The following is a 44339-nucleotide window of genomic DNA, read 5'->3' as shown; positions in this document are numbered from 1 at the left end:
GCCCGGTTACATTCCGAACCCGGAAGCTAAGCCTTACAGCGCCGATGGTACTGCAGGGGGGACCCTGTGGGAGAGTAGGACGCCGCCGAACAATCTTTGACAGGACCCCTGGTCACCAGCGTACAGCTGGGACCAGGGGTCCTTTTGTTGTTCCGGAACAAGTACAGCCCGGAGCGCGCCGGGTACCCGGCTGCGCGAGAATGACTTGCGGTACCTAAGACAGGAGTCACCATGTCCACCAACTCTCCCGACGACCGACCGGAGCGCGACCAGCGGCGACGGGACAGTGGTGACCGTGGCGGCTACCGCGGTGGCCCGCGTCGGGACAACGACCGTCGGGACAACGACCGCGGCGGCTACGGCCGGCGAGACGACCGCGGCGGGTTCCGGCGCGGCGACGACCGCGGCGAGCGTGGCGACCGCGGCGAGCGTGGCGGTTTCCGTCGCGACGACAACCGTGGTGGCGAGCGTGGTGGGTTCCGTGGTCGCGACGACCGCGGCCGCGACGACCGCCGCGAAGGCGACCGTGGGCCTCGCCCCGGGTTCCGCCGTGACGACCGTCCTGGCGGGCCGCGTCGCGACGACCGGGACCGTGGCTTCCGGCGGGACGGCGACCGCCCTGCCTTCCGCCGTGACGACCGCCGCGACGACCGCCGTGACGACGACCGGGGCGGTTACGGCCGTCGCGACGACCGTCCTTCCTTCCGCCGCGACGACCGGCGTGACGACCGCCGGGACAGTGGTGACCGTGGCGGCTTCCGCAGGGACGACCGCGACCGTGGCTTCCGGCGTGACGACCGGCGTGACGACCGTGGGGAGCGCCGTGAGGGCGACCGTCCCTCGTACCGTCGTGACGACGACCGCGGGGGCTTCCGCCGTGACGACAGCCGTGGCGGCGAGCGCGGCGGGTTCCGTGGACGCGACGACCGCGGCCGCGACGACCGCGGCCGCGACGACCGTCGTGGGGACGACCGCGGTGGGCGCCCGGCGTTCCGTCGTGACGACCGGCGGGACGACTTCCGGCGTGACGACAGCCGTGGCGGCGACAGGGCGCCCTTCCGTCGGGACGACCGCCGTGATGTCCGGCGTGACGACCGTGGGGAGCGCCGTGAGGGCGACCGTCCCTCGTACCGTCGTGACGACGACCGCGGTGGCTTCCGCCGTGACGACAGCCGTGGCGGCGAGCGCGGCGGATTCCGTGGACGCGACGACCGCGGCCGCGACGACCGTGGGCGTGGGCCCCGGCGTGACGACCGGGGCGGTCGGCCCGGTGGCTTCCGTGGGCGCGACGACCGGCGCGACGACCGGCGTGGCGGCGGACGATTCCGCGACGAGCGGGACCGTGACCGGGAGCGCGAGCCGATCAAGCGGCTGCCGATTCCCGAGGACGTCACCGGCGAGGAGATCGACAAGGACGTACGGCAGGAACTGCAGAGCCTGCCCAAGACGCTGGCGGACGACGTCGCGAAGAACCTGGTGATGGTCGCCCGGCTCATCGACGAGGACCCTGAGGGCGCTTACGGCTACTCCCGGGTCGCCCTGCGCCTGGCGTCGCGCGTCGCCGCCGTGCGGGAGGCGGCCGGCTTCGCCGCGTACGCCAACCAGAAGTACAGCGAGGCGCTCGCCGAGTTCCGGGCCGCGCGGCGGATGACCGGCAGCGTGGACCTGTGGCCCGTCATGGCGGACTGCGAGCGTGGTCTCGGGCGGCCCGAGAAGACCCTCGACATGGCCGGGGCGCCCGAAGTGCACAAGCTGGACAAGGCCGGTCAGGTCGAGATGCGGCTCGTGGCGGCCGGCGCACGGCGGGACATGGGGCAGCTCGACGCGGCCATCGTGACCCTGCAGAGCCCCGAGTTGGCCTCCAACTCCGTACAGCCGTGGACCGCGCGGCTGCGGTACGCGTACGCCGACGCGCTGCTCGCCGCCGGGCGTGAGGGCGAGGCACGGGAGTGGTTCGCCAAGGCCGTCGAGGCCGACAAGGACGGCAGCACGGACGCCTCGGACCGGCTGGCGGAGCTGGACGGTGTCGAGTTCGTCGACGCCCTCGTCGAGGTCGAGGACCGGGACGAGCAGGAGCACGGTGGTGACGCCCTGCCCGTGGAGGACGCCGAGCCTCGTGACCTGACGACCGCCGTGGACGAGGACGTCGTGGTCGTGGAGGAGAGCCAGGCCGTGGCGGACGTCGAGGCGGGCGAGAAGCCCGAAACCGCCGCAGACGCCGAAGACGCCGAAGACGCCGACGGCAGCGCGGACCGCGAGGCCGACAAGGGCTGACGTCGGCTCGTGGAAGCCGGAAGGGGGTGGGATACCCGTACGCGGGATCCCGCCCCCTTCGCGTGTCGGCGGACCCGGCCCAAGGGCTGTCCCGTCATCCCCGGCGGGCGCACGACGCCGGCTACGGCACCTCGCCGCATTGTCGGAACGCCCGCATGCATCCAGTGTGCGGACGCCCCTGCGCCCTCCGCCTTGCGACGCACCGCATCCGACGCCGTGCACTGATCCACCGCGGATCACGGGACAGCTTTTAGAGGTTCAGGGCGCGCAGGACCAGACCCGAGGCCGGCTTCGGGCCGAACGACGTGGACTTGCGGGGCATGGTGACGCCCTGGCGGGCCAGGTCGCGTACGACTTCCTCGCGGACCGGGTGCATCAGGACGGCCGTGCCGCCGTCGCGTTCGGCCTTGTCGACCGTGGCGGCCGTGTCGTGGATGTACGCGACATGCGCGGGCGAGTCCTCGGGGATCCGCCAGACATGACGCAGGAGCGTGGCGTGCAGGACCGTCGCGTCGAGGGTGCGCCAGGCGGCAGGGCGGTCGGCGGGGATGGTACGGGCCAGGAGGTCCGGGTCCGGGCGGTCGACGAGGTGGAAGGCGCCGTCACCGGCGAGGAGAAAGGCGTTGCCTCCGTGCGCCGCGTCCGCCAGGGACTGCAGGGCCTCGGGGAGCGGGACTTCGAGGTGCCGTACGCGGAACAGGCCGTCCAGGGCGGTCAACGCCTCGGAGACGGGAAGCCCGTGGAGGAGGCGGTGGATCGCGCGGACGCGCAGGGGGTAGCGGGCGGTGTCCACGAGGAGGACCAGGCCGTAGTCCCAGGGGCTGGGGGAGGGGTGCTCGGTGCGCAGGCGCAGGTAGGTCGCCCAGCGGTGGTGGCCGTCGGCTATGAGGGCCTGATGGTGGGTGAGGTCCGACTGGATCTCGGCCAGGCTGTCGGCGTCGGTGACCGCCCACAGGCGGTGGCTGAAGCCGTCCTCGGTGGTCGTGGAGAGAAGCGGGGGGCCTTCGACGGTCCGCTCGACCACGGCGGTCGCACCGACGGGGGAGCCGCCGCCCCGGTATGTCAGAAGCAGGGGTTCCATGTTGGTGGACGTCGCACGCATCAGGGCCGCGCGGTCCGCGATGACATGGGGTATGACGTCCTCGTGGGGGAGGACCACTCCGTCCGCGGGCTCCGAGAGGCGCAGGGCGCCGATCAGGCCGCGCTGGAGGACGGTGCCGTCCGCCTGCTCGTAGACGTAGAGACCGGGATGGGGGTCGGGTGCCAGGACGCCCTCGGCGAGCCAGCGGCGCAGCGTCTCGGCCGCCTGTGCGTTTCTGGCGGTCGGGGTAACGGCCTGGGGAAGGATCAGGCGGACGATGTTGTGCGGGTCGGCGGACTCGAGGTGGAGCAGACCGTCCGGCCGTACGACCACGTCGTACGGCGGGGATGTCACGGCGGCCAGGCTGCCGACCCGGTCGGGGTCGTAGCGAAGGCCCCGGAACGGGGTCAGTTCGAGGCCGCTGCGCGCCGGGATCTCCTCCGCGGGACCTGCGTTGTTCATTGGTGCATCGTATGTGTGTCAGTGCCATGCGCGATGATCGGGTGAAGCGATCGGACCGATGGAGACCGGATGGGTACGCGAGCGCGTACCGGTCGAGCGAGGAGCGGTGTGCAATGAGCCAGGCAGTCAGGACGCGGCCCGACGGCAGCGGGCAGGCCCTGAGCGAGGCGTACGACACGGCGCTGCTCGATCTGGACGGAGTGGTGTACGCGGGCGGGAGCGCGATCGCGCACGCCGTCGAGTCCCTCGGTACGGCCCGCGAAGGCGGAATGCACCTGGCGTACGTCACCAACAACGCGCTGCGGACGCCGGACGCCGTGGCGGAGCACCTCACGGAGCTGGGGATACCGGCCGAGAGCGGGGACGTCATCACGTCGGCGCAGGCCGTGGCCCGGCTGATCAGCGAGCAGTTGCCGGCCGGCGCGCGGGTGCTGGTCATCGGCGGTGACGGACTCAGGGTCGCGCTGCGCGAACGGGGGCTGGAGCCGGTCGAGTCGGCCGACGACGATCCGGCGGCGGTCGTGCAGGGATACGGCGGTCCCGAGCTGCCCTGGGGGCGGTTCGCGGAGGCGAGTTACGCCATCGCGCGCGGGCTGCCGTGGTTCGCGTCCAACACCGATCTGACGATCCCGAGCGCGCGGGGCATCGCGCCGGGGAACGGGGCGGCGGTGCAGGTGGTACGGATCGCCACGGGTGCCGAGCCGCAGGTGGCGGGCAAGCCGCTGCCGCCGATGCACCGGGAGACCATCCTGCGGACCGGCGCCCGGCGACCGTTGGTGGTCGGGGACCGGCTGGACACGGACATCGAGGGCGCGTTCAACGGCGAGGTCGACTCACTGCTCGTCCTGACCGGTGTGACCGACGGCGCCCAGTTGCTCGCCGCGCCGCCGCAGCACCGGCCGACGTACGTCGACGCCGATCTGCGGGGGCTGCTCACGGGGCAGCCGGAAGTCGTGGCGGAGGGCACGGGCTTCCGGTGCGGAGGCTGGACGGCGACCGCCGGCGGCGAGGAGCTGCGGCTGGACGGTGAGGGCGAGGCGCTCGACGGACTGCGGGCGCTGTGCGCGGCGGCCTGGACGGCGGCCGGTGCCGACTCCTGCGAGCTGGACGGCGGGAAGGCGCTGGCGCGGCTCGGGCTGTGAGACGACGGTGCGTGGGCCGGATCGAGCCGTAAGGGAGGATAGGCTAACCTAACCGGGTGTTGGTCGAGAGTCCCCCCGAACCGCGCGCGGAGACCGCCCCCGCGCCCCCGAACCGCAGGGCAGCGATACGTACCGCCGGACTCCTCGTGTCCGTCGGCCTGCTGGCCCTGGTCGCGCTCGCCAGCATCACGATCGGCGCGAAAGAACTGTCCCTCGGGCAGGTCTGGCACGGCCTGTTCGAGGACACGGGGACGTACGGTGACGTCGTCGTCGGGGAGCGGATCTCGCGCACCCTGCTCGGGCTGCTCGCCGGGGCCGCGCTCGGCCTGGCCGGTGCCGTGCTCCAGGCGCTCACCCGGAACCCGCTGGCCGACCCGGGGCTGCTCGGCATCAACGCGGGTGCGTCCGCCTCGGTCGTCACCGCCATCACCTACTTCGGCGTCACCTCGCTGACCGGATATGTGTGGTTCGCGTTCCTCGGGGCGGCGGCCGTCGGCGCGCTGGTGTGGTTCCTCGGCGGCAGCCGGGGCGCGACCCCCGTGCGGCTCGCGCTGGCCGGCACGGCGATCAGCGCCGCACTGTACGGCTACCTCCAGGCCGTGATGATCATGGATGACGCGGCGCTGTCGAAAATGCGCTTCTGGACGGTGGGTTCGCTGGCCTCGGCGACCGCCGAGACGATCAAGCAGGTGCTGCCGTTCCTCGTCGTCGGCACGGTCGTCGCCCTGCTGCTCTCCCGGCCGCTGAACGCGGTGGCCATGGGCGACGACACCGCCCGCGCCCTTGGCGCGAACCTCAACCGCACCCGCGCGCTCTCCATGGCCGCCGCGACCGTGCTGTGCGGGGCCGCCACCGCCGCCTGCGGACCGATCGTGTTCGTCGGGCTGATGGTGCCGCACGTCGTCCGCTCCTTCACCGGGCCCGACCTGCGCTGGATCCTGCCGTACGCGACGGTCCTGTCGCCCGTGCTGCTGCTCGGCGCCGATGTCATCGGCCGGGTGGTGGCCCGGCCCGCGGAACTCCAGGTCGGCATCGTCACCGCGATCCTCGGCGGGCCGGTCTTCATCTTTCTCGTACGACGGCGGAGGACGGCGCAGCTGTGAAGTCGCAGGTCATGAGCAAGCCCGCGGTCCGCACCCGCGTGCTCCGGTCACCCGGCGGCCTGTCGGTGCGCCTCGACGTACGGGCGTGCGTCGTCGTCGCTCTGCTGCTGCTCGGCGCCCTCGCCGCGAGTGTCGTGCTGATCGGCACCGGCGACTTCCCGATCCCGGCCGGCGACGTCATCAGGACCCTGCTCGGCAACGGCGACCCGAGCCAGGAGCTCATCATCAACGACCTGCGGGTGCCGCGGGTCCTGGTCGGGCTGCTGGTGGGGGCCTCGCTGGGGCTGGGCGGGGCGCTGTTCCAGTCCATCTCGCGCAATCCGCTGGGCAGTCCGGACGTCCTCGGTCTCTCCCAGGGCGCCACGGCCGGCGCCCTGGTCATGATCGTGCTGTTCTCCGGCAACGCCGACCAGGTCGCCCTCGGAGCGCTCGGCGGCGGTCTGGTCACCGGCCTCGCGATCTACCTGCTGGCCTGGAAGCGGGGCGTGCACGGCTACCGGCTGGTGCTCGTCGGCATCGGTGTCTCCGCGATCATGACGGCGGTCAACGGCTATCTGATCACCAAGGCCGACCTCGTCGACGCGGCCCGCGCGGTCGTGTGGATGACCGGATCGCTCAACGGGCGTGACTGGGACCAGGTCCGGCCGCTGCTGATCATGTCGGCGATCCTCGTGCCGACGGTGCTGGTCAATGCTCGGGGGCTGCGGACGATGGAGATGGGCGACGACGTGTCGTACGCCCTCGGGGTGCGTGTCGAGCGGGTGCGGATGCTGCTGATGGTCTCGGCCGTCCTGCTCACCGCCGGGGCCACCGCCGCCGCCGGGCCCGTCAGCTTCGTCGCCCTGACCGCGCCCCAGCTCGCCAAGCGGCTGACCCGCTCGCCGGGCCCGAACCTGGCGGCCTCGATGTGCATGGGCGCGGCCCTGTTGATCACCGCGGACTGGGCCTCCCAGCGGGCCTTCGGCGCCGATCAGCTGCCCGTCGGCGTCGTCACCGGCGTCCTCGGCGGTGTGTATCTGCTGTGGCTGCTGGTCACGGAGCGGAAGGCCGGGCGGATATGAGGGGATCCGAGCCGGGCGCGTCGGCGAGGTCGGCGAACGAGAACAACCAGAGGAGCACTGTGAACCGCCTGACCGCCGAGAACGTCACCCTCGCCTATGACCAGCGGGTCATCGCCGAGCAGCTCTCCGTGGAGATCCCCGACAACTCGTTCACCGTGATCGTCGGCCCCAACGCCTGCGGCAAGTCCACGCTGCTGCGGGCCCTGTCCCGGATGCTGAAGCCGTCCCGGGGGCGGGTGCTGCTCGACGGGCAGGTCATCCAGTCGATGCCCGCGAAGAAGGTCGCCCGGACGCTGGGCCTGCTGCCCCAGTCGTCGATCGCGCCCGACGGCATCACGGTCGGCGACCTGGTGGGCCGCGGCCGCTACCCGCACCAGGGACTGCTGAGGCAGTGGTCGGCCGAGGACGAGCGGATCGTCCGGGAGTCGATGGAGTCCACCGGGGTCGCCCAGCTGGCCGACCGCTACGTCGACGAACTCTCCGGCGGCCAGCGCCAGCGCGTGTGGATCGCCATGGCCCTCGCCCAGCAGACCCCGCTGCTGCTCCTCGACGAGCCGACCACCTACCTCGACATCCAGCACCAGATCGACGTGCTCGACCTCTGCGCGGAGCTGCACGAGGAGCAGGGCCGCACGCTCGTCGCCGTACTGCACGACCTCAACCACGCCGCCCGGTACGCCACCCATCTCATCGCCCTGCGCGGCGGAGAGGTCGTCGCCGAGGGCGCGCCCCGCGACATCGTCACGGCGGAGCTGGTCGAGGAGGTCTTCGGGCTGCGCTGCCAGGTCATCGACGACCCGGAGACGGGGACACCGCTGGTGGTGCCGGCGGCCCGCAGGGCACGGACCGGAGCCCGGGAGCGCGACCGGGTCGCCGCCGCGCAGCCGGAGGCCGTCGCTACAGAAGCTTCCTGAGCTGGAGCAGGTCCCGGAAGCCCGCCTCCAGCTTCACCCGGCCCGAACCCCAGGCCTTGGCGAAGTTCAGTTCGCCGTGGACGAGGGCCACCAGGTCGTCGCCCGTCATGGCGAGCCGGATCTGGGCCTTCTCGGGCGGCGGCCCGGCCAGGGTGTCGTGCACCTCGATCCGGCCGTCGCGCATCCGGCCCACGAAGGTGATGTCGCGGTCCTTGATGTGGCAGCTCACCGAGCGGTCGAGGGCCGTCGCCTCGCGCACGTTTCCATCGGCGCCTGCCATGTTGTCCGAGAGCTTTTCGAGCGCGGCGCGGCACTCCTCAATCGTTGCCATCGCGATCGACGGTACCGCAGGGCTTCGCGGTAGCGTCGGGGCATGAGCGACTCTGTGCCCGAGGCCACTGCGGGGGAGGAGACGGCCGACGCGGTCGTCGAGCCCGAGTACGACCCCGCCGCCCCGGCCCCGCTGAACGTGCCCCGCGCCGCGACCGGCCACGCGGACGTCGACGCCGCCCTCGACCGGCTGGCCGACACCGACCACCTCGCCACCGACGGCCATGTCGAGGTGTACGAGGATGTGCACCGGGGGCTGCGCGACGCGCTCACCGCGCTCGACGCCCGCCCGGGACCCCCGGCGCCCCCGATGCCGTACAGCACTAGGAGCTGAACCGAACGTGGCAGGTGTGGCACGACGCCGTCTCGACGCCGAGTTGGTCCGGCGGAAGCTCGCGCGCTCGCGTGAGCACGCGAGCCAGCTGATCGCCGCCGGGCGGGTCACCGTCGGCAAGACCGTCGCGACCAAGCCCGCCACCCAGGTGGAGACCGCGGCCGCCATCGTCGTCTCGAGTGACGACAGCGATCCCGAGTACGTGTCGCGCGGCGGCCACAAGCTCGCCGGAGCGCTGGAGGTGTTCGTCCCGCAGGGCCTGGCCGTCAAGGGGCGGCGGGCGCTGGACGCCGGGGCCTCCACCGGCGGTTTCACCGACGTGCTGCTGCGGGCCGGCGCCGCCCATGTCGTGGCCGTCGACGTCGGATACGGACAACTCGCCTGGACTCTCCGCAGCGATGAACGCGTCACCGTCAAGGACCGTACGAACGTACGCGAGTTGACGCTCGAAGCGATCGATGGGGAGCCTGTGGATCTTGTCGTGGGGGATCTGTCCTTCATCCCGCTCGGCCTGGTGCTGCCCGCCCTGGTGCGGTGCGTGAAGCCGGACGCCGATCTGGTGATGATGGTCAAGCCGCAGTTCGAGGTGGGTAAGGAGCGGCTGGGCAGTGGGGGAGTCGTAAGGAGTCCGGAGCTGCGCGCCGAGGCGGTGTGCGGGGTGGCGCGGCGGGCCGGTGAGCTGGGGCTCGGGGTGAAGGGCGTGACGGCCAGTCCGCTGCCCGGGCCCTCGGGCAACGTCGAGTACTTTCTGTGGCTGCGTGCCGGGGCACCCGCACTGGACCCGGCCGACGTCGACCGAGCAGTTGCGGAGGGGCCGCGTTGACTCTGGACCGAACTCGAACCGTCTTCCTGCTGACCCACACCGGGCGGCCGGCGGCCATCCGCAGTGCGGAGCTCGTGGTGAAGGGCCTGCTCCACCACGGGCTGGGCGTGCGCGTCCTGGAGGCCGAGGCGGAGGACATCCCGCTCCCCGAAGAGGTGGAGCTGGTCAAGGAGGCGACCCCGCAGTGCCTCGACGGGTGCGAGCTGCTCATCGTCCTCGGCGGTGACGGCACGCTGCTGCGCGGCGCGGAGTTCGCCCGCGCCTCCGGGGTGCCGATGCTCGGCGTCAACCTGGGCAGCGTCGGGTTCCTCGCGGAGGCCGAGCGCGACGACCTCGACAAGGTTGTCGACCGCGTGGTGACCAAGGCGTACGAGGTCGAGGAACGGATGACCGTCGACGTCGTCGTTCACCGCAACGGGGACATCGTCCACACCGACTGGGCGCTCAACGAGGCGGCCGTGCAGAAGGCGGGCGCCGAGAAACTGCTCGAGGTCGTCCTGGAGATCGACGGCCGGCCGGTGACCGGGTTCGGGTGCGACGGCATCGTGCTGTCCACGCCGACCGGGTCGACCGCGTACGCCTTCTCCGCCGGCGGGCCCGTCGTGTGGCCCGAGGTCGAGGCGCTGCTGATGGTGCCGATCAGCGCGCACGCGTTGTTCGCGAAGCCGTTGGTGACCTCGCCGGATTCGGTGCTCGCGGTGGAGGTCCTCCCCCATATCCCGCCCGGGGTTCTGTGGTGCGACGGGCGGCGGACGGTCGAGTTGCCGCCGGGGGCCCGGGTGGAGGTCCGGCGAGGCGCTGTGCCGGTGCGGCTCGCCCGGCTGCACCACGCGTCGTTCACGGACCGGCTGGTCGCGAAGTTCGCGCTGCCGGTGTCCGGATGGCGGGGGGCTCGGCACTAGCGTGACGCCGGGGCGCCGGGGCGCCGGGGCGCCGGGGCGCCGGGGCGCCGGGGAGGCGTCGGCGGTGGCGGGTCGGCTGTGGTCGCCCGCGCGGTTCCCCGCGCCCCTCAGGAGGGTCTGCGTGCCTCGAAGGGCTCGTTGTACCTCCGGGGGGTGACGTCGGGGACGGGGGGCGTCGCACTTCCCTCCCTCGACCTCGTATGGTCTTGTCCGTGTTGGAGGAGATGCGGATACGGTCGCTCGGAGTCATCGACGACGCGGTCGTCGAGCTGTCACCCGGCTTCACCGCCGTGACGGGTGAGACGGGCGCGGGCAAGACCATGGTGGTCACCAGTCTCGGTCTGCTGCTCGGCGGCCGGGCGGACCCGGCGCTCGTGCGGATCGGAGCGAAGAACGCGGTCGTCGAGGGCCGGCTCGCCGTGCCCGAGGGCGCCTCGGCGGTCGTCCGGGCCGAGGAGGCCGGGGCCGAACTCGACGACGGGGCGCTGCTGATCAGCCGTACCGTTTCCGCCGAGGGACGGTCGCGGGCGCACCTCGGTGGGCGATCCGTCCCCGTGGGCGTCCTCGCGGAGCTGGCCGACGAGCTGGTGGCCGTGCACGGGCAGACCGACCAGCAGAGGCTGCTGAAGCTGTCCCGGCAGCGGGCGGCGCTCGACCGGTACGCCGGGGACGCGGTGGCCGTACCGCTCGCCAAGTACGGCGAGGCGTACCGGCGACTGCGCGCCGTCTCCGTCGAACTCGACGAGATCGTCACCCGCGCGCGTGAGCGGGCCCAGGAAGCCGACATGCTGCGCTACGGGCTCGACGAGATCGCGGGCGTCGAGCCGCGCGCGGGCGAGGACGTGGAGCTGGCCGAGGAGGCCGAGCGGCTGGGGCACGCGGAGGCGCTGGCGTCCGCCGCGACGGCCGCGCACGCCGCGCTCGCGGGCAATCCCGAGGACCCCGAGGGTGTCGACGCCTCGACGCTCGTCGCGGGCGCCCACCGCGCGCTGGAGGCCGTGCGCTCGCACGACCCGGCGCTGGCCGCGCTCGCCGACCGGATCGGTGAGATCGGCATCCTGCTGGGCGACGTGGCGGGCGAGCTGGCGGGATACGCCGACGACCTGGACGCCGATCCGCTGCGGCTCGCGGCCGTGGAGGAGCGGCGGGCGGCCCTCAACGCGCTCACCCGGAAGTACGGCGAGGACATCGCCTCCGTGCTCGCCTGGGCCGAGCAGAGCGCCCAGCGGCTCACCGAACTCGACGGCGACGACGAGCGCATCGAGGAGCTGACCGCCGAGCGGGACGCGCTGCGGAGCGAACTGGGCGGCCTCGCCCAGGCACTGACGGACGCCCGGCAGGAGGCCGCGGAGCGGTTCGCCGCCGCCGTGACCGCCGAGCTGGGCTCGCTCGCCATGCCGCACGCACGCGTGTCGTTCCAGATCCGGCAGACCGAGGACCCCGAGGGCGTCGAGGTCGGCGGGCGCACGGTCGCCTACGGGCCGTCCGGCGTCGACGAGGTCGAGCTGCTGCTCGCGCCGCACCCGGGGGCGCCGCCGCGGCCCATCGCCAAGGGCGCCTCGGGCGGTGAGCTGTCGCGGGTGATGCTGGCCGTCGAGGTCGTCTTCGCCGGCACGGACCCCGTGCCGACGTACCTCTTCGACGAGGTCGACGCCGGTGTCGGCGGCAAGGCGGCCGTTGAGATCGGGCGGCGGCTCGCCCGGCTCGCCAGGTCGGCGCAGGTCGTGGTCGTCACGCACCTGCCGCAGGTCGCCGCCTTCGCCGACCGGCAGCTGCTGGTGGAGAAGACCAACGACGGCTCGGTGACCCGGTCCGGCGTGAAGGTCCTGGAGGGCGAGGACCGGGTGCGGGAGCTGTCCCGCATGCTCGCCGGGCAGGAGGACTCCGAGACGGCGCGGGCACACGCCGAGGAACTGCTGGCGGCGGCCCGCGCGGACGCCTGAGACATGGGCAGGACCGCCGCGTTCACGCTCGCCGCGGCCACGGCACGCGCGGGCGTCGCCGCCCTGCGGGCCACGGCCCCCGGCGGCGCCGCCCGTTGGCAACGCACCAACCACGCCGGGCGGACCGTCGCGCTGTACGCCGGCCCCGGCGCCGCGCTCGGGGCGCTCCTCGCGGGCGGCCGGAGCTGCCCCGCCGCCGGGATCGCCGTGCTGGCCGCCGGGGTGTGCGGGGCCTACGACGACGCCGTCGGGGCCGGGGACCCGAGGCGCGGGTTCGGGGCTCATCTGACGGCGCTGCGGGACGGCGACGTCACCAGTGGCGCGGTGAAGTTGTTCGGGATCTCGGCCGCCGGGCTCGTCGCCGGGGCGCTGCTGAAGCGGCGGACGCTCGACAAGGCGCTGGCCGGTGTGGTGATCGCCGGGACCGCGCACCTCGTGAACCTCGTCGACGTACGGCCCGGGAGAGCGGCCGGCGCGGCGATCGCCCTCGCGCTGCCCGGTGTGCTCCGGGCCGGGCCGGCCGGCGAGATGGCGGCGGCGACCGTCGGGGCCGCCGCGGCTGTGCTCTCCGACGACCTCGCCGAGCGCACCATGCTCGGCGACACCGGCGCCCACGCCCTCGGCGCCGCCCTGGGCTGCGCCGCCGTCCTGGCCAACGGCCGGGCGGGGCTGGTCGCCCACGCGGTGGCGGTGGTGGCCACGGCCGTCCACGGGGACCGGGTCAGCGAGCTCGCCCGGTCACCGGTGTGGGGCTGACCGCACCGGGAGACCGCAAAAACGCTTCGCGAAGGACGGGGCGGAAGTGACACGGGGGCAACAACGTGCGGGAGTTCACCCGTGTGGGTGACGTCGAGAGTCGCGTTGCCCACAGCATCGCCGTTCGTGGGGCCCGACGGTGCCGCAACGCCTGTGCGGCCTGGCATCCTTGGACAGGTACGACGTAGCGAGACGTGCTACGCAGACCACGCAGAAGCGGCCTCGCGCGGTCCATCCTCACCGCCGGATCCTTCTGTACGTTTCTTCGTGACCGTCCGACCCCGAACCAGGAGCCCCGGCCACGTGAGCCACGTGAGCAGCCACTCACCGCACGGCCAGTCGCCGCTGCGAACCGTGCAAGTGCTCGGCGGCGGCAGCGCGGTGAGCAGCGCTCATGTGCGGTCGCTGACCTCGGGACTCGTCGCCCGGGGCGTACGGGTCACCGTTTGCGCCCCCCACGAGACCGAAGGCGTGTACGACTTCACGGGTGTCGGCGCCCACCACGTCCACGTGCCGCGCAGCAGCGACCCGGCCTCCGTGGCCACCCTGCGCAACGTCTGCGCCGACGCCGACCTGGTCCACGCGCACGGCCTGCACGCCGGCTTCCGCGCCACCCTCGCCCTCGGCGGGCGGCGCACCCCGCTCGTGGTCACCTGGCACACCCGGTCGCATGCCGAGGGGGCGCGGGCCCATCTGCTGCGGCTGCTGGAGCGGCGGGTCGCCAAGGCCGCCGCCGTGGTGCTCGGGACCTCCTCCGAACTCGTCGACCGCGCCCGCGGGCGGGGCGCGCGTGATGCCCGGCTCGCCGCCGTCTCCGTTCCCGCCCTGCGCCGCAACGGCGACGACGACGCCGACCGGGCCGGTCGGCGCTCCAAGACCCGGGCCGAACTCGGCGCCACCGAAAGGCCGTTGCTCATGGCCGCCGGCACGCTCGACCGCCACCGGGGCTACGACACACTGCTCGACGCGGCCCGGGAATGGCGGGGGCTCGACCCCCAGCCGCTCGTCGTGATCGTGGGCGAGGGGCCGCAGCGGGTCGCCCTCCAGCGGCGCGTCGAGGACGAAGGGCTGCCCGTACGGCTCATCGGGCGGCGCGACGACATCGGCGAACTGGTCGCGGCCGCCGACCTGGCGCTGCTGCCCGGCGGCCCCGAAGCACGCTCCGTGCTGGCCCAGGAGGCGCTCCACGCGCGTGTGCCCCTCGTCGCGGCCGCGGCCGGATCGGTGCCCGAACTCGTGGGCGACGCCGCCGCGCTCGTCCCGACCGGGGACGCCCGGGCCCTCGCCGAGGCCGTCGTACACCTGCTGAAGGACCCCGCTCTCCAGGACGAACTGCGGGACAAGGGCATCCGGCAGGCGGCGACCTGGCCGACCGAGGACGAGACGGTGGCCCAGGTGCTCAGCGTCTACGACGAGTTGACCGACGTCCGGCCGCTCATGTGACGTCGGCCCGCGCAAGAGGCCGGGTCCCGCTCACGGCACATGTCTGCGGGCCCTGAGCGCCAGACTCAGGGCCAGTACCGTCTGCGGGTCGTCCAGATCCGTGCCGAGCAACTCGCCGATGCGGGCGAGCCGGTTGTAGAGGGTCTGCCGGTTCAGGTGCAGCTCGCGGGCGGTCTCCGCCTTGCGGCCCGCGTGGGCGAGGTAGGTCTGGAGCGTGGGCAGCAGCGGCGGCTTCGAGCGGCTGTCGTGGTCGAGGAGGGGGCCGATCGCGCGGTCCACGAAGGCGGCCAGATCGGGGTGGTCGCGCAGCCGCCACAGCAGCAGGTCGATGTCGAGCCGCCGGGCGTCGTGCCAGGGGCGGTCGGCCAGCCCCTGCGCGGCCGTCGCCGTCTCCGCCGCGTGCCTGAGCCCCGCCGAGGCGGCCGCCCAGTCGCCGGGCACCCCGACCACCACCACGGGCGGCCGCCCGCCCGGCCGCTGCAACCCGGCCCGCTCCACGCCCGCCCGCAGCGCCGCCGCGACCTTGTCCGCCACCGCCGGCCGCTCCGCCTCCTCGCGCAGGCCCACCAGCAGCGGGACACGGCCCTCCACCGGCCGGACGCCCAGCAGGACGGGGACCCCCACGAGGGTCAGCTCCTCACCGACCGCGCGGGCCAGCACCGCCCAGCCACCGCCCGGTGACAGACCGTCCGAGAGCCGCATCACCACCGGCAGCAGGGGCCCGCCACCGGGTCTGAAGCCCAGGACACGGGCCTGTGCAGGGGCGTCCTCCGCCTCGATACGGCCCTCGGCGAGATCGGTGAGGAAGTCGCCGCGCCCACGCGCCGCCAGCTCCTCCTCCTGCCGGGCCTGCATCAGGACGACGGCGAGGACACCGGCCGCCCGCTCGGCGGCCATCCGGTGCACCGGTACCAGAGGAGCGATCACGGGAAGCAGGACCAGGCGGGCCCGCACCGAACCCGTGCCCGGACCGCCGCCCGGTACGTCGACGATGGCCGTCCCGGCCGGCGGCTCGTCCTGGTGCCGGTCCCTCAGCCCCTCCCACACCTGGAGCGGATCGGTGTCGGCCGGCCCGGCACCCGCGGCGTACAGGAGTTGGCCGTCCGCGGTCTCCAGGAAGACCGGATTGCCGCTGAAGTCGGCCAGGATGCCGAGGACCTGGGGCACCCCGCCGCCGCCGAGCAGGGCCTGGGTGCAGCGCCGGTGGACCTCCTCGGCCTGCTGGAGAAGCGCGTAGTGGCCGTTGACGATCTCGGTGTGGATCTCCTCGGTGACCGTCACGAACGCCACCTCGCGGTGCAGCTGCACGAGTGGGAGACCGGCCGAGCGCGCGGTCTCGACCAGGGCCGGGGGAAGGCGGGCGAAGCGCGGGCCCAGCTCGATGACGAGCGCCGCGATACCCCGCTCGGCCAGGGTCCGGACGAACGCCCGCTGGTCGGCCGGGCGGGTGCCGAGCCCGTAGCCCGTGGTCAGCAGCAGCTCGCCGCCCTTGAGGAGCGAGGCGATGTTGGGGACCTCGCCCGCGTGCACCCAGCGCACGGTCCGCTCCAGCCGGTCGGCGCCGGCCAGGATCTCCGGCAGCCCGCCGCGCAACCCGGGCAGCTCCAGCGCCCGCCGCACGGTGATACCGCCCTGTGCCTCACGACCGTCAGCGGGTACGCGGCTGTCACGGGTGTCCATGGACCGGACGGTACCCGCGCGCGTGCCGACCGGGCATCTCAGGCCCTGGAGAGGAGCGCTCGGCGGGAGAGCACAAAGCGGGCGGGGGAGCGCTCAGTGGGTGGCGGGCCGGCCCCTGGGGTCACGCGGCGGGATGTTGTGGTTGAAGCGGAAGACGTTGTCGGGGTCGTACTCGGCCTTCACCGCCATCAGCCGCCGGGCGTTCTCGGCGCCCAGGCCCGCCAGGACCCTGCCCTCGCCCTCGTCGCCGATGAAGTTCAGGTAGACCGCGCCGGTGCTCCACGGCCGGACGTGCTCGCGGACGTCCCGTACCCACTGGATGGTCCGCTCGTCGTCCGCCGGATCCTCCCAGACACCGAAGGGGTGCACGGCCCACGGCGCGTCCCGGTACGGCACCGGGTACTCGGAGGGGCCGCCGGCGACCGCGCCGCCGTACGGCAAGAGGATGTGCTGCGAGTTGGTCGGCACGGGCATCGACCGGGCCTGGGCGCAGAAGACGTCGACCAGATCGTCCGGCAGGCCGGTCAGGTACTCCGCCGACCAGTAGTTCCGCAGACCGGGCGGGTCGTCGATCATGCACTGCACGTCCGCGTACGGCATCGCGCCCACCACCTCGGCCTCGTGGGGCAGCGCCAGCAGCGGCTGGGCCACCTTGCGCATGTCGTCCTCGGTGCCCGCGTAGGTGAGCAGCATCCCGCACACGAGCCTGCCCACCATGTGCTCGGGGACGAACTCCTCGGGCGGACCGGTGAGGTACAGGACGCCCCCGCCCGCCTCCCGCGGACCGTTCTCGAGGACCTCGCGGTAGACGCGCACGACCTCGGGGCCGAGCTCGGGTTCGTACAGCAGCAGGGCGATCGAGAAGGCGGGCAGTTCGTGCAGCCGGAGGGTGAGAGCGGTGGCGACCCCGAAGTTGCCGCCGCCGCCGTGGAGGGCCCAGAACAGCTCCCGGTTCTCCTCGGCGGTCGCCTGGACCGTGCGGCCGTCGGCGGTCACCAGCTCCACGCCCAGGAGGTTGTCGACGGCGAGCCCGAAGGCCCGTTCCAGCCAGCCGCTGCCGCCGCCGAGGACGAAACCGCCGACGCCGGTGGTCGAGGCCCGGCCGCCGGTGGTGGCGAGACCGTACGGTTCGGTGGCGCGGTCGAGGTGGCTCATGGTGGCGCCGCCCTCGACGCGGACGGTGCGCGTGGCGGCGTCGACCGTGATCGCGTGCATCCGCCGCAGATCGACGACCAGGCCGTTGTCGTTGAGGGCCGATCCGGCCACGCTGTGGCCGCCGCCGCGCACGGCGATATTGAGGTCGAGGTCCCGGCCGAAGCGCACGGCCCGGACGACATCGCTCTGGTTCTCGCACTGAGCGATCACCGCCGGACGCCGGTCGATCATCCCGTTGAAGACCGTCCGGGCGTCGTCGTACCCGGGGTCCCCCGGGGCGAGGACCGAACCCGTCAGGTCCTCGCGGAGTTCGATCAGCGCCGTGTGCGCCTTGGAAAGGGAGGCCATGACCGGCCCCTTTCAGCCAGGGGACAGGACTCATTCCAGGCTAGGCGGGCACACCGGATCGGTCCTGTTCGGCGGCGCGAGCGCCCAGAGGCGGGAGGCGCGCCCCTGAACCAGGCGCAAGCGCTTGCAGCATGCGCCTGGCTGTGCGCCGGTCCGCCGCCGTGCGCGGCGGACCGGGGGGCGCGCCTCAGCCGCCGTACGCCCCCGAGGCGGTCAGCCGCAGGGCCGTGTCGATCAGGGGGACATGGCTGAACGCCTGCGGGAAGTTGCCGACCTGGCGCTTCAGGGCAGGGTCCCACTCCTCCGCCAGAAGACCGAGGTCGTTGCGGAGCGACAGCAGCTTCTCGAAGAGCTTGCGGGCCTCGTCGACGCGGCCGATCATCGCCAGGTCGTCCGCCATCCAGAACGAGCAGGCGAGGAACGCGCCCTCGTCGCCCGGCAGCCCGTCCACGCCCTCGTCCTCACCGGCGGTCGGGTAGCGCAGGATGAAGCCGTCCGGGGTCGACAGCTCCCGCTGGATCGCCTCGATGGTGCCGATGACGCGCTTGTCGTCCGGCGGCAGGAAGCCCATCTGCGGGATCAGCAGCAGCGACGCGTCGAGCTCCTTCGAGCCGTACGACTGCGTGAAGGTGTTGCGATCCTTGTCGTACCCCTTCTCGCACACGTCCCGGTGGATGTCGTCGCGCAGCTCGCGCCACTTCTCCAGCGGGCCGTCCGCGTCGCCGGACTCGATGAGCTTGATCGTGCGGTCCACGGCGACCCAGGCCATGACCTTGGAGTGCACGAAGTGCCGGCGCGGGCCGCGCACCTCCCAGATGCCCTCGTCCGGCTCGTCCCAGTGGTCCTCCAGGTAGCGGATCAGCTTCAGCTGGAGCAGGGAGGCGTAGTCGTTGCGGGCCAGACCCGTCATGTGGGCCAGGTGCAGCGCCTCGGTGACCTCGCCGTACACATCCAGCTGGAGCTGGTGCGCGGCGCCGTTGCCGACCCGTACGGGCGCGGAGTTCTCGTAGCCGGGGAGCCACTCCAGCTCCGCCTCGCCCAGTTCCCGCTCACCGGCGATGCCGTACATGATCTGCAGGTTCTCCGGGTCGCCGGCGACCGCCCGCAGCAGCCACTCGCGCCAGGCGCGGGCCTCGTCCCGGTACCCGGTGCGCAGCAGCGAGGACAGGGTGATCGCCGCGTCGCGCAGCCAGGTGTAGCGGTAGTCCCAGTTGCGCACGCCGCCGATGTGCTCCGGGAGGGAGGTCGTCGGCGCGGCGACGATGCCGCCGGTCGGGGCGTACGTCAGGGCCTTGAGCGTGATCAGCGAGCGGACCACCGCCTCGCGGTACGGGCCGTGGTACGTGCAGTGCTCCACCCACTCGCGCCAGAACTCCTCCGTGGCCTGCAGCGACGGCTCGGGCTCGGGCAGCGGCGGCGGCTCCTTGTGGGAAGGCTGCCAGGAGATCGTGAAGGCGATGCGGTCGCCCGGTGTCACGGTGAAGTCGGCGTACGTCGTGAGCGCCTTGCCGTACGTCTCGCACTCGGTGTCGAACCACACCGAGTCCGGCCCGGCGACGGCCACCGTGCGCCCCTCGTGCTTGTGCACCCAGGGCACGACCCGTCCGTACGAGAACCGCATACGCAGCGCCGAGCGCATCGGGACCCGGCCGCTGATTCCCTCGACGATCCGGATCAGCTGGGGGGCACCGTCACGGGGCGGCATGAAGTCGGTCACACGGACCGTCCCGCGCGGGGTGTCCCACTCGGATTCCAGGATCAGCGAGTCCCCGCGGTACCGGCGACGGGAGGCCGTCGGCGGCTCGGCGTCGGCCGCGTGGGCGGGGCCGAGGCGCCAGAAGCCGTGCTCCTCCGTGCCGAGCAGGCCCGCGAAGACGGCATGGGAATCGAAGCGGGGCAGGCACAGCCAGTCGACCGTCCCGTCCCGGCAGACCAGGGCAGCGGTCTGCATGTCTCCGATGAGTGCGTAGTCTTCGATGCGCCCGGCCACGTGCAACTCCAGTCGAACGGCCACGTCGCCCCCCGAGGGGCGGTCGCTGTGCGGTGTGCGGTCAAGGGACCCAAGGGATCGACAAAGGATCCATGCTTCCAGAGTGATCCAAGGGACGTTGTCATGCGATGTCGCTCAACGATCCTCAACGCATATGAGGCCCTCGTTGCTCAACGAACTGACGAGCTCTCGTGTTTCCGGAGGCGGGCGGGGGTGGTGCCGTTTCCCCGGCCGGGCTCGGCAGCGAGTGTCCGAAGAGGATACGACGCACCGAGGGGCTCCGCGTGCCGCTCCCGGCAACGCGAGTGGGCCGAACGAGTGAGCCAGGGGTGACCCGCGGCCGGGATTCGCCGACTGTCGTACGAAGTCCGTGGCGGCCCGTGCGCGGAGCGTGGCCGGAAGCGATCGTGGCCGGTCGCTGATACCCTGGTAGCCCGTGGACCGGTGGGCGCCCCGACTCGAAAGGGACCCCCGAACCGCAGCGACGGCACCCCCCGACGACCCGATCGGGCGGCGGCCGACCCGCACCCAGAACCGCGACCACGGGAGCCCCCTCTTGGCCATGCCGCCCGCTGCTTTCCGAAACAGCACCACGACGACCAAGCACATCTTCGTCACCGGGGGTGTCGCCTCCTCGCTCGGCAAGGGTCTGACCGCCTCCAGCCTCGGCATGCTGCTCAAGGCCCGTGGCCTGCGCGTGGTGATGCAGAAGCTCGACCCGTACCTGAACGTCGACCCGGGCACGATGAACCCCTTCCAGCACGGTGAGGTCTTCGTCACCAACGACGGCGCCGAGACCGACCTGGACATCGGACACTACGAGCGCTTCCTCGACCGTGACTTGGACGGCTCGGCCAATGTCACTACAGGCCAGGTCTACTCGACCGTCATCGCCAAGGAGCGGCGCGGCGAGTACCTGGGCGACACCGTGCAGGTCATCCCGCACATCACCAACGAGATCAAGCACCGCATCCGGCGCATGGCGTCCGACGAGGTCGACGTCGTCATCACGGAGGTCGGCGGCACGGTCGGCGACATCGAGTCGCTGCCGTTCCTGGAGACCGTCCGCCAGGTCCGCCACGAGGTCGGCCGCGACAACGTCTTCGTCGTCCACATCTCGCTCCTGCCGTACATCGGGCCGTCGGGGGAGCTGAAGACGAAGCCGACGCAGCACTCGGTTGCGGCGCTGCGCAACATCGGTATCCAGCCGGACGCGATCGTGCTGCGCTGCGACCGCGAGGTGCCCGCCGCGATCAAGCGGAAGATCTCCCTCATGTGCGACGTCGACGAGGCCGCCGTCGTCGCCTGCCCCGACGCCCGCTCGATCTACGACATCCCGAAGACCGTGCACGGCGAGGGCCTCGACGCCTATGTCGTCCGCAAGCTCGACCTGCCGTTCCGTGACGTGGACTGGACGACCTGGGACGATCTGCTCGACCGCGTCCACAACCCGCAGCACGAGATCAACCTGGCGCTCGTCGGCAAGTACATCGACCTGCCCGACGCCTACCTCTCGGTCACCGAGGCGCTGCGCGCGGGCGGCTTCGCCAACCGGGCCCGGGTGAAGATCAAGTGGGTCACGTCCGACGACTGCAGGACCCCGGCCGGCGCCGCGGCGCAGCTCGCCGACGTCGACGCCATCTGCATCCCGGGCGGCTTCGGCGACCGCGGTGTCTCCGGCAAGGTCGGCGCCATCCAGTACGCCCGCGAGAACAGGATCCCGCTGCTCGGCCTCTGCCTCGGTCTGCAGTGCATCGTGATCGAGGCCGCGCGCAACCTCGCCGACATCCCGGACGCCAACTCCACCGAGTTCGACTCCGCCACCGCCCACCCGGTGATCTCCACCATGGCCGAGCAGCTCGACATCGTCGCCGGTGAGGGCGACATGGGCGGCACGATGCGCCTGGGCATGTACCCGGCCAAGCTCGCCGAGGGCTCGATCGTGCGCGAGGTGTACGACGGCAAGGAGTACGTCGAGGAGCGCCACCGCCACCGCTACGAGGTGAACAACGCCTACCGCGCGGAACTGGAGAAGAAGGCGGGCCTGCAGTTCACCGGCACCTCGCCCGACGGCAAGCTCGTCGAGTACGTGGAGTACCCGCGCGAGGTCCACCCGTACCTGGTCGCGACCCAGGCGCACCCCGAGCTGCGCTCCCGTCCGACCCGCCCGCACCCGCTCTTCGCCGGACTGGTCAAGGCCGCCGTCGAGCGCAAGACGGCCGGGAAGTGACAGCAAGTCACGTTCGGTGACGGTGAGTTAGGGCGTCACGAGAGTTGTACGGTGACCGGGGTGCGTCTCCTTCGGGAGGTGCGCCCCGGTCTCATGGCACGTGTGGGAGGACGAGTCGACATGACGATCAAGGACACCGCCGAGGAGTGGGAGGTCCGGGAGAGCGAGACGCCGTTCGTCGGCAACAAGACCTCCGTGCGCACCGACGACGTGGTCATGCCCGACGGTTCGGTGGTCCGCCGGGACTACCAGGTCCACCCCGGTTCCGTGGCGGTTCTCGCCCTCGACGACCACGACCGGGTCCTGGTGCTCCGGCAGTACCGCCACCCCGTGCGCCAGAAGCTGTGGGAGATCCCGGCGGGGCTGCTGGACGTGCCGGGCGAGAACCCGCTGCACGCCGCCCAGCGTGAGCTGTACGAGGAGGCGCACGTCAAGGCCGAGGACTGGCGGGTGCTGACCGACGTCTACACCACCCCCGGCGGCTGCGACGAGGCCGTCCGCGTCTTCCTCGCCCGCGACCTCTCCGAGGCCGAGGGGCGGCGCTTCGAGGTGGAGCACGAGGAGGCCGACATGGAGTTGGCCCGAGTACCTCTCGACGAACTGGTCCGCGGTGTCCTCGCCGGGGAGCTGCACAACAACTGCCTGGTGGTGGGCGTGCTTTCGCTGGTGGCCGCGCGGAGCGGGGACGGGGTGGACGCGCTGCGTCCGGCCGAGGCGCCGTGGCCGGCGCGGCCGTTCGAGTCGTAGAGGCTCCCGTTCCCGAGCCGTGCAGGCCCCGGCACCCCTGGCTCGCGGGGCCGTTCGCGGCCGGTCACGCGGTTCGCTGCGCCTCCGAGGACCGGGGCGCGGCACCTCTGCGCGGCGACCTGACGACGCCAGTCGTACGATCCGCTGATCCGATCGAGGGATCTGTCCGCCCTGCTCCGCCGAGATCGTCGCAGAGCGTGAACTAGGCTCGGGAAGCGCCCGATCCGGAGTCCCGGCGGGCTTGCTCGTGCGGTGGGACGGGAGTGTGGCCCGTGGCGGATCAGGCGGTGGAGACCGGGGGAGCCCCGGTGTCCGGAACAGGGCGGCCCCCGGCTGTCGAGGCCGCCCCCACGATCAGTCAGTTCCTCGGCAGGGCACGGGAGTTGAAGGAGCTGCGGGCCGACATCGACCGTGCCGGGCTCAACACCCTCGCCGGTCGCAAGGCACCGCACGCGCGCGTGCTGCTCATCGCCGGCCGGCCCGGCTTCGGCCGCACGGCGCTCGCCGAGGAACTCGTCCGGCAGGTCGCCCACGGTTACCCGGACGGAGTGCTGCGGGCCCGCCTGGCCGAGCCGGACGGCACCCCCGTCCCGGTCGAGCGGGCCGCCGGCGAACTGCTCGGCGGACTCGGTGTCCCCGCCCCCGCCGGAGCCGACGAGGACGACCTCAGCGAGGCGCTGCGGGAGGCGCTGGCCGACCGCCGGGTGGTGCTGCTGCTGGACGACGCCGTCGACGCCGAACAGGTCGACGCGCTGCTGCCGGACAACCCCGACGCCCTGGTCGTCGCGGTCTCCGGGGGGCCGCTGACGGGCATCTCCGACGTCCGCCCCTGCACCCTGGGCGGACTGGACACCAAGTCCGCGGTGGAGCTGCTGGAACGCTTCGCCGGCTCGGTGCGCATCACCGTCGACCCGCGTGCCGCCGAGATCCTCGCCGAGGCGTGCGCCGCCCAGCCCGCCGCACTGCGTCTCGCCGGGGGATGGCTCGCCGCCCGGCCCACGGTCGCCGTCTCCGACCTGGCCAAACAGCTGCGCGCCGAGGACGAGGGCCCGGCCCTCGCCAAGGTCTTCGGGCTGTCGTACGCGGCGCTGTCGAACACCGCCGCCCGGATGCTGCGCCTCCTGGCACTCGCCCCGGCCGGCCTGGTGGACCCGCACATCGCCTCCGGTCTCGCCGGCTGCTCGGTCGACGCGGCCCGCACCGCACTGGACGACTTCGTGGCCCTGGGGTTCCTGCACCGGAGCGACTCGGCCCTGCCGCAGTACGAGGTCCCCGGCTGCCTCCAGCCGCTGCTGCGGTCCGCCGCGGAGAGCCAGGAGAAGCCGGGCGAGCTCCAGCTGGCCCGGGCACGGATGCTGGAGCGGACGGTACGGCTGCTGCAGTCCTGCCGGGCCATCACCGAGACGGACAGTCCGCTGGCCCGGGAGAAGCTCCTCGGGATGCCCAAGGCGCTGCGGTTCCCGAGCCCCCGGGCCGCCGAGGAGTGGCTGCGGGCACGCCGGCCCGCGCTGCTCGCCGCCGCCCGGCTCGCCGTCGCCGACGGCCGGCTGGACACCCTCGCCCGACGGCTGATGTCGCAGCTCGTCCGGGCGCTGGTGGCGCACTTCGGCACCCGGGCCGTGGCCGCCGACCTGTACGGCGTCCACCGGCTCGTCCTCGATGTCGCCGAGCGCCGCGACCTGCCCCGGGAGAAGGCGGCGGCCCTGCTGAACCTGGGCGACCTGGACGCCCGTACCGGCCGGACGAAGGCGGCGCTGGCCCGCTACCGGGCGGCGCTCGACGCCGGACGGCAGGCGAACGACCCCTTCGCGACCGGCCGCGCGATGGAATCCGTAGGCGGCGCCCACCAGGAGCTGGAGGACTACGAACGGGCGGCCGACTGGTACGGCAGGGCGCTCGCCCAGCGGCTCGCCCGGGACGAGCGCGAGGACGCCGCCCGGCTGTACGGCCGTATCGCCACCGCGTACACCTACGCGGGCCGCTACGGCGAGGCGCTGCGCAACTGGAGCTCTGCCCTCACCGGCTACCGCAGGCTCGGCGACGTGGGCGGCCAGGCCAGGGCGTTGAGCGAGATGGCACGCGTCCAGGAGTACGCCGGGCGCCCCGAGGAGGCGCTGTCCACCTGCCAGGAGGCGGTGGAGTGGGCGCGGCGAGCCGAGGACGTCCGACTGCAGGCCGCGCTCCAGCTGCGGCTCGCCGACACCCTGGAGCGGCTCGGCGACCCGGCGGCGGCCCGGCTGCACCGGGGAGTCGCCGAGCGGCTGCTCGGCGACGAGCTCACGCGGCCCGAGACCGGCGAGACCGGCGAGACCGGCGAGACCGAGACGGAACAGGACCCTAACGCCTACGAAATCCGTAGTGCATCTGCGAAAGATTGATGCATTGAAAGGCTAGACAGCGGGGATACCTTCATTAGACTGGCTGCGCCGCCGGTTCTCCTGCGGTGTCTCCCGGTGCGCTCCGGTGCGTACGGGTTTGTCCTGCATCGTGCGGGCATGTACCGCTTGTGCGTGCGAGCCCCCACACCCCTCCGATCCAAGGACCGTGATCGACGTGAAGGTCGGCATCCCCCGCGAGGTCAAGAACAACGAGTTCCGAGTGGCGATCACCCCGGCCGGCGTGCACGAGCTGGTGCGCCACGGCCACCAGGTCGTCATCGAGCAGGGCGCCGGTGTCGGCTCGTCGATCCCCGACGCCGAATACGTGGCCGCCGGCGCCGAGATCCTGGCGACGGCCGACGAGGTGTGGGCCGCCGCCGACCTGCTGCTCAAGGTCAAGGAGCCCATCGCCGAGGAGTACCACCGCCTCCGCAAGGACCAGACGCTCTTCACCTATCTGCATCTGGCCGCGTCCAAGGAGTGCACCGACGCGCTCGTCGAGTCGGGCACCACCGCGATCGCCTACGAGACCGTCGAGCTGCCGAGCCGCGCGCTGCCGCTGCTCGCCCCGATGTCCGAGGTCGCAGGCCGGCTCGCCCCCCAGGTCGGCGCCTACCACCTGATGCGGGCCAACGGCGGCCGCGGCGTGCTCCCCGGCGGTGTGCCGGGCGTGCTGGCCGGGCGGGCCGTCGTGATCGGCGGCGGTGTCTCCGGCTGGAACGCGGCACAGATCGCCATCGGCATGGGCTTCCACGTGACCCTGCTCGACAAGGACATCAACAAGCTCAAGGAAGCCGACAAGGTCTTCGGCACGAAGATCCAGACCGTCGTCTCCAACGCCTTCGAACTGGAGAAGGCGTGCCTGGAGGCAGACCTCGTCATCGGCGCCGTCCTCATCCCGGGCGCCAAGGCGCCGAAGCTGGTCACCAACGAGCTCGTGTCGCGGATGAAGCCCGGAAGTGTCCTTGTCGACATCGCGATCGACCAGGGCGGCTGCTTCGAGGACTCACGGCCCACCACCCACGCCGAACCGACCTTCCCCGTCCACGAGTCGGTCTTCTACTGCGTGGCCAACATGCCCGGCGCGGTGCCCAACACCTCCACCTACGCGCTGACCAACGCCACGCTGCCGTACATCGTGGAACTCGCGAACCACGGCTGGGCCGAGGCACTGCGCCGTGACCCCGCGCTGGCCAAGGGCCTCAACACGCATGACGGCGCGGTGGTTTACCGCGAGGTCGCGGAGGCGCACGGACTGGAGCACACCGAACTGGCCTCACTCCTCGGCTGACCGAAGGGCCGCTGACGGGCTGCTTTGAGTCACCTTTCAGTAAAAGGCGATACGTCAACACAGGTCGTCAACAGCGGTTTCCCGGCCGGATCTTGCCCGACAAGGTCCGGCCGGATGTGTGTATGGTCACTTTGCGACACTCGCGCAACTCGCCTCGAACGTAACTCTTCGGATGTTTCACGCACCGGTGAAACCTGCTGTGCGACGGCCCTACGCCCTTGACAGCCGCATGTTTCATTGCCGACACATCGGGCCGGGTCCGGCGGATTGTGTTGCTGCGGACCGCCGACACGCCATAGAGTCGCCAACCGTCGGCATGGTGCCACGCTGACCTATCTAGAAGTTTCCTGGTCACCAAGGAGGTAAGACGACTTGTGAATGAGTCGACATTTACTCCCGGGGGTGGTCAACCAGGAATGCCTGCGCGGGTCTCGGGACCCACGGGGTTCGCGGCTGTCGGCTCCGTCGCAGTCCGCACCTTCGCAGCCCACCAGGGTCACCAGTCCTCAGGGGTGACTCAGCCAGCACACCAGAGCATGGATGGCCAACACGTGAACGCCATGGCCGGCGACGGAAGTGGCGGGGTCCACAACCACTTCGCCGACTACGACGAGCTGCCCGACGGGCACTTCTACGACCCCGACGCCGAATACGAGCCCGATCCGGAGTACGCGGCGACGCTCGCGCCCGACGCGGCCCGTCAGCGCCGCGAGCGCATCGGCCCGACCGGGCGCCCGCTGCCGTACTTCCCGATCCCGGGCCCGCTGACCGACCACGGTCCCGCGAAGATCATCGCGATGTGCAACCAGAAGGGCGGCGTCGGCAAGACCACGTCGACCATCAACCTGGGTGCCGCACTCGCGGAATACGGCCGCCGGGTCCTCCTCGTCGACTTCGACCCCCAGGGCGCCCTCTCGGTCGGCCTCGGGGTGAACCCGATGGAGCTCGACCTCACCGTCTACAACCTGCTCATGGAGCGGGGCATGTCGGCCGACGAGGTCCTGCTGAAGACCGCGGTCCCGAACATGGATCTGCTGCCGAGCAACATCGACCTCTCGGCGGCCGAGGTCCAGCTGGTCTCCGAGGTCGCGCGCGAGTCCACGCTCCAGCGGGCGCTGAAGCCGCTGATGGCCGACTACGACTACATCGTGATCGACTGTCAGCCCTCGCTCGGTCTGCTCACCGTGAACGCCCTGACCGCCGCCCACAAGGTGATCGTGCCGCTGGAGTGCGAGTTCTTCGCCCTGCGCGGTGTCGCGCTGCTGACGGAGACCATCGAGAAGGTCCAGGAGCGGCTCAACCCCGAGCTGGAGCTCGACGGCATCCTCGCCACCATGTACGACTCCCGCACGGTGCACAGCCGCGAGGTGCTGGCGCGGGTCGTCGAGGCGTTCGACGACCACGTCTACCACACGGTCATCGGGCGCACGGTCCGCTTCCCGGAGACCACGGTCGCCGGTGAGCCGATCACCACGTACGCCTCCAACTCCGTCGGTGCCGCCGCCTACCGCCAGCTCGCCAGGGAGGTGCTCGCCCGGTGTCACGCCGAGTGAGTCTGCCGGGGGCCGACGAACTCTTCCGTACGACAGGGGGAATGGCGCTTCAGCCGTCCACTCCCCGGCGGGGGGCCAACGGAGAAGCCCGTGTGCCCGCTCCCGCCGGGGAGAGCGACGTCGGCGCGGCCATGGACGACGCGCCGCCGTCGGTGCCCGTGCAGGGCGGGGACGGCGAGGGGTCCGAGCATGTGGCCGCGGACGCCGAGTCCGACGGTGGTGAGCAGCCGCGCAGCCGGTCCGCCGCCGCGGGGGCCGAGCGGGCCGCCGGCGGGCGCCAGCCGAAGCCGCAGGAAGGTTCTGCCGCGCCGGGTGCGGCCGCCGGGGCCGCGCCGCGCAAGCGGGGGCGGGCCGCAGGGCGCCGGCCCAGTGGGCGCGAGCGGCACGACGAGAAGATCACCGTGTATGTGTCCGCCGAGGAGCTCATGGACCTCGAACACGCGCGGCTGGTGCTGCGCGGGGAGCACGGGCTGGCCGTCGACCGGGGACGGATCGTCCGGGAGGCCGTAGCCGTGGTGCTGGCGGATCTGGAGTCCCGCGGTGACGCGAGCATCCTGGTACGCCGGCTCCGGGGACGGTAGGAGTAGCCTGCGGGGGCTATGACCTCGCATGACTCCTCGTCGTCGGCGGCGGCCTCCGGCGGCTCCGCCGGACGTCGTCGTGCGCTGGGGAGGGGGCCGGGGGCTCCGCCGGTTGAGCCGGTGGGCGAGCCGTCGGCCGAGGAGCGCTCTCCGGCTGGGCCCGGTGGGACGTCGTGCCCGCCTTCCCCCACTCTCGGCTCCGCTCGAGCGGGGGGACTCCCGCCGCCCCGCGGAACGACTGCCCACGACGCCGACGGCGGCGACGAGGAGCCGCCGGCTGCAGCCGCCACCGCACCCGAAGCGGAATCGGCGGCCGAGGCCGCGCTCCGAACCGAGCTGCGGGCCGGGGCCGGAACCGAGCCGGTGGTCCAAGCCGCGCCCCGGACCGAGCTGCGGGCCGAGGCAGAAGCCGAGCCGGTGGCCGCTGCCGAGCCGGTGACCCGGCCCGGGGGCGAGCCGGTGAGCAGGGCCGGGTCGGCGGTCGGGGGCGAGGCGGGCGGGGGTCCGCAGGGGGAGGACGGCGACGGCGGGGTCTTCAAGGTTCGGCTTGCCAACTTCGAGGGGCCGTTCGATCTGCTGCTTCAGTTGATCTCGAAGCACAAGCTGGACGTCACCGAGGTCGCGCTCTCCAAGGTCACCGACGAGTTCATGGCGCACATCCGCGGGATGGGGCCGGACTGGGATCTCGACGAGACGACCGAGTTCCTTGTCGTGGCCGCGACGCTGCTCGATCTGAAGGCGGCCCGGCTGCTGCCCGCCGCCGAGGTGGAGGACGAGGGTGACCTCGCGCTCCTCGAAGCGAGGGATCTGCTGTTCGCGCGGCTGCTGCAGTACCGGGCGTACAAACAGATCGCGGAGATCTTCAACGGGCGGCTGGAGGAGGAGGCCCGGCGCTATCCCCGTACCGTCGGGCTGGAGCCGCAGCACGCGGAGCTCCTGCCCGAGGTGGTCATCAGCATCGGGGCGGAAGGATTCGCCAGGCTGGCCGTGAAGGCCATGCAGCCGAAGCCCAGGCCGCAGGTGTACGTCGACCACATCCACGCGCCCCTCGTGAGCGTCCAGGAGCAGGCCGGCATCGTGGTGGCGCGGCTGCGGGAGCTGGGGGAGGCCAGCTTCCGGATGCTCGTCGAGGACACCGACGACACGCTGACCGTCGTGGCCCGGTTCCTGGCGCTGCTGGAGCTGTACCGGGAGAAGGCCGTGGCCCTGGACCAGGAGACCGCCCTCGGCGACCTGGTCGTCCGCTGGACGGGCGGGGACGGGGACGCGGAGCCCGTGGTCACGGACGAGTTCGACCGGCCGCCCGAGCCCCCCAAGGAGGAGAAGGCGTGAGCGAGGAGACGACCGAGGCGACCGTGGTGTCAGGGGGGCTGCGTACCGTCGCCGACCTCGACCTCAAGCCCGCCCTGGAGGCCGTCCTGATGGTCGTGGACGAGCCCGCGACGGAGGAGCACCTGAGCAAGATCCTGGAGCGGCCGAAGCGGCAGATCGCCAACGCGCTGAGGGAGCTGGCCGACGACTACACCGCGCAGGGGCGCGGGTTCGAGCTGCGGCTGATCGCCGGGGGGTGGCGGTTCTACACGCGCCCCGAGTACGCGGCCGCCGTGGAGCGGTTCGTGCTGGACGGGCAGCAGGCCCGGCTCACCCAGGCCGCGCTGGAGACGCTGGCCGTGGTCGCGTACCGGCAGCCGGTCAGCCGCAGCCGTGTCTCCGCGGTGCGCGGGGTCAACTGTGACGGGGTCATGCGGACCCTGCTCCAGCGCGGGTTGGTCGAGGAGGCGGGCACGGAACCCGAAACAGGTGCGATCCTGTACAGGACGACGAACTACTTCCTGGAGCGGATGGGCCTGCGCGGCCTGGACGAGCTACCGGAACTCGCGCCCTTCCTCCCGGAGGCCGAGGCGATCGAGGCCGAGACCCAGGAAGGCGTACCGTCGTTCGATCCGGATGCCCCGGACGCGGACGACGGGCCCACGTCGGCCATGACTGACACGACGACGACGGAACTTTGATGCGAAGCAGCGGTAGCGGCAAGAGCGGCGGGCGCGGTAACTACCGCGGTGCCGGCAACAACAGGGACCAGAAGCAGGGCGGCCAGGGCCGTCCCCGCAAGCCCCGCCCCGAGGAGCGCCGCTACGACGTGGGCCCCGGCGGGACGCAGGACGGCCCGAAGTCCGGGCGGGGCGCCTCCGCTCGCGGTGGTGCCAAGGGCGGCCCCAAGCAGGCGCAGCAGCCCCGCGGGCGCGGACGTTCGGCGCCGGCCACGTCGCGTGAGTACGACGCGCGGGCCGAGGAGCGCAACCGGGAGCGGTATGCGGGCAAGAAGGACATCAAGCTGCCCAAGACCTTCCCGGGCGCCGAGCAGGAGGGCGAGCGGCTGCAGAAGGTACTCGCCCGCGCCGGTTACGGCTCCCGGCGCGCCTGCGAGGAACTGATCGAGCAGGCCCGTGTCGAGGTCAACGGCGAGATCGTCACCGAGCAGGGCCGGCGGGTCGACCCGGAGAAGGACGAGGTCAAAGTCGACGGACTGACCGTGGCGACGCAGTCGTACCAGTTCTTCTCGCTCAACAAGCCCGCCGGTGTCGTGTCGACCATGGAGGACCCGGAGGGCCGGCAGTGCCTCGGTGACTACGTCACCAATCGCGAGACCCGGCTCTTCCACGTGGGCCGCCTGGACACCGAGACCGAGGGTGTCATCCTGCTCACCAACCACGGCGAGCTGGCGCACCGGCTGACCCACCCCAAGTACGGCGTGAAGAAGACCTACGTCGCGCACATCGTCGGCCCGATCCCGCGCGACCTGGGCAAGCGGCTCAAGGACGGCATCCAGCTGGAGGACGGGTACGCGCGCGCGGACCACTTCAGGGTCGTCGAGCAGACCGGCAAGAACTACCTCGTCGAGGTCACCCTCCACGAGGGACGCAAGCACATCGTGCGCCGGATGCTGGCCGAGGCCGGCTTCCCCGTCGACAAGCTCGTCCGCACCGCCTTCGGGCCGATCACCCTCGGCGACCAGAAGTCGGGCTGGCTGCGTCGCCTGTCGAACACCGAGGTCGGGATGCTGATGGCGGAGGTCGACCTCTAGGGTCTGGCGTTTGGTTCAAGAACGACAGCCTGGGTCTCCCAGGTCAGCGATGGGTCGGTCCCGGGTTTCGTCCCCGGGGGCGGCCCTTTGCCGTTTCCGGCCCCGCTCCTGGCCTTCCTTTCCCCGTAAAAGGGTTGTGCCTCCACCCCCGCGCATTTATAGTCGGGATGACTATTAGTCAGAGTGACCATAAAGGGGGCGATGGGCATGACCTCACCCGAGGGCTACGACAAGTACGCCTTCGAGCCCTTCGCCGTCACCGTCGACCTCGCCGTCTTCACCCTCCGCGCGGGCACTCTCCAGGTACTGCTCGTCGAGCGCGGGCAGGAGCCCTACGCCGGGCGCTGGGCGCTGCCCGGCGGGTTCGTGCTGCCCGACGAGTCCGCCGAGGAGGCCGCCTGGCGGGAGCTCGCCGAGGAGACCGGCGTCACGGACGGCTCCGGACTCCACCTGGAGCAGCTGCGGACCTACAGCGAGCCCGGCAGGGACCCCCGGATGCGGGTCGTCACCGTCGCGTTCGCCGCCCTGCTCCCCGACCCGCCCGTCCCGCACGGCGGCGGCGACGCCGCCCAGGCCCAGTGGCTGCGGTTCGACGCCATCGGACCGCTCGCCTTCGACCACGACCGCATCCTCGCCGACGCCCACGAACGCGTCGGCGCCAAGCTCGAATACACCTGTCTCGCCACCGCCTTCTGTCCCCCCGAGTTCACGCTCGGCGAGCTGCAGCAGGTCTACGAGACGGTGTGGGGCACTCCGCTCGACCGGCCCAACTTCCGGCGCAAGGTGCTGGCCACGCCGGGCTTCGTCGAACAGGTGCCCGGCGCCGCCCGCCTGACCGGCGGACGCGGCAAGCCCGCCGCGCTGTACCGAGCGGGTGGGGCCACCGCCCTGCACCCGCCCCTGCTGCGACCCACCACGGAAGGACGGCCCCGATGACCATGACGCTGCTCGCGAAACGCGCCGCCACCGGATCCCTGCTCGGCCTCGCCCTCGGGGACGCGCTCGGCTTCCCCACCGAGTTCAACGACGTACCGTCGATCCTCGCCAAGTGCGGCCCCTGGCGGAAGATGGAGCTGCCCAGGCCCGCGATCGTCACGGACGACACCCAGATGACCCTGGCCCTGGGCCACGGGCTGCGGGCCGCCATGGACCGCGGGGTACTCGGCCCCGAGACCCTGGAGAAGGCCGTCCGCAAGGAGTTCGTCGCCTGGTCCCGCTCCCCGGAGAACAACCGCGCCCCCGGCCACACCTGCCTGGCCGCCTGCGACCTCCTCGCGCTGGAGCGCCACCCCTGGCAGTTCGCCAGTCAGATCCACTCCAAGGGCTGCGGCGCCAACATGAGGGTCGCGCCCCTCGGCCTCATCGGCCCGCTCAGCGATGAACAGCGCGCCGGTGCCGCCCAGTTGCAGGCCGCCCTCACTCACGGCCACCCCACGGCGCTCGCCGCCGCCGACCTCACCGCCCACGCCGTACGACTGCTCGCCCAGGGCGCCGAACCGCTCGGCCTGGTCGGCCGGCTGCGCTCGTACGCGTACGAGAACCGCGCCCGCTACCACGCGCGTTGGCTCGGCGACCTGTGGACCTACAGCCAGGACCCCTCCCCGCAGCACTACATCGCCCGGGGCTGGGACGAGTGCCTCGAAGCCCTGGACCGCGTCCAGCAGGCCCTGCGCACCCCGTCCCCGGAGACGGACCCCTGCCTCGCCACCGGGGAGGGCTGGATCGCCGAAGAGGCCCTCGCCACGGGTCTGCTGTGCTTCCTCCTCTTCGTCGACGAACCCGTCACCGCGCTGCGCCGCGCGGCCTGCACCTCCGGCGACTCGGACTCCATCGCCTGCCTCACCGGGGCCTTCGCGGGCGCCCACCACGGTCCGGCCGCCTGGCCCGTCGAGTGGGCCGACCGGATCGAGTACCAGGGCGACCTCGTGTCGCTGGGGGCGCTCTGGGACGCTTGAGGGATGACCGACGCCCTCGACATCGACCTGGCCCCGGTGGTTGCCGAACAGCCCGATCCCCTGCTGTTCGCCACCGTCTCGGGAGCCCACCTGTACGGCTTCCCCTCCCGCGACTCGGACGTCGACCTGCGCGGTGTGCATCTGCTGCCCGCGGCCCAACTGGTCGGACTGAGCGAGCCGGAGGAGACCCGGTCGAGGATGTGGGACCGGGACGGCGTCGAGATGGACCTCGTCACCCACGATCTGCGCAAGTTCGTACGGCTGATGCTGCGCCGCAACGGCTATGTGCTGGAGCAGCTGCTCTCTCCGCTCGTCGTGCACACGGGCGAGGCGCACCGCGAACTGATCGCGCTCGCGCCGGGTGTCCTCACCCGGCACCACGCCCACCACTACCGGGGTTTCGCCATCACCCAGTGGCGGCTGTTCGAGAAGACCGGTGAACTCAAGCCCCTGCTCTACACGTTCCGGGTGCTGCTCACCGGCATCCACCTCATGCGCAGCGGCGAGGTGCAGGCCCATCTGCCGAGCCTGCTGCAGCGGGTCGAGGAGGCCCCCGCGTATCTGCCGGACCTCGTCGCGGCGAAGGCGGCGCAGGAGCACGGCAAGGCCGAGGTCGACCAGGAGCGCGTGACGCAGGACGTGGAGCGGCTGCAGAAGACGCTCGACGAGGAGCAGGCCCTGTCAGCGCTGCCGGAGAACCCGTCCGCCTACGACGCCCTGCACGACTTCGTGATCCGGGTCCGCCTCGACGGCCCGAAGGGCTGACGCGCGCCGGGTGCGGACCAGGAAGTCCTCGACCCGGGCCCGGTCCGGCTCCGCCGGCAGTGGGGAGCGGGCCGCCGCCTCCTCGGTGTCGGCGGCCAGCCGGGCCATCCATGACTCGACCCTGTCCCAGGAGACCTCGCCGCGTTTGACCGCCAGCAGGGGCTCGCGCTGCTCGCCCACGTCGAGGGTGAGCGTGCCCGTGCGCAGCAGGTCGCGGCAGCTCATCAGCAGGCGCAGCAGGTGCATGGCGTGCTTCCAGCGGGGCGCGCCGTGCGTACGGACGTCCGCCTCCAGCTTCTTGCGCTGGCCGACGGCGTAGCGGGCGAACGTCTCATGAGCCTGCCGCGACAGGAACGCCTCCCGCAGGGACAGCAGCTCGCGACCCGTGTCGTCGATGTGTTCCACCAAGGGGGAGTGCAGGCACTCCAGGATGTTCGGGTTGGCGCGCAGGGCCAGCTCGCAGAAGCGCTCCAGCTCCCAGCCGAACTGTTCCTCGGCCGGACCCTCCACGTGGGTCGGCGGCTTCTCGAAGCGCCAGAACAGGGCGGTCGGCGCCAGGAACACACCCCGGCGGTCCGTGTCGCTGCCGTCCGTCGCGAGACCGAAGGCGCGTGAACCCATCACACAGGCGTAGATCGTGTGGTCGCGGACCAGGGCGTGGGCGTGCGAGGGCTGCATACCGGGAGCGTACGGGGCGGTCTCAGGCCAACCGAATGGAATTTCCCGCGATCTCGATCTGCTCGGCGGGCAGCGGCCGCTCGGCGGGGCCATGGGCCACCGAGCCGTCAGTGATCTTGAACTTGCTCCCGTGGCACGGGCAGTTGATCGTGCCGTCCTCGACCGTGGAGACCAGGCAGGCGCGGTGGGTGCACACCGCCGAGAACGCCTTGAAGTCGCCCTCCTGGGGCTGGGTGACGACGACCTTCTCGTCCTTGAAGATCCTGCCGCCGCCGACCGGGATGTCGGCCGTCGTCGCGAGGGCCTCGCCCCCGCCGCCCGTGGCCGCGGTCTCGTCGGAGCCGCCGTCACCGCCTCCGCCGCAGCCCGCGAGCAGCGCCGCCGCGCCCGACGCGCCGGCCGCCAGCACCGTGCGCCGTGTCGTACCCATCGTCATGTCGTCACTCCGGAGTTCAGGTGCGAGGAAGGGGCTCCGAGCGGAGCCGCGGCAGGGTGGCGACGAGAACACCACAGAAGCCGCAACTCAGACAGAGTGCCACAGATCACCCCACGTGCAGGCGTCTCGGCAGGCGGGCGGCGCGCGCCCGTGCGCTGCGGGCTCACTAGGCTGGACGGGCAAGGAGCCGTGAGACACAGCAGCTAAGGAGCCAAACCGTGGCGGTACGAGCGGTCCGGGGCGCCGTCCAACTCGACGAGGACCAGGCGGCGCACATGGACGAGCGGGTGGGCGAACTGCTCACCGCCGTCCTGGAACGCAACGGGCTCACCCAGGACGACCTCATCAGCATCTGGTTCACGGCCACACCCGACCTGCACAGCGACTTCCCGGCCGCCGCCGCCCGCAAGCTCGGCATCGTCGACGTACCGCTGATCTGCGCGCAGGAACTGGACATCGAAGGCGCGATGCCCCGCGTCGTACGGATCCTCGCCCACATCGAGTCCGACCGGCCCCGCTCCGAGATCGCGCACGTCTACCTGGGGGCCGCGGCCGCACTCCGCAAGGACATCGCCCAGTGAGAACCGCACTCGTCATCGGCACCGGCCTCATCGGCACCTCCGCCGCGCTGGCCCTCGCCCAGCGCGGTGTGACCGTTCACCTCACCGACCACGACCCCGAGCAGGCCCGGACGGCGGCCGCGCTCGGCGCCGGTACCGACGAGGCGCCCGACGGGCCCGTGGACCTCGCGGTCGTCGCCGCCCCGCCCGCGCACGTGGCCGCGACCCTCGCCGACGCGATGCGCCGGGGACTCGCCCGCGGCTACCTCGACGTGGCCTCCGTCAAGGGCGGCCCCCGCCGCGAGCTGGAGGAGCTGGGCCTCGACCTGTCCGCCTACATCGGCAGCCACCCCATGTCGGGCCGGGAGAAGTCCGGTCCCCTGGCCGCCACCGGCGACCTCTTCGAGGGCCGGCCCTGGGTGCTCACCCCGACCCGCGACACCGACACCGAGGTCCTGAACCTCGCCCTGGAGCTGGTCTCGCACTGCCGGGCCGTGCCCGTCGTCATGGACGCCGACGCCCACGACCGGGCCGTCGCCCTGGTCTCGCACATGCCGCACCTGGTCTCCAGCCTGGTCGCCGCACGGCTGGAGCACGCGGAGGAATCGGCCGTACGGCTGTGCGGGCAGGGCATCCGGGACGTGACCCGCATCGCGGCCTCCGACCCGCGCATGTGGATCGACATCCTCTCCGCCAACCCCGGCCCCGTCGCCGACCTCCTCACCGACGTCGCCGCCGACCTCGAGGAGACCGTCCAGGCCCTGCGCGCCCTGCAGGCCTCCGACGAGGCCAAGCGCCGCGAGGGCGCCACCGGCATCGAGCACGTCCTGCGCCGCGGCAACGCCGGCCAGGTCCGCGTCCCCGGCAAGCACGGCTCCGCGCCGCGCGCCTACGAGACCGTCGCCGTCCTCATCGACGACCAGCCCGGCCAGCTCGCCCGGATCTTCGCCGACGCCGGCGCGGCCGGAGTCAACATCGAGGACGTCCGCATCGAGCACGCCACCGGCCAGCAGGCCGGCCTGGTCCAGCTGCTCGTGGAGCCGAAGGCGGTGCCGGTGCTGACGGGCGCGCTGCGCGAGCGAGGGTGGGCGCTGCGGCAGTAGCGCCGGGGAACAGAGCGTCCGGCGTTCCGGGCGGGACCGGAGGCAAAGGGTGCCGCCCCGGGCAGGGCCGGACGGGCTACGCGCACCCAGTACCCTTGTCCGGGGCGCCTTCCGTCTCGCCCCGCCATCTCGGAACAGGAAAGGTGCCCCCCAGTGGAACGCGCCACAGTGATCGTTGCCATCGACGGCCCCTCCGGCACGGGCAAGTCGAGCACCTCGAAGGCCGTGGCTGCACAGCTCGGGCTGAGCTACCTCGACACGGGCGCCCAGTACCGGGCGATCACGTGGTGGATGGTCAACAACGGCATCGACATAGACGACCCGTCGGCCATCGCCGCCGTGGCCGGCAAGCCGGAGATCATCTCGGGCACCGACCCGTCCGCGCCGACCATCACGGTCGACGGCATCGACGTCGCCGGTCCGATCCGCACCCAGGAGGTCACCTCCAAGGTCAGCGCCGTCAGCGCCGTACCGGAGGTCCGCACGCGGATCACCGAGCTGCAGCGTTCCATCGCCGTCGGCGCCGAGAACGGCATCGTCGTCGAGGGCCGCGACATCGGCACGACCGTGCTGCCGGACGCCGACCTGAAGATCTTCCTCACCGCCTCCCCGGAGGCCCGCGCCGCCCGCCGCAGCGGCGAGCTGAAGAGCGCCGACGTCCAGGCGACCCGCGAGGCCCTCCTGAAGCGGGACGCCGCCGACTCCAGCCGCAAGACCTCGCCGCTCGCCAAGGCGGACGACGCGGTCGAGGTGGACACCTCGGACCTCACCCTCCAGCAGGTCATCGAGTGCGTCGTCACCCTCGTCGAGGAGAAGCGGGCGGCGAAGTGAGTGAGGCCTCTTCGGACCGCGCCCCCTCGGGCCGGACCCCGTCGGCCGAGGCCCCCTCGGTACGGGGTGCCGAGGTCGGGCGGCGCATCGGCGTCGGCCTGATGTACGGGCTGTGGAAGCCGCGCGTCCTGGGCGCCTGGAAGGTCCCCGCGACCGGCCCGGTGATCCTCGCCGTCAACCACTCCCACAACATCGACGGCCCCATGGTCATGGGCGTGGCACCCCGGCCGACGCACTTCCTCATCAAGAAGGAGGCGTTCATCGGTCCCCTCGACCCCTTCCTGCTCGGCATCGGGCAGGTCAAGGTGGACCGTTCGACCGCCGACCGCACCGCCATCACCCAGGCGCTGGCCGTCCTGGAGCACGGCGGTGTCCTGGGCATCTTCCCGGAGGGCACCCGGGGCGAGGGCGACTTCGCCTCACTGCGCGCCGGGCTCTCCTACTTCGCCGTCCGCAGCGGCGCGCCGATCGTCCCGGTGGCCGTACTGGGAAGCACGGAGCGGCGCGGACGGTTGATCAAGGGGCTGCCCCCGCTGCGCTCCCGCGTCGACGTCGTCTTCGGCGACCCGTTCGAGGCGGGCGACGGCAGCGGACGCCGGACACGCAAGGCGCTCGACGAGGCGACCGAGCGCATCCAGAAGCAGCTGGGCGCCCACCTGGACCACGCCCGACGGCTGACCGGCCGCGGCTAAGGGGTCCTTTCACCATGAGCGTCCGATCAGGTCGGCATAGTGAAGGGACCCCTAAAACGCCGGGCGTCCGATCGGGCGCTGGGCGACACTGAGTAGTGGATCGGCCGGCGGACAAGCCGGCCGCTCCACCGATCACCACGATGAACGACGAGGTACGGACTTCATGAACGACCAGTTTCCCTCCGAGCACGAGCACGGAGAGCTTGGCGACGCCGAGTACGCGGAGTTCATGGAGCTCGCCGCGGAAGAGGGCTTCGACCTGGAGGACGTCGAGGGCGCCATCGAGGAGGCGGGCCACGGCCCGCTGCCCGTCCTCGCCGTCGTCGGCCGCCCGAACGTCGGCAAGTCGACGCTCGTGAACCGCATCATCGGCCGTCGTGAGGCGGTCGTCGAGGACAAGCCCGGCGTCACCCGCGACCGGGTCACCTACGAGGCCGAGTGGGCGGGCCGCCGCTTCAAGGTCGTCGACACCGGCGGCTGGGAGCAGGACGTCCTCGGTATCGACGCCTCCGTCGCCGCCCAGGCCGAGTACGCCATCGAGGCCGCCGACGCCGTCGTCTTTGTCGTCGACGCCAAGGTCGGCGCCACCGACACCGACGAGGCCGTCGTACGACTGCTGCGCAAGGCCGGCAAGCCCGTGGTGCTGTGCGCCAACAAGGTCGACGGCCCGAGCGGCGAGGCCGACGCGGCGTATCTGTGGTCGCTGGGCCTCGGTGAGCCGTACCCCGTCTCCGCGCTGCACGGCCGTGGCACCGGCGACATGCTGGACGCGGTCCTTCAGGCCCTGCCCGAGGCCCCCGAGCAGAGCTTCGGCAGGGCGGTCGGCGGCCCCCGCCGGATCGCGCTGATCGGCCGCCCGAACGTCGGCAAGTCCTCCCTCCTCAACAAGGTGGCGGGCGAGGAGCGCGTCGTCGTCAACGAACTGGCCGGCACCACCCGCGACCCGGTCGACGAGCTGATCGAACTCGGCGGCGTCACCTGGAAGTTCGTCGACACGGCGGGCATCCGCAAGCGCGTCCACCTCCAGCAGGGCGCCGACTACTACGCCTCGCTGCGCACCGCGGCCGCCGTCGAGAAGGCGGAGGTGGCGGTCATCCTCATCGACGCGTCCGAGTCGATCTCGGTCCAGGACCAGCGGATCGTCACGATGGCCGTCGAGGCGGGGCGCGCCATGGTCATCGCCTACAACAAGTGGGACACCCTCGACGAGGAGCGCCGCTACTACCTGGAGCGGGAGATCGAGACCGAGTTCGGCCAGGTCGCCTGGGCGCCCCGGGTGAACGTCTCGGCGCGTACCGGCCGGCACATGGAGAAGCTGGTTCCCGCGATCGAGACGGCCCTCGCCGGCTGGGAGACCCGTGTCCCCACCGGTCGCCTCAACGCCTTCCTCGGCGAGCTGGTCTCCGCCCACCCGCACCCGATCCGCGGCGGCAAGCAGCCCCGCATCCTCTTCGGCACCCAGGCGGGCACCAAGCCCCCCCGTTTCGTCCTCTTCGCCTCCGGCTTCATCGAGGCGGGCTACCGCCGCTTCGTCGAGCGCCGGCTGCGCGAGGAGTTCGGCTTCGAGGGGACCCCGATCCACATCTCCGTCCGTGTGCGCGAGAAGCGCGGCAGGAAGAAGTGACGCCGGAGGGACACGCGTGAGGAGGGCGGCTCCGAAGGTCTGATGACCCGGGGAGCCGCCCTCCTTCTGTGTCCGCGCCGCCCGGAGTCCCCGGTTCAGACACCCCGGCGCGGGTTGGGCGGCAGCGGGGACGGGATGTGGTGCATTCCCGTGTGCCCGGTGGGGACCCGTCCGACCGCCTGCCAGACGGTGGTCGTCGTGGTGGTCTGCCCGGACTGGCTGTCGCGCTGGGTCGCGAGGTGCCCGGCCGAGTGCCGGGCACCGTACGAACCCGTGCGCTGACCGCCCGACCCGTGCTGAAGGTTTCCGAACCCGGTGAACCTCAGCTCCTCCTCGCCGTGCCGGTCGCCCGGCAGGGCCCGGTAGGCCCTGACCCACTCCGCATAGAGCGTGTCGTAGATCGGTGTCGTCGATGGGCCGCTCGAAGCGTCCTGTGTCGGCCGCATGGACGGGATCGACGAATAGGGCTGGCGGCGGGGAACCTCAAATGCGTGCACGTCTGTGCCAACGACCCCACCGCGCAAGGGATGCGGGGCGTACACCATTCGGCCTCCGACCCGGCGTCCCGCCCTTGGGGAACGCGGCGAACGGCGTGACCACCACGGACGACCCGCGGCCGACCGACCGCGGAATCCCCTACGGCGCGAGCCCGCGAACGCACCCCGGCCGACCGTCAGGTGCCGGCCAGCGGCAGCGTCCCGGCCACCAACTTCCCGTTCCCCGCGGCCCTGTCGAGGGCCTCTCGCAGCAGGTCTTCGCGCGGCTGCCGCCCGATCGATCCCACCGGGGCGGCGAACATCAGCACCTGCTGGTGCTTGTTCGCCGCCGCGCGCCAGCTGTCGGCGACCTGGAGCGCCTGGTGCGCCTGCCACCAGGCGACCGGACTGCCGCCGACCGGGCTCGGCTGCAGGATGGCGTGCAGCTGGCCCATCGCGAGCAGGACGGACCAGCCGTGCAGCACGGGCGGGACGGAGTCGATCTGGGGGAGCGGCATGAAGCCCTGCTCGATCAGCAGCGGCAGGAAGTCGTCACCGGCGCCGGTCGTGCCCGGCCGGGTGATGGGCGCGGTCGGCTCGACGACCAGCGCGGGGTGCAACTCGCCGCTGAGCAGGATCAGTCCGCTGGTGACGCCGAGCACGGCCTGCTTGGGCGGGGCCTGCTTGGGTGCGGCCTGCGGCGCGGGCGACCCGGCGATCGAACGCGCGGCGCCCCGCAGTTGCTCCTCGGTGACCTGGACGACCTGGGAGGGCAGGCAGGTGGCGTGGGCGAAGGCGAGTACGGCCGTCTCGTCACCGACGAACAGGACGGTGCTGGTGCGCTCCTGCTCGGAGTCACCCGGGGTACGGCAGGACGTGCAGTCGTAGCCGCCGGGGGCGTTCTCTCCGGCGAGCAGCCGGTCGGCTTCTTCGTCGCCGATCTCGGCGCGTACCTCGTCGCTGACCTCGAGCATGCGCGGCACGGGTGGCTCCTCGGGATGCGGTGCGTGTCGGGTGGCGGGTGGCGCCCGGCCCGTGAGCGCGGAGTTTCCGGCTCATGAAGGAGACAACGGGTGATCTGTGGCCGGAGTCACGCTCGACGACGAATGGAATCGAACCATCCGGCGCGCAGGGTGAGTCCGCCGGCGGAATCGGTCACTCCCTGTCAACTCGACGAATTACCCTGGTACTTGCCGTGGTGAAGTGGCTCACAGATCATCGAGGCCTCTGGCCGACAAATCCGGAAATCAGGGAATGAATTGGGTGGCCGGAAATTGCCGCTACTGGCGGTAACGATGAACTGGCCTCGCAGGACAAGTGATTGCTTGCTGACAAGCCGTCAAGCTCCATAGATTCCCGGCCGTGTGCAACGAGCACCGCTCGGGTACGTCCGCCGACCGCACCACAGCCAGCTCGACCGCACCACCCGCCGGCGGACGGGGCTGAGCGCGTCCCCGCGTCCTGTGCGACGCGGGTCGCGCCCCGCCTTGGGGGACCCCGAGTCCTTCGAGAGGGAACTACATGTCCGCATGTGCCGACAACGCACGCGAGAACACTCGCACCACGCAGAACGCCCGTAGGGCGAAGGCGCGGGACGCCCGCAGCACACGTACGACGGCGATCCTCGCCGGAGCCGCGCTGCTCGCCCCGCTGGGACTGCTCGCCGCCGCAGGCAACGCCGCCGCGGCCGACAGCGGAGTGTGGGACCGCATCGCCAAGTGCGAGAGCGGTGGCGACTGGCGCATCAACACCGGCAACGGCTACTACGGCGGACTCCAGTTCGCCGCCACGACCTGGCGCGCTTACGGGGGCACGGCCTACGCGCCCACCGCCGACAAGGCGTCCAAGGCCCAGCAGATCGCTGTCGCCACGAAGGTCCAGCGCGCCCAGGGCTGGGGCGCCTGGCCCATCTGCGCCGCGCGCGCCGGAGCGTACGGCAGCGCGCCCGCCGCGCCCTCGAACGGCTCGACGCGTACCAAGTCCACCCCGCGGGGCGGTGAGACCGGAAATTCCGCCAAGGCTCCCCGGAGCGCCCCGTCGACGACGCCGTCGCGCTCCACCGGCCACCCGGACCGCAGCGCCTCCCGAGGCGACTACACCGTGCGCCAGGGCGACACCCTGAGCGGCATCGCCGCCCGGCAGGGCACCACCTGGCGCAAGATCTACGCCGCCAACAAGGCCGTCATCGGGGACAGCCCCGACCTGATCGTCCCCGGTCAGCGCCTCGACCTCTGAGCGTCCTCCCCGCTCCGTACCCGCGGGTCCCGTCCGGTGCGCCGCCCGGGCGGGACCCGCGCCCTTCCCGCGCGATCAGGGCAGTTCTGCGGCCTCGCCGCAGAACGCCACCGTGCCGCGCCGCAGTCCGTAGACAAGCGGTGACGCCTCCCGCAGTAGCGCAGGCAGGCGCTGCTCGGCGACGACCACACAGGCGTCCAGAGCGCTCAGCAGGGCGTACGTCCGGGCCGCGACCGCCGGTGACATGCCCTGGGCGGGTTCGTCGACGAGAACGACACGCGCGCCTGTCAGAAGGGCCCGGGCCAGTGCGAGGATGCGCTGCTCACCGCCGGAGAGGGTGCCGGCCCGGCGGGGGAGCAGGGGTTCGAGCTGCGGGTAGGCATCGAGGGCGGAGGCGGGGTCCGGCGCGGCGAGTTCGAGGTTCTCGCGCACGGTGAGCGAGCCGAAGACCGCCCGCCGCTCGGGAACGAGGACGAGGCCCCGTCGGGCCCGCTCGTGCGCCGGCAGCCGGGTGATGTCGGTGCCGTCCCACACCACGGCGCCGTGGGAGAGCGGGACCGTGCCCGCGAGGGCCCGCAGCACGGTCGTACGGCCGGAGCCGTTGCGGCCCAGCAGGACGGTGAGGCCGGGGCCCGGCGCGGCGAGCGTGAGGCCGTGGAGGGCCTCCAGGGGGCCGTAGCGGACGCGGGCGTTCCGGAGCGAGAGGAGGGTCATCGCCCGGCCGCCGGGTCGATGGGGCCGAGGGCGTGCAGGACCTGGTCGGCCGGGCCCGAGGTGACGATCCGGCCCTCCGCCATGAGGTGCACGACGTCCGCCAGGCCGGCGACGAGGTCCAGGTCGTGCTCGACGACCAGCAGGGCCGTGCCGTCGTCGGCGAGGGCGCGCAGAACGCGGGCGAGGGCGGCGACCTCGTCGGTGTCGAGTCCGGCGGCGGGTTCGTCGAGCAGCAGCACACGGGGGGACCCGGCGAGCGCCCGCGCCAGTTCGACCCGGCGCAGGGTGCCGGTCGGCAGTCCGGCGGCCGGGAGCGAGCGCACCGGTCCGTCCAGCCCGAGCAGCCGCAACGTACGCTCCACGGCCCCGGGATCGGTGATCCGCCCCTGTTCGGCGCCCACCCGCACGTTCTCGGCCACCGTCAGGGACGGGAAGACGGCCAGCTGCTGGAACGTCCGCGCGACGCCGAGCCGGGTCCGGGTGTGCGCGGGCGACCGCGTGACGTCCCGCTCGCCGAGCCGCACCTGTCCCCGGCTCGGCCGTACCGTCCCGGCAAGACAGTGGAAGAGCGTGCTCTTGCCGGCCCCGTTGGGCCCCACGACGGCACTGATCCGCCCCGGCAGGACATCGACGTCGACGCCGTCCAGCGCGGTGAGACCGCCGT

General features: G+C 72.3%; 40 protein-coding genes and 1 rRNA gene (1 of these 41 running past the window's edge). 30 read left to right on the top strand and 11 right to left on the bottom strand.

Features of this window, described 5'->3' with window-relative positions; genetic code table 11:
* Positions 1–91, top strand: a 5S ribosomal RNA gene (rrf, locus tag ACZ43N_RS23110); the annotation flags it as partial.
* A gap of 1280 nt (positions 92–1371) precedes the next feature.
* Positions 1372–2274 carry a tetratricopeptide repeat protein gene (locus tag ACZ43N_RS23105; RefSeq protein WP_468099960.1) on the top strand — a complete coding sequence of 301 codons (903 nt, stop codon included), beginning with the start codon at positions 1372–1374 and terminating at the stop codon, positions 2272–2274.
* Positions 2275–2524: 250 nt separating this feature from the next.
* Here the strand turns inward: ACZ43N_RS23105 and ACZ43N_RS23100 are convergent, their stop codons facing one another.
* Positions 2525–3817 (bottom strand): DUF1015 family protein, encoded by a 1293-nt coding sequence (locus ACZ43N_RS23100; RefSeq protein ID WP_468099941.1) that lies wholly within the window; start codon positions 3815–3817, stop codon positions 2525–2527.
* A 113-nt stretch (positions 3818–3930) separates the two neighbouring features.
* On the opposite strand from ACZ43N_RS23100, the gene ACZ43N_RS23095 reads away from it, so the two are divergent.
* From ACZ43N_RS23095 to ACZ43N_RS23080, 4 genes are read left to right on the top strand one after another with little or no spacing between them, the layout of a single operon-like run.
* On the top strand, positions 3931–4959 hold the full coding sequence (locus tag ACZ43N_RS23095; RefSeq protein ID WP_468099940.1) for an HAD hydrolase-like protein: 1029 nt from the start codon (positions 3931–3933) through the stop codon (positions 4957–4959).
* Positions 4960–5015: 56 nt separating this feature from the next.
* Entirely contained in the window at positions 5016–6062 is a 1047-nt protein-coding gene (locus ACZ43N_RS23090) for a FecCD family ABC transporter permease (protein WP_468099939.1), read from the top strand.
* Positions 6063–6073: 11 nt separating this feature from the next.
* The gene (locus tag ACZ43N_RS23085; protein ID WP_468099938.1) at positions 6074–7123 is read left to right on the top strand and encodes a FecCD family ABC transporter permease; all 1050 of its coding nucleotides are present in this window, start codon (positions 6074–6076) and stop codon (positions 7121–7123) included.
* Positions 7120–8037 carry an ABC transporter ATP-binding protein gene (locus ACZ43N_RS23080; protein WP_468099936.1) on the top strand — a complete coding sequence of 306 codons (918 nt, stop codon included), beginning with the start codon at positions 7120–7122 and terminating at the stop codon, positions 8035–8037. The genes ACZ43N_RS23085 and ACZ43N_RS23080 overlap by 4 nt, the downstream gene beginning before the upstream one ends.
* Here the strand turns inward: ACZ43N_RS23080 and ACZ43N_RS23075 are convergent.
* A complete protein-coding gene (locus tag ACZ43N_RS23075; protein WP_468099934.1) occupies positions 8021–8368 on the bottom strand; it encodes an SCP2 sterol-binding domain-containing protein in 348 nt (115 codons plus the stop codon). The genes ACZ43N_RS23080 and ACZ43N_RS23075 overlap by 17 nt on opposite strands.
* 42 nt (positions 8369–8410) lie before the next feature.
* On the opposite strand from ACZ43N_RS23075, the gene ACZ43N_RS23070 reads away from it, so the two are divergent.
* The 6 genes from ACZ43N_RS23070 (at position 8411) to ACZ43N_RS23045 (ending at position 14568) form a co-directional block, all read left to right on the top strand.
* Positions 8411–8701: a hypothetical protein gene (locus ACZ43N_RS23070; protein ID WP_468099933.1), complete on the top strand. Its 291-nt coding sequence runs from the start codon at positions 8411–8413 to the stop codon at positions 8699–8701.
* A 7-nt stretch (positions 8702–8708) separates the two neighbouring features.
* Positions 8709–9524, top strand: coding sequence for a TlyA family RNA methyltransferase (locus ACZ43N_RS23065; RefSeq protein WP_468099931.1), 816 nt, complete (start codon positions 8709–8711; stop codon positions 9522–9524).
* Entirely contained in the window at positions 9521–10426 is a 906-nt protein-coding gene (locus ACZ43N_RS23060; protein ID WP_468099930.1) for an NAD kinase, read from the top strand. The genes ACZ43N_RS23065 and ACZ43N_RS23060 overlap by 4 nt, the downstream gene beginning before the upstream one ends.
* A gap of 200 nt (positions 10427–10626) precedes the next feature.
* A complete protein-coding gene (gene recN, locus ACZ43N_RS23055) occupies positions 10627–12369 on the top strand; it encodes a DNA repair protein RecN (RefSeq protein ID WP_468099928.1) in 1743 nt (580 codons plus the stop codon).
* A gap of 3 nt (positions 12370–12372) precedes the next feature.
* Positions 12373–13125 (top strand): hypothetical protein, encoded by a 753-nt coding sequence (locus ACZ43N_RS23050; RefSeq protein WP_468099927.1) that lies wholly within the window; start codon positions 12373–12375, stop codon positions 13123–13125.
* A 303-nt stretch (positions 13126–13428) separates the two neighbouring features.
* Positions 13429–14568 (top strand): glycosyltransferase family 4 protein, encoded by a 1140-nt coding sequence (locus ACZ43N_RS23045; RefSeq protein ID WP_468099925.1) that lies wholly within the window; start codon positions 13429–13431, stop codon positions 14566–14568.
* Positions 14569–14598: 30 nt separating this feature from the next.
* Here ACZ43N_RS23045 and ACZ43N_RS23040 read toward each other — a convergent pair whose 3' ends face one another.
* The 3 genes from ACZ43N_RS23040 to ACZ43N_RS23030 all read right to left on the bottom strand — a co-directional run bounded on the left by ACZ43N_RS23040 (position 14599) and on the right by ACZ43N_RS23030 (position 19741).
* Positions 14599–16248: a PucR family transcriptional regulator gene (locus ACZ43N_RS23040; RefSeq protein WP_468099923.1), complete on the bottom strand. Its 1650-nt coding sequence runs from the start codon at positions 16246–16248 to the stop codon at positions 14599–14601.
* Positions 16249–16341: 93 nt separating this feature from the next.
* Positions 16342–17751 carry an FAD-binding protein gene (locus tag ACZ43N_RS23035; protein WP_468099921.1) on the bottom strand — a complete coding sequence of 470 codons (1410 nt, stop codon included), beginning with the start codon at positions 17749–17751 and terminating at the stop codon, positions 16342–16344.
* Positions 17752–17938: 187 nt separating this feature from the next.
* On the bottom strand, positions 17939–19741 hold the full coding sequence (locus ACZ43N_RS23030) for a glycoside hydrolase family 15 protein (RefSeq protein WP_468099959.1): 1803 nt from the start codon (positions 19739–19741) through the stop codon (positions 17939–17941).
* Between the two features lie 562 nt (positions 19742–20303).
* Between ACZ43N_RS23030 and ACZ43N_RS23025 the strand changes: the two genes are divergently transcribed.
* From ACZ43N_RS23025 to ACZ43N_RS22970, 12 genes are all read left to right on the top strand, one after another.
* On the top strand, positions 20304–21971 hold the full coding sequence (locus tag ACZ43N_RS23025) for a CTP synthase (protein ID WP_468099919.1): 1668 nt from the start codon (positions 20304–20306) through the stop codon (positions 21969–21971).
* A gap of 120 nt (positions 21972–22091) precedes the next feature.
* Entirely contained in the window at positions 22092–22718 is a 627-nt protein-coding gene (locus ACZ43N_RS23020) for an NUDIX domain-containing protein (protein ID WP_468099918.1), read from the top strand.
* Between the two features lie 272 nt (positions 22719–22990).
* Complete coding sequence (locus ACZ43N_RS23015; protein WP_468099917.1) at positions 22991–25096, top strand: tetratricopeptide repeat protein; 2106 nt, start codon at positions 22991–22993, stop codon at positions 25094–25096.
* A gap of 166 nt (positions 25097–25262) precedes the next feature.
* Entirely contained in the window at positions 25263–26387 is a 1125-nt protein-coding gene (gene ald, locus ACZ43N_RS23010) for an alanine dehydrogenase (protein ID WP_468099915.1), read from the top strand.
* A gap of 416 nt (positions 26388–26803) precedes the next feature.
* Positions 26804–27940, top strand: a complete 1137-nt coding sequence (locus tag ACZ43N_RS23005; protein WP_079054846.1) for a ParA family protein — start codon at positions 26804–26806, stop codon at positions 27938–27940.
* Positions 27925–28521, top strand: coding sequence for a hypothetical protein (locus ACZ43N_RS23000; protein WP_468099913.1), 597 nt, complete (start codon positions 27925–27927; stop codon positions 28519–28521). Before ACZ43N_RS23005 ends, ACZ43N_RS23000 begins: the two co-directional genes overlap by 16 nt.
* Before the next feature lie 18 nt (positions 28522–28539).
* Positions 28540–29853 carry a segregation and condensation protein A gene (locus tag ACZ43N_RS22995; RefSeq protein ID WP_468099911.1) on the top strand — a complete coding sequence of 438 codons (1314 nt, stop codon included), beginning with the start codon at positions 28540–28542 and terminating at the stop codon, positions 29851–29853.
* Positions 29850–30533, top strand: coding sequence for an SMC-Scp complex subunit ScpB (scpB, locus tag ACZ43N_RS22990; protein WP_468099910.1), 684 nt, complete (start codon positions 29850–29852; stop codon positions 30531–30533). The genes ACZ43N_RS22995 and scpB overlap by 4 nt, the downstream gene beginning before the upstream one ends.
* Complete coding sequence (locus ACZ43N_RS22985; RefSeq protein WP_468099909.1) at positions 30533–31606, top strand: pseudouridine synthase; 1074 nt, start codon at positions 30533–30535, stop codon at positions 31604–31606. Before scpB ends, ACZ43N_RS22985 begins: the two co-directional genes overlap by 1 nt.
* 207 nt (positions 31607–31813) lie before the next feature.
* Positions 31814–32542 carry an NUDIX hydrolase gene (locus ACZ43N_RS22980; RefSeq protein WP_468099908.1) on the top strand — a complete coding sequence of 243 codons (729 nt, stop codon included), beginning with the start codon at positions 31814–31816 and terminating at the stop codon, positions 32540–32542.
* Complete coding sequence (locus ACZ43N_RS22975; protein ID WP_468099906.1) at positions 32539–33561, top strand: ADP-ribosylglycohydrolase family protein; 1023 nt, start codon at positions 32539–32541, stop codon at positions 33559–33561. The genes ACZ43N_RS22980 and ACZ43N_RS22975 overlap by 4 nt, the downstream gene beginning before the upstream one ends.
* Positions 33562–33564: 3 nt before the next feature.
* On the top strand, positions 33565–34326 hold the full coding sequence (locus tag ACZ43N_RS22970) for a nucleotidyltransferase domain-containing protein (RefSeq protein ID WP_468099904.1): 762 nt from the start codon (positions 33565–33567) through the stop codon (positions 34324–34326).
* Here the strand turns inward: ACZ43N_RS22970 and ACZ43N_RS22965 are convergent.
* On the bottom strand, positions 34243–35004 hold the full coding sequence (locus ACZ43N_RS22965) for a nucleotidyltransferase domain-containing protein (RefSeq protein ID WP_468099902.1): 762 nt from the start codon (positions 35002–35004) through the stop codon (positions 34243–34245). The genes ACZ43N_RS22970 and ACZ43N_RS22965 overlap by 84 nt on opposite strands.
* A gap of 22 nt (positions 35005–35026) precedes the next feature.
* A complete protein-coding gene (locus ACZ43N_RS22960; RefSeq protein ID WP_468099900.1) occupies positions 35027–35440 on the bottom strand; it encodes a Rieske (2Fe-2S) protein in 414 nt (137 codons plus the stop codon).
* A 218-nt stretch (positions 35441–35658) separates the two neighbouring features.
* Between ACZ43N_RS22960 and aroH the strand changes: the two genes are divergently transcribed.
* The 5 genes from aroH (at position 35659) to der (ending at position 40250) form a co-directional block, all read left to right on the top strand.
* The gene (aroH, locus tag ACZ43N_RS22955; protein WP_055514415.1) at positions 35659–36021 is read left to right on the top strand and encodes a chorismate mutase; all 363 of its coding nucleotides are present in this window, start codon (positions 35659–35661) and stop codon (positions 36019–36021) included.
* Positions 36018–37103 (top strand): prephenate dehydrogenase, encoded by a 1086-nt coding sequence (locus tag ACZ43N_RS22950; protein ID WP_468099899.1) that lies wholly within the window; start codon positions 36018–36020, stop codon positions 37101–37103. The genes aroH and ACZ43N_RS22950 overlap by 4 nt, the downstream gene beginning before the upstream one ends.
* Positions 37104–37256: 153 nt before the next feature.
* Complete coding sequence (gene cmk / locus ACZ43N_RS22945; protein WP_468099897.1) at positions 37257–37934, top strand: (d)CMP kinase; 678 nt, start codon at positions 37257–37259, stop codon at positions 37932–37934.
* Complete coding sequence (locus tag ACZ43N_RS22940; protein ID WP_468099896.1) at positions 37892–38626, top strand: lysophospholipid acyltransferase family protein; 735 nt, start codon at positions 37892–37894, stop codon at positions 38624–38626. Before cmk ends, ACZ43N_RS22940 begins: the two co-directional genes overlap by 43 nt.
* A 163-nt stretch (positions 38627–38789) precedes the next feature.
* Positions 38790–40250, top strand: a complete 1461-nt coding sequence (gene der, locus ACZ43N_RS22935) for a ribosome biogenesis GTPase Der (protein ID WP_468099894.1) — start codon at positions 38790–38792, stop codon at positions 40248–40250.
* A gap of 95 nt (positions 40251–40345) precedes the next feature.
* On the opposite strand, the gene ACZ43N_RS22930 is transcribed toward der, so the two are convergent.
* Positions 40346–40696 (bottom strand): hypothetical protein, encoded by a 351-nt coding sequence (locus ACZ43N_RS22930; protein ID WP_468099893.1) that lies wholly within the window; start codon positions 40694–40696, stop codon positions 40346–40348.
* 227 nt (positions 40697–40923) lie between these two features.
* A complete protein-coding gene (locus ACZ43N_RS22925; protein ID WP_468099891.1) occupies positions 40924–41709 on the bottom strand; it encodes a hypothetical protein in 786 nt (261 codons plus the stop codon).
* A 538-nt stretch (positions 41710–42247) separates the two neighbouring features.
* On the opposite strand from ACZ43N_RS22925, the gene ACZ43N_RS22920 reads away from it, so the two are divergent.
* On the top strand, positions 42248–42961 hold the full coding sequence (locus ACZ43N_RS22920; protein WP_468099890.1) for a transglycosylase family protein: 714 nt from the start codon (positions 42248–42250) through the stop codon (positions 42959–42961).
* 75 nt (positions 42962–43036) lie between these two features.
* Here ACZ43N_RS22920 and ACZ43N_RS22915 read toward each other — a convergent pair whose 3' ends face one another.
* Both ACZ43N_RS22915 and ACZ43N_RS22910 read right to left on the bottom strand, forming a co-directional pair.
* Entirely contained in the window at positions 43037–43675 is a 639-nt protein-coding gene (locus tag ACZ43N_RS22915) for an ABC transporter ATP-binding protein (RefSeq protein WP_468099889.1), read from the bottom strand.
* Positions 43672–44339, bottom strand: the 3' portion of a protein-coding gene (locus ACZ43N_RS22910; RefSeq protein WP_468099888.1) for an ABC transporter permease subunit. It continues 2170 nt past the right edge of the window; the window shows 668 of its 2838 coding nt (coding positions 2171–2838); the start codon falls outside the window, past its right edge — the gene reads right to left on this strand; the stop codon is at positions 43672–43674. The genes ACZ43N_RS22915 and ACZ43N_RS22910 overlap by 4 nt, the downstream gene beginning before the upstream one ends.

Source organism: Streptomyces sp. NPDC030814 (assembly GCF_055572155.1).
This window is presented reverse-complemented; position numbering and strand designations above follow the sequence as displayed.

Coding starts and splice junctions, on each gene's coding strand:
- ACZ43N_RS23035 (WP_468099921.1), bottom strand. CDS start 17,751: ATGGCCTCCCTTTCCAAGGCGCACACGGCGCTGATCGAACTCCGCGAG.
- ACZ43N_RS23085 (WP_468099938.1), top strand. CDS start 6,074: ATGAGCAAGCCCGCGGTCCGCACCCGCGTGCTCCGGTCACCCGGCGGC.
- ACZ43N_RS23040 (WP_468099923.1), bottom strand. CDS start 16,248: ATGGACACCCGTGACAGCCGCGTACCCGCTGACGGTCGTGAGGCACAG.
- ACZ43N_RS22975 (WP_468099906.1), top strand. CDS start 32,539: ATGACCATGACGCTGCTCGCGAAACGCGCCGCCACCGGATCCCTGCTC.
- ACZ43N_RS23020 (WP_468099918.1), top strand. CDS start 22,092: ATGACGATCAAGGACACCGCCGAGGAGTGGGAGGTCCGGGAGAGCGAG.
- recN (WP_468099928.1), top strand. CDS start 10,627: ATGGTCTTGTCCGTGTTGGAGGAGATGCGGATACGGTCGCTCGGAGTC.
- der (WP_468099894.1), top strand. CDS start 38,790: ATGAACGACCAGTTTCCCTCCGAGCACGAGCACGGAGAGCTTGGCGAC.
- ACZ43N_RS23025 (WP_468099919.1), top strand. CDS start 20,304: ATGCCGCCCGCTGCTTTCCGAAACAGCACCACGACGACCAAGCACATC.
- ACZ43N_RS23080 (WP_468099936.1), top strand. CDS start 7,120: ATGAGGGGATCCGAGCCGGGCGCGTCGGCGAGGTCGGCGAACGAGAAC.
- ACZ43N_RS22970 (WP_468099904.1), top strand. CDS start 33,565: ATGACCGACGCCCTCGACATCGACCTGGCCCCGGTGGTTGCCGAACAG.
- ACZ43N_RS22965 (WP_468099902.1), bottom strand. CDS start 35,004: ATGCAGCCCTCGCACGCCCACGCCCTGGTCCGCGACCACACGATCTAC.
- ACZ43N_RS23100 (WP_468099941.1), bottom strand. CDS start 3,817: ATGAACAACGCAGGTCCCGCGGAGGAGATCCCGGCGCGCAGCGGCCTC.
- ACZ43N_RS23050 (WP_468099927.1), top strand. CDS start 12,373: ATGGGCAGGACCGCCGCGTTCACGCTCGCCGCGGCCACGGCACGCGCG.
- ACZ43N_RS22920 (WP_468099890.1), top strand. CDS start 42,248: ATGTCCGCATGTGCCGACAACGCACGCGAGAACACTCGCACCACGCAG.
- ACZ43N_RS22930 (WP_468099893.1), bottom strand. CDS start 40,696: ATGCGGCCGACACAGGACGCTTCGAGCGGCCCATCGACGACACCGATC.
- ACZ43N_RS23005 (WP_079054846.1), top strand. CDS start 26,804: ATGCCTGCGCGGGTCTCGGGACCCACGGGGTTCGCGGCTGTCGGCTCC.
- ACZ43N_RS22985 (WP_468099909.1), top strand. CDS start 30,533: ATGCGAAGCAGCGGTAGCGGCAAGAGCGGCGGGCGCGGTAACTACCGC.
- ACZ43N_RS22960 (WP_468099900.1), bottom strand. CDS start 35,440: ATGACGATGGGTACGACACGGCGCACGGTGCTGGCGGCCGGCGCGTCG.
- ACZ43N_RS22915 (WP_468099889.1), bottom strand. CDS start 43,675: ATGACCCTCCTCTCGCTCCGGAACGCCCGCGTCCGCTACGGCCCCCTG.
- ACZ43N_RS23095 (WP_468099940.1), top strand. CDS start 3,931: ATGAGCCAGGCAGTCAGGACGCGGCCCGACGGCAGCGGGCAGGCCCTG.
- ACZ43N_RS22995 (WP_468099911.1), top strand. CDS start 28,540: ATGACCTCGCATGACTCCTCGTCGTCGGCGGCGGCCTCCGGCGGCTCC.
- ACZ43N_RS22980 (WP_468099908.1), top strand. CDS start 31,814: ATGACCTCACCCGAGGGCTACGACAAGTACGCCTTCGAGCCCTTCGCC.
- ACZ43N_RS23070 (WP_468099933.1), top strand. CDS start 8,411: ATGAGCGACTCTGTGCCCGAGGCCACTGCGGGGGAGGAGACGGCCGAC.
- ACZ43N_RS23075 (WP_468099934.1), bottom strand. CDS start 8,368: ATGGCAACGATTGAGGAGTGCCGCGCCGCGCTCGAAAAGCTCTCGGAC.